The organism is Streptomyces sp. NPDC055400 (assembly GCF_053644375.1).
On record NZ_JBSHLM010000018.1, the window covers coordinates 164,342 to 222,012 of the forward strand.

General features: G+C 68.1%; 49 protein-coding genes and 1 pseudogene (2 of these 50 running past the window's edge). 17 read left to right on the plus strand and 33 right to left on the minus strand.

Features of this window, described 5'->3' with window-relative positions; all coding sequences use genetic code 11:
• Positions 1–1,006: the 3' portion of a cation:dicarboxylate symporter family transporter gene (locus ACWIGU_RS37320; protein ID WP_454406107.1), read on the plus strand. Its footprint begins 386 nt before the window's first position; 1,006 of the gene's 1,392 nt are visible here — the last part of the coding sequence; the start codon falls outside the window, past its left edge; it ends in the stop codon at positions 1,004–1,006.
• 51 nt (positions 1,007–1,057) lie between these two features.
• Here ACWIGU_RS37320 and ACWIGU_RS37325 read toward each other — a convergent pair whose 3' ends face one another.
• A complete protein-coding gene (locus tag ACWIGU_RS37325) occupies positions 1,058–2,539 on the minus strand; it encodes a Gfo/Idh/MocA family protein (protein WP_454406109.1) in 1,482 nt (493 codons plus the stop codon).
• 184 nt (positions 2,540–2,723) lie between these two features.
• Here ACWIGU_RS37325 and ACWIGU_RS37330 point away from each other — a divergent pair, with 184 nt between their 5' ends.
• Positions 2,724–4,739 carry an NPCBM/NEW2 domain-containing protein gene (locus tag ACWIGU_RS37330; RefSeq protein WP_454406110.1) on the plus strand — a complete coding sequence of 672 codons (2,016 nt, stop codon included), beginning with the start codon at positions 2,724–2,726 and terminating at the stop codon, positions 4,737–4,739.
• Here the strand turns inward: ACWIGU_RS37330 and ACWIGU_RS37335 are convergent.
• Positions 4,723–7,659: an FAD-binding and (Fe-S)-binding domain-containing protein gene (locus tag ACWIGU_RS37335; RefSeq protein ID WP_454406111.1), complete on the minus strand. Its 2,937-nt coding sequence runs from the start codon at positions 7,657–7,659 to the stop codon at positions 4,723–4,725. The two genes, ACWIGU_RS37330 and ACWIGU_RS37335, sit on opposite strands and share 17 nt — an antisense overlap.
• A gap of 52 nt (positions 7,660–7,711) precedes the next feature.
• Positions 7,712–8,155 carry a MarR family winged helix-turn-helix transcriptional regulator gene (locus ACWIGU_RS37340; protein ID WP_454406112.1) on the minus strand — a complete coding sequence of 148 codons (444 nt, stop codon included), beginning with the start codon at positions 8,153–8,155 and terminating at the stop codon, positions 7,712–7,714.
• A 93-nt stretch (positions 8,156–8,248) separates the two neighbouring features.
• Between ACWIGU_RS37340 and ACWIGU_RS37345 the strand changes: the two genes are divergently transcribed.
• Complete coding sequence (locus ACWIGU_RS37345) at positions 8,249–10,069, plus strand: ABC transporter ATP-binding protein (protein ID WP_454406113.1); 1,821 nt, start codon at positions 8,249–8,251, stop codon at positions 10,067–10,069.
• A gap of 110 nt (positions 10,070–10,179) precedes the next feature.
• Entirely contained in the window at positions 10,180–11,028 is an 849-nt protein-coding gene (gene mltG, locus ACWIGU_RS37350; RefSeq protein ID WP_454406114.1) for an endolytic transglycosylase MltG, read from the plus strand.
• Positions 11,029–11,076: 48 nt separating this feature from the next.
• Here mltG and ACWIGU_RS37355 read toward each other — a convergent pair whose 3' ends face one another.
• The 6 genes from ACWIGU_RS37355 to ACWIGU_RS37380 form a co-directional block, all read right to left on the minus strand.
• Positions 11,077–12,177 (minus strand): NAD(P)-binding domain-containing protein, encoded by a 1,101-nt coding sequence (locus tag ACWIGU_RS37355; protein ID WP_454406115.1) that lies wholly within the window; start codon positions 12,175–12,177, stop codon positions 11,077–11,079.
• A gap of 53 nt (positions 12,178–12,230) precedes the next feature.
• A complete protein-coding gene (locus tag ACWIGU_RS37360) occupies positions 12,231–13,412 on the minus strand; it encodes an LLM class flavin-dependent oxidoreductase (protein ID WP_454406116.1) in 1,182 nt (393 codons plus the stop codon).
• A gap of 2 nt (positions 13,413–13,414) precedes the next feature.
• On the minus strand, positions 13,415–14,458 hold the full coding sequence (locus tag ACWIGU_RS37365) for an ABC transporter substrate-binding protein (RefSeq protein ID WP_454406187.1): 1,044 nt from the start codon (positions 14,456–14,458) through the stop codon (positions 13,415–13,417).
• A gap of 163 nt (positions 14,459–14,621) precedes the next feature.
• Positions 14,622–15,401, minus strand: a complete 780-nt coding sequence (locus ACWIGU_RS37370; RefSeq protein ID WP_454406117.1) for an ABC transporter ATP-binding protein — start codon at positions 15,399–15,401, stop codon at positions 14,622–14,624.
• Positions 15,374–16,300, minus strand: coding sequence for an ABC transporter permease (locus ACWIGU_RS37375; protein ID WP_454406118.1), 927 nt, complete (start codon positions 16,298–16,300; stop codon positions 15,374–15,376). Before ACWIGU_RS37375 ends, ACWIGU_RS37370 begins: the two co-directional genes overlap by 28 nt.
• A 148-nt stretch (positions 16,301–16,448) precedes the next feature.
• Positions 16,449–16,532 (minus strand): putative leader peptide, encoded by an 84-nt coding sequence (locus ACWIGU_RS37380; RefSeq protein ID WP_351373514.1) that lies wholly within the window; start codon positions 16,530–16,532, stop codon positions 16,449–16,451.
• Between the two features lie 122 nt (positions 16,533–16,654).
• Between ACWIGU_RS37380 and ACWIGU_RS37385 the strand changes: the two genes are divergently transcribed.
• Positions 16,655–17,077, plus strand: coding sequence for a YjbQ family protein (locus ACWIGU_RS37385; protein ID WP_454406120.1), 423 nt, complete (start codon positions 16,655–16,657; stop codon positions 17,075–17,077).
• A gap of 193 nt (positions 17,078–17,270) precedes the next feature.
• On the opposite strand, the gene ACWIGU_RS37390 is transcribed toward ACWIGU_RS37385, so the two are convergent.
• The 13 genes from ACWIGU_RS37390 to ACWIGU_RS37450 all read right to left on the minus strand — a co-directional run bounded on the left by ACWIGU_RS37390 (position 17,271) and on the right by ACWIGU_RS37450 (position 34,069).
• On the minus strand, positions 17,271–17,561 hold the full coding sequence (locus ACWIGU_RS37390) for a hypothetical protein (RefSeq protein ID WP_454406121.1): 291 nt from the start codon (positions 17,559–17,561) through the stop codon (positions 17,271–17,273).
• 161 nt (positions 17,562–17,722) lie between these two features.
• On the minus strand, positions 17,723–18,535 hold the full coding sequence (locus ACWIGU_RS37395; RefSeq protein ID WP_454406122.1) for a hypothetical protein: 813 nt from the start codon (positions 18,533–18,535) through the stop codon (positions 17,723–17,725).
• 239 nt (positions 18,536–18,774) lie between these two features.
• On the minus strand, positions 18,775–20,790 hold the full coding sequence (locus ACWIGU_RS37400) for a hypothetical protein (RefSeq protein ID WP_454406123.1): 2,016 nt from the start codon (positions 20,788–20,790) through the stop codon (positions 18,775–18,777).
• A complete protein-coding gene (locus ACWIGU_RS37405; RefSeq protein ID WP_454406124.1) occupies positions 20,787–21,542 on the minus strand; it encodes a TIR domain-containing protein in 756 nt (251 codons plus the stop codon). The genes ACWIGU_RS37400 and ACWIGU_RS37405 overlap by 4 nt, the downstream gene beginning before the upstream one ends.
• 9 nt (positions 21,543–21,551) lie before the next feature.
• Positions 21,552–22,853 (minus strand): helix-turn-helix domain-containing protein, encoded by a 1,302-nt coding sequence (locus ACWIGU_RS37410; RefSeq protein ID WP_454406125.1) that lies wholly within the window; start codon positions 22,851–22,853, stop codon positions 21,552–21,554.
• Between the two features lie 479 nt (positions 22,854–23,332).
• Positions 23,333–23,614, minus strand: a complete 282-nt coding sequence (locus ACWIGU_RS37415; RefSeq protein ID WP_454406127.1) for a hypothetical protein — start codon at positions 23,612–23,614, stop codon at positions 23,333–23,335.
• A 1-nt stretch (position 23,615) separates the two neighbouring features.
• Positions 23,616–23,741, minus strand: coding sequence for a hypothetical protein (locus ACWIGU_RS37420; RefSeq protein WP_454406128.1), 126 nt, complete (start codon positions 23,739–23,741; stop codon positions 23,616–23,618).
• A gap of 197 nt (positions 23,742–23,938) precedes the next feature.
• Positions 23,939–25,528: an endonuclease NucS domain-containing protein gene (locus ACWIGU_RS37425; RefSeq protein WP_454406129.1), complete on the minus strand. Its 1,590-nt coding sequence runs from the start codon at positions 25,526–25,528 to the stop codon at positions 23,939–23,941.
• Between the two features lie 292 nt (positions 25,529–25,820).
• Complete coding sequence (locus tag ACWIGU_RS37430; RefSeq protein ID WP_454406130.1) at positions 25,821–28,523, minus strand: HD domain-containing protein; 2,703 nt, start codon at positions 28,521–28,523, stop codon at positions 25,821–25,823.
• Positions 28,524–28,531: 8 nt separating this feature from the next.
• Positions 28,532–29,017 (minus strand): hypothetical protein, encoded by a 486-nt coding sequence (locus ACWIGU_RS37435; protein WP_454406131.1) that lies wholly within the window; start codon positions 29,015–29,017, stop codon positions 28,532–28,534.
• Between the two features lie 837 nt (positions 29,018–29,854).
• Positions 29,855–30,622: an IS3 family transposase gene (locus ACWIGU_RS37440; RefSeq protein ID WP_454406188.1), complete on the minus strand. Its 768-nt coding sequence runs from the start codon at positions 30,620–30,622 to the stop codon at positions 29,855–29,857.
• A 397-nt stretch (positions 30,623–31,019) separates the two neighbouring features.
• Entirely contained in the window at positions 31,020–32,207 is a 1,188-nt protein-coding gene (locus ACWIGU_RS37445; RefSeq protein ID WP_454406132.1) for a serine/threonine-protein kinase, read from the minus strand.
• Positions 32,204–34,069: a hypothetical protein gene (locus ACWIGU_RS37450; RefSeq protein ID WP_454406133.1), complete on the minus strand. Its 1,866-nt coding sequence runs from the start codon at positions 34,067–34,069 to the stop codon at positions 32,204–32,206. Before ACWIGU_RS37450 ends, ACWIGU_RS37445 begins: the two co-directional genes overlap by 4 nt.
• Positions 34,070–34,156: 87 nt before the next feature.
• Here ACWIGU_RS37450 and ACWIGU_RS37455 point away from each other — a divergent pair, with 87 nt between their 5' ends.
• Complete coding sequence (locus tag ACWIGU_RS37455; protein ID WP_454406134.1) at positions 34,157–36,100, plus strand: P-loop ATPase, Sll1717 family; 1,944 nt, start codon at positions 34,157–34,159, stop codon at positions 36,098–36,100.
• Positions 36,101–37,072: 972 nt separating this feature from the next.
• On the opposite strand, the gene ACWIGU_RS37460 is transcribed toward ACWIGU_RS37455, so the two are convergent.
• Positions 37,073–40,159, minus strand: coding sequence for a CHAT domain-containing protein (locus tag ACWIGU_RS37460; protein ID WP_454406135.1), 3,087 nt, complete (start codon positions 40,157–40,159; stop codon positions 37,073–37,075).
• 30 nt (positions 40,160–40,189) lie between these two features.
• On the opposite strand from ACWIGU_RS37460, the gene ACWIGU_RS37465 reads away from it, so the two are divergent.
• Entirely contained in the window at positions 40,190–40,603 is a 414-nt protein-coding gene (locus ACWIGU_RS37465; RefSeq protein WP_454406136.1) for a hypothetical protein, read from the plus strand.
• A complete protein-coding gene (locus ACWIGU_RS37470) occupies positions 40,600–41,505 on the plus strand; it encodes a hypothetical protein (protein ID WP_454406137.1) in 906 nt (301 codons plus the stop codon). The genes ACWIGU_RS37465 and ACWIGU_RS37470 overlap by 4 nt, the downstream gene beginning before the upstream one ends.
• Positions 41,506–41,518: 13 nt before the next feature.
• Here ACWIGU_RS37470 and ACWIGU_RS37475 read toward each other — a convergent pair whose 3' ends face one another.
• Positions 41,519–42,790, minus strand: a complete 1,272-nt coding sequence (locus ACWIGU_RS37475; RefSeq protein ID WP_454406139.1) for a hypothetical protein — start codon at positions 42,788–42,790, stop codon at positions 41,519–41,521.
• A 163-nt stretch (positions 42,791–42,953) separates the two neighbouring features.
• Positions 42,954–43,220 carry a hypothetical protein gene (locus tag ACWIGU_RS37480; RefSeq protein WP_454406140.1) on the minus strand — a complete coding sequence of 89 codons (267 nt, stop codon included), beginning with the start codon at positions 43,218–43,220 and terminating at the stop codon, positions 42,954–42,956.
• Positions 43,221–43,541: 321 nt separating this feature from the next.
• Here ACWIGU_RS37480 and ACWIGU_RS37485 point away from each other — a divergent pair.
• A pseudogene (locus tag ACWIGU_RS37485) lies at positions 43,542–44,794 on the plus strand (IS256 family transposase).
• Between the two features lie 5 nt (positions 44,795–44,799).
• Positions 44,800–45,234 carry a HEAT repeat domain-containing protein gene (locus ACWIGU_RS37490; protein ID WP_454406189.1) on the plus strand — a complete coding sequence of 145 codons (435 nt, stop codon included), beginning with the start codon at positions 44,800–44,802 and terminating at the stop codon, positions 45,232–45,234.
• 230 nt (positions 45,235–45,464) lie between these two features.
• On the opposite strand, the gene ACWIGU_RS37495 is transcribed toward ACWIGU_RS37490, so the two are convergent.
• Positions 45,465–46,025 (minus strand): nucleoside-triphosphatase, encoded by a 561-nt coding sequence (locus ACWIGU_RS37495; protein WP_454406141.1) that lies wholly within the window; start codon positions 46,023–46,025, stop codon positions 45,465–45,467.
• A gap of 111 nt (positions 46,026–46,136) precedes the next feature.
• Between ACWIGU_RS37495 and ACWIGU_RS37500 the strand changes: the two genes are divergently transcribed.
• Positions 46,137–46,589, plus strand: coding sequence for a YbhB/YbcL family Raf kinase inhibitor-like protein (locus ACWIGU_RS37500; protein WP_454406142.1), 453 nt, complete (start codon positions 46,137–46,139; stop codon positions 46,587–46,589).
• Between the two features lie 5 nt (positions 46,590–46,594).
• Here ACWIGU_RS37500 and ACWIGU_RS37505 read toward each other — a convergent pair whose 3' ends face one another.
• From ACWIGU_RS37505 to ACWIGU_RS37525, 5 genes are all read right to left on the minus strand, one after another.
• Positions 46,595–47,239 carry a protein-L-isoaspartate(D-aspartate) O-methyltransferase gene (locus ACWIGU_RS37505; protein WP_454406143.1) on the minus strand — a complete coding sequence of 215 codons (645 nt, stop codon included), beginning with the start codon at positions 47,237–47,239 and terminating at the stop codon, positions 46,595–46,597.
• A complete protein-coding gene (locus ACWIGU_RS37510; RefSeq protein ID WP_454406144.1) occupies positions 47,229–47,477 on the minus strand; it encodes a hypothetical protein in 249 nt (82 codons plus the stop codon). Before ACWIGU_RS37510 ends, ACWIGU_RS37505 begins: the two co-directional genes overlap by 11 nt.
• Before the next feature lie 215 nt (positions 47,478–47,692).
• A complete protein-coding gene (locus tag ACWIGU_RS37515; protein ID WP_454406145.1) occupies positions 47,693–48,790 on the minus strand; it encodes a baeRF2 domain-containing protein in 1,098 nt (365 codons plus the stop codon).
• Positions 48,791–49,604: 814 nt separating this feature from the next.
• Entirely contained in the window at positions 49,605–51,128 is a 1,524-nt protein-coding gene (locus tag ACWIGU_RS37520) for a restriction endonuclease (protein WP_454406147.1), read from the minus strand.
• A 395-nt stretch (positions 51,129–51,523) separates the two neighbouring features.
• Complete coding sequence (locus tag ACWIGU_RS37525; RefSeq protein ID WP_454406148.1) at positions 51,524–51,811, minus strand: hypothetical protein; 288 nt, start codon at positions 51,809–51,811, stop codon at positions 51,524–51,526.
• Between the two features lie 131 nt (positions 51,812–51,942).
• On the opposite strand from ACWIGU_RS37525, the gene ACWIGU_RS37530 reads away from it, so the two are divergent.
• Positions 51,943–52,356 carry a hypothetical protein gene (locus ACWIGU_RS37530; protein ID WP_454406149.1) on the plus strand — a complete coding sequence of 138 codons (414 nt, stop codon included), beginning with the start codon at positions 51,943–51,945 and terminating at the stop codon, positions 52,354–52,356.
• 25 nt (positions 52,357–52,381) lie between these two features.
• Entirely contained in the window at positions 52,382–53,200 is an 819-nt protein-coding gene (locus ACWIGU_RS37535; RefSeq protein WP_454406150.1) for a GntR family transcriptional regulator, read from the plus strand.
• A gap of 40 nt (positions 53,201–53,240) precedes the next feature.
• Here the strand turns inward: ACWIGU_RS37535 and ACWIGU_RS37540 are convergent, their stop codons facing one another.
• Positions 53,241–54,149, minus strand: a complete 909-nt coding sequence (locus ACWIGU_RS37540; RefSeq protein ID WP_454406151.1) for a helix-turn-helix transcriptional regulator — start codon at positions 54,147–54,149, stop codon at positions 53,241–53,243.
• A 215-nt stretch (positions 54,150–54,364) separates the two neighbouring features.
• Here ACWIGU_RS37540 and ACWIGU_RS37545 point away from each other — a divergent pair, with 215 nt between their 5' ends.
• From ACWIGU_RS37545 to ACWIGU_RS37555, 3 genes are read left to right on the plus strand one after another with little or no spacing between them, the layout of a single operon-like run.
• Positions 54,365–55,342 (plus strand): aldo/keto reductase, encoded by a 978-nt coding sequence (locus tag ACWIGU_RS37545; RefSeq protein WP_454406152.1) that lies wholly within the window; start codon positions 54,365–54,367, stop codon positions 55,340–55,342.
• Between the two features lie 49 nt (positions 55,343–55,391).
• Positions 55,392–56,420: a zinc-binding dehydrogenase gene (locus ACWIGU_RS37550; protein WP_454406153.1), complete on the plus strand. Its 1,029-nt coding sequence runs from the start codon at positions 55,392–55,394 to the stop codon at positions 56,418–56,420.
• Between the two features lie 36 nt (positions 56,421–56,456).
• The gene (locus ACWIGU_RS37555) at positions 56,457–57,308 is read left to right on the plus strand and encodes an aldo/keto reductase (RefSeq protein ID WP_454406154.1); all 852 of its coding nucleotides are present in this window, start codon (positions 56,457–56,459) and stop codon (positions 57,306–57,308) included.
• 37 nt (positions 57,309–57,345) lie between these two features.
• On the opposite strand, the gene ACWIGU_RS37560 is transcribed toward ACWIGU_RS37555, so the two are convergent.
• Positions 57,346–57,636: an MmyB family transcriptional regulator gene (locus ACWIGU_RS37560; protein WP_454406191.1), complete on the minus strand. Its 291-nt coding sequence runs from the start codon at positions 57,634–57,636 to the stop codon at positions 57,346–57,348.
• Between ACWIGU_RS37560 and ACWIGU_RS37565 the strand changes: the two genes are divergently transcribed.
• Positions 57,542–57,671, plus strand: the beginning of a protein-coding gene (locus tag ACWIGU_RS37565) for a hypothetical protein (protein WP_454406193.1). The gene runs 227 nt beyond the window's last position; 130 of the gene's 357 nt are visible here — the first part of the coding sequence; the start codon lies at positions 57,542–57,544; the stop codon falls past the right edge of the window. The genes ACWIGU_RS37560 and ACWIGU_RS37565 overlap by 95 nt on opposite strands.

The window sequence follows — 57,671 nt, forward strand, 5'->3', positions numbered from 1 at the left end:
CGTCGAGGACAAGACCGGCGGCGGCTCGCTCCCGTCGACCGGCGACTTCATCCTGCACTCGCTCCCCGACAGCGCGGTCGGCGCCTTCGCCGAGAACTCGCTGCTCCAGGTGCTCGTCCTCGCCTGCCTCGTGGGCGCCGCGCTGCTGCACCTCGGCAACACCAAGGTCCCCGCGATCCTGCCCGCCATCGAACAGGGCCAGGAAGTGGTCTTCGCCGTCGTCGGCTTCATCATGAAGCTGGCCCCGCTCGCCGTGTTCGGCGCGACGGCACACCTCGTGGGCGAGTACGGCCTCGGCGCCCTGTCGACGTACGGCAAGCTCATCGGCGTCTGTTACGCCGTCGCCGTGATCTTCCTCGTGCTCCTCGGCCTCGCCCTGAAGGCGGTCACCGGACTGAGTCTGTGGAAGTTCGTCCGCTACACGCGCGAGGAAATGCTCCTCGCCCTCGGCACCGCCTCCAGCGAGACGGTCATGCCCCGCATGATGCAGAAGCTGCGCCACGCCGGCTGCCGCGACGACGCCGTGGGCCTGGTCCTGCCGACGGGATACTCGTTCAACCTCGACGGAGCGTCGATCTACCTCTCCATCGGTACGTTGTTCATCGCGCAGGCCGTCGGGGTGGACCTCTCGCTCGGCCAGCAGATCACCGTTGTGATCGTCCTGATGCTCACCAGCAAGGGCATGGCGGGGGTGCCCGGTTCGGCCTTCCTCGCGCTCTCGGCCACCGCGTCCGCACTCGGGGTCATCCCGGCGGGCGCCGTCGCCCTGTTGCTCGGCGTCGACCGCATCATGGACGCCATGCGCGTCTCCACGAACCTGCTCGGCAACTGCGTGGCCGTCTTCGTGGTCTCCCGCTGGGAGGGCGCGCTCGACACGGCCAGAGCCAAGAAGGTACTGGGCGGCGAGATCGCGTTCGTACCGGAGGAGGACCGGGCCGAGCCGGTCAAGTCGCCGGAGCTCCCGAAGACTCAGGACCCCAAGTCCGCTGCGGAGACAGTGGGTTGAGGCCGAGCGGGGGGCCGGCGGCAAGCGCGACGCCGCCGGCCCCCCGCGCCGTCAGGCTTCCTCGGGCTTCTCGGAATCCACCCCCGGCCGCGCCTTCTTCCACATACCGCGCGTGAAGTCGGGGATCGCCTGAGGCGCCCCCTTCGCCTTGATGGACAAGTGGCTCAGCGGCACCGGCGATGTCCACGTCGCCGCGTCGTAGACATCGAAGTCCGGTACCAGGCCCACCCGCAGGCACTGCATCAGACGGAACACCATGATGTAGTCCATGCCGCCGTGGCCGCCCGGCGGGTTGGAGTGCTCCTGCCATAGCCAGTGGTCGAAGTCGGTGTACTTGGAGAAGTCACCCCAGGAGTCATTCGTGTGGTCCGGCTCTATATAGATCCGCTCCGGGTAGTCCTCGAACACACCCTTCGTGCCGCCGAGGCTGTTGATCCGCGAGTACGGGTGGGGCGTGGACACATCGTGTTCGAGCCGGATGACGCGCCCCTTCGCCGTCTGGACCAGGCTGATGGTGCGGTCCGACTCGATGTACGTCTCCTTCCAGCTCGGGTCACCCTTCGGCATATGGGCCTCGCGGTACTGGGCGAGGCCGAGCGAGGGCGTGCCGAAGCTGGAGATGTGCGTGACGCGGTCACCGCGGTTGATGTCCATGTAGTTGGCGACCGGGCCGAAGCCGTGATTGGGGTACAGATCGCCGCGCAGCCGCGTGTGCCACAGCCGCCGCCACGGGCCCTCGTAGTAGTCGGGGTCGAACATCAGGCCGCGCAGGTCATGGTTGTAGGCGCCCGCTCCGTGCAGCAGGTCGCCGAACTTGCCGGCGTGCGCCATCCGCAGGACCCGCATCTCGTTCCTGCCGTAGCAGCAGTTCTCCAGCTGCATGCAGTGCCTGCGGGTGCGCTCGGAGAGATCGACCAACTCCCAGAGCTGGTCGAGCTGGAGGGCGATCGGACACTCCACACCGACGTGCTTGCCGTTCAGCATCGCCGTCTTCGCCATCTCGAAGTGCCAGTCCCAGGGCGTGGCCGCGTACACGAAGTCGATGTCGCCCCGCTTGCACAGGTTCTCGAAGTCGTGATCGCCCTTGGTGTATGTCGCCGGGGCCGGCTGGCCCGCGGCCGTCACCTTGGCCGCCGCTCTCGCGGTCTTGTCCTTCACCGGGTCGCAGAGCGCGACCACCTGGACGCCAGGGATCGCCAGGAACAGGTCGATCATGCTGCCGCCGCGGTTGCCGAGCCCGATGATGCCGACCCGCACGGTGGAACGCCCCTCGAAGGGCACGCCGACCATCGTCTCGCCCTTTTGGGCCGGAGCCTCGGCGGCCGTCGCCCCGGCCTGCACGGCCCCGCTCCGCCCGGCCTCGGCCTGCCCGCCGGCGGCCTGCGCCGTGCCACCGGTGAACGCGCCGAGCCCGAGCCCCGCGCCGGCCATCCCGGCCGTCCGCAGGACGGACCTGCGGGACTGTCCGGCGGCGTCGTGTTCGGGCTGCTCGTGGCTCGCGTCGGGTGCCGGTGTCGCGTTGTCGTCGTGCATCGGACCTCCATCGATGGGTGGGTGCGCTGCAAGCGCTTGCCACCCTGAAGGGGACAGCACCGGGGCGCAAGGGGCGGAAATGGTCAGGGAGTTGGACTTTCTTTGCGGACTCTTTGGACTCCCATGGACCCGGGGGGTGCCTGCTCTGGCGCCGTGCGCGCGGCACACGCTTCACTGCCGCCTCATGAAACGCATCCTGACCGTCGCTCTCGCCGCCGCGCTGCTCGCCCCATGGCTCGCCGCGACCCCCGCCGGGGCGCAGGACGCGGCCGAGCCGGCGACCGTGGCCCTGGCGCAGACCCCGCCCATGGGCTGGAACAGCTGGAACGCCGTCGGCTGCGGTGTGAACGAGAAGCTGATCACGGACACCGCGGACCGGTTCCTAGCCCTGGGCCTCAAGGACCTCGGCTACGAGTACGTGAACATCGACGACTGCTGGGACCTGAAACAGCGGGACGCCGACGGCCGCCTCGTCGCGGACCCGGCCAAGTTCCCCAAGGGCCTGAAGTGGCTCTCGGACTACGTCCACGCGCGTGGCCTGAAACTCGGCATCTACGGCGACGCGGGCACCGCCACCTGCGCGGGCTACCCCGGCGGACTCGGCCACGAGAAGAACGACGCCCAGCAGTACGCGGACTGGGGCGTCGACTACATCAAGTACGACAACTGCAACAACCAGGGCCTGCCCGCGCGGGACCGCTACAAGGCGATGGGCGACGCCATCGCCGCCACTGGCCGGAACATGCTCTTCAACCTCTGCGAGTGGGGCGCCAACAAACCCTGGGAATGGGCCACGTCCGTCGGCGGCCACTCCTGGCGCACCACCGGCGACATCACCGACGACTGGGACAGCGTCAAAAGCATCATCCGGGCGAACCTCCCCCTCGCCGACTACGCCGGACCCGGCCACTGGAACGACCCCGACATGCTCCAGGTCGGGAACGGCGGCATGAGCGACCGCGAGTACCGCACCCACTTCGGCATGTGGGCCATGATGGCCTCGCCGCTATTGCTCGGCACGGACCTGTCGACCGCGTCCGGAGCCACCCTGAAGCTCATCGGCAACCGCGGACTCACCGCCATCGACCAGGACCCCCTCGGCCGCCAGGCCAGGGTCGTCACGGAGAAGGGAGGCCGCTACGTCCTCGCCAAGCCCCTCGCCGACGGCAGCGTCGCGGTCGGCCTCTACAACGAGAACGACTACGCGGCGACCGTCAGCACGACGGCCGCGGCGACCGGCGTACGCACAGCGGGCTCGTACGCGCTGCGCGACGTCTTCACCGGCGACGCCCTGCGCAGCCAGGGCACGATCGAGGCGTCCGTCCCCGCGCACGGCCTCGTCGTCTACACCGTGCGTCCCGCACGCACAGGTGACGCCTCGACCCCCGCACGCAGCTTCGGAGTCGACGCCCCGCTGCTGTACGACGGCGCCCCCGCCTCACTCGTCACGCCGGGCGAGGCCGGCACGGTGCACACCCAACTCGCCGACCAGGGAGCCAGGCCCCTGCGCGACGCGACGGTGCGGCTCAGCGCCCCGGAGGGCTGGACCGTCGACTCCGGTGACCGGACATCGGCCGAGTACGTGACCCGCGCGGGGCCCCTCGCCACCGACTGGCGGATCACGCCTCCGAAGAACCTCGGGCCCGGCACGTACACGCTGGACGCCACCGCCCGGTACGTGGTCGACGGGCGCACCGTCACCGACACGTCCACGACCACGGTGATCGTCGCCGACGTGGTCCCGGCCGGGGACTCGTACCTCAGCGACTCCACCTGGGTGAAGTCCACGAACGGCTGGGGCCCGATGGAACGCGACATGACCAACGGCGAGCAGGACCAGGGCGACGGGACCCCGCTGACGATCGGCGGCACCGTCTATCCCAAGGGACTCGGCACGCACGCGTGGAGCGAGGCCGTCTACTACACGGCGGGACACTGCTCCACTCTGAAGGCCGAGGTCGGCGTGGACGACGCGCAGGACAACGTGGGCGCCCAGCGCGGCACCGTGACCTTCGAGGTCTGGAAGGACCGGACGAAGGCCGTCGACACCGGCAAGCTCAGCTGGCAGGACAAGGCTGTGCCGCTGGACGTAGACGTGTCGGGCGGCCAGTTCGTCCGCCTGATCGCCACCACCGCCGACGACGGCAACGGCAGCGACCACGCGGACTGGGGCGGCCTGAAGATCAGCTGCTCTGCGTGACCCCGGGACGCGTCGCGTGCTCCAGCTCCACGATCACGGAGTAATAGCCGCGGCCCGTCGCGTGGTCCATGCCGACCTCGCACATCCGGTTCGCCGACAGATGCGCGTCGAAGTGCCGGGCGGTCACCTCCGCCGCCTCTTTGCGTGTGGCCGACTCGGTGAGCTCCTTGTGGAGCATGCCTCGGTCGCCCGCGAACGCGCAGCACCCGGCGTCGTCCGGTACGACGACCTCGTCGGCGCAGGCCTCGGCGACGGCCCGCAACTGCGCCACGTCGCCGAGGTGTTCCATGGAGCACGTCGGATGAAGCACTGCCGAGCCGACCGTCCGGTGCACCGTCAGGTGTGGCAGCAGCTCGTCCGCCGCCCAGACGATCGAGTCGACGATCGTGAGCTCCTTGTGCAACTCCTTGTTGTCGTCCGTCAGATAGGGGACGACCTCATGGGCGATGCCGAGCGTGCACGACGAGGCGTCGACGACGAGCGGCAGCCTGCCGCCGGCGGTCCAGCCCCAGGCCGCCTCGACGATCCGGTTCGCCATGACGGTGTTGCCCTCGTCGTACCCCTTCGAGTGCCAGATCGTGGAGCAGCACGTCCCCGCGACATCGTCCGGAATCCAGACCGGCCGTCCCGCGCGCGCGGACACGGCGACCATGGCCTGCGCGAGGGACACGTCTGAGGGGCTTCCGAAGATGCGGTTCACACAGGCCGGGTAGTAGACCGCGGCAGCCCCCACGCGCGCGGTGCGGGGCAGCTTCCGGGCGGCGGCAGCGGGGATCGCCGGCAGCCACTCCGGTACGAGGTCGGGGCGTACGGCCTTGCGGGCGGCCTGGGTCACGGAGGTCAGGAGCCGGTCGCCGATCTTGCCGGCGGCCGCCACGGCGAGCCGCGCCGACGCCTCGACGGCCTTGAAGTTCCTGGCCGTGAACGCGGCCACCTTCTCCTCGCGCGGCGAGTGCCGCGCGTGCCGGAACTCCTTCATGAAGGCGCCCGTGTCGATGCCCACCGGACACGCCAGCTTGCACGTCGAGTCGCCCGCGCACGTGTCCACGGCGTCGTACCCGTAAGCCTCGACAAGCCCGTCCTCGACCGGCGAACCGGACGGCTGGCGCATCATCTCGCGGCGCAGGACGATCCGTTGGCGTGGCGTGGTCGTCAGGTCCTCACTGGGACACGTCGGCTCACAGAAGCCGCACTCGATGCACGGGTCGGCGATCAGCTCCACCTTGGGGATCGTCTTGAGGCCGCGCAGATGGGCCTTGGGATCGCGGTCGAGGACGATACGCGGCGCGAGGACGCCGTCCGGGTCGATGACCTGCTTGGTGCGCCACATCAACTCCGTGGCCTTCGCGCCCCATTCGAGCTCCAGGAACGGCGCGATGTTGCGCCCTGTGGCGTGCTCGGCCTTGAGTGAACCGTCGAAGCGCTCGACGGTGAGGCGGCAGAACTCGTCCATGAACGCGGCGTAGCGTTCGACGTCCTCGGGCCTGCCCGCGTCGAAGGCGAGCAGGAAGTGCAGGTTGCCGTGCGCCGCGTGACCGGCGACGGCGGCGTCGAAGCCGTGCCGCGTCTGGAGTTCGAGGAGCGCCTCGCACGCCTCGGCCAGGCGCGACGGCGGCACCGCGAAGTCCTCGGTGATCAGCGTCGTCCCGGAGGGGCGCGATCCGCCGACCGCCGTCACGAACGCCTTGCGGGCCTTCCAGTAGCCACCGATCGTCTTCGCGTCCCGCGTGAACGCGTTGGTCACCGAAGCCACGGGCGCCACCAGTTCGAGCCCCTCGAGCACCTCGGCGGCCGCCGCCTCGTAACGCTCCTGGGCCGCCTCGTCCGGCGCGCGGAACTCCACCAGGAGCGCCGTCGTCGACTTGGGCAGGCTCGCCCAGTCGGCGGGCACCCCCTGCACGCTCACCGAGGCCCGCAGCGTATTGCCGTCCATCACCTCGACGGCGATCGCGCCCGCCGCGTTGAACAGCGGGACCGCCGCTGCCGCCGCGGGCAGCGAGGGGAAGAACAGCAGCGCCGTGGAGACCTTCCGGTCGAGGGGCAGCGTGTCGAAGACGACCTCGGAGATGAAGCCGAACGTCCCCTCGGACCCCACCATGAGGCCGCGCAGGATCTCCACGGGTGTCGCGCCGTCCAGGAAGGCGTCCAGGCGGTAGCCGTTGGTGTTCTTGATCTCGTACTTGGCGCGGATACGGGCGACCAGGTCCGCGTCGGCCTCGATCTCGCCCTTGATCTCCAACAGGCCCACGCAGAGAGCCGGTTCGGCGTGCTCGAGGAACGCTTCGGCATCGGGGTCGGCCGTGTCCACCACGGTGCCCGAGGGCAGCACGAAGGTGAGCGAGGCGACCGTCCGGTACGAGTTCCTGGTGGTGCCGGCCGTCATGCCTGAGGCGTTGTTCGCGACGACCCCGCCGATGGTGCAGGCAATGGCGCTTGCCGGGTCGGGGCCGAGCACGCGCCCGTGCCGCGCGAGCGTGATGTTGGCGCGCACGACGGTCGTACCGGGGCCGATCCTGGCCCGCTCGCCGTCGCCGATGACCTCGACGCCCGCCCAGTGCTTGCGGACGTCCACGAGGATGTCCTCGCCCTGCGCCTGCCCGTTGAGCGACGTGCCCGCCGCGCGGAAGACCACCTCGCGGCCCTTGCCGTGCGCGTACGACAGGACGGCCGACACGTCGTCGATGTCCTCGGCGACCACCACGACCTGCGGCACGAAACGGTAGGGACTCGCGTCCGACGCGTACCGCACGAGGTCCGAGATGTGCGTGAGGACCTTGTCCGCCCCCAGGAGCCCGGTCAGCTCGGAGCGCAGCGGCTCCGGGGTCCCGCCGGCCTGAGCGTCCGGCACCCGGTCGGGGGCCGGGCCTTCCGCATGAGGTCCCGGGCGCAGCGCTTCCGGCTTCGGCTCCAGTAGGGGCATGCCTCTCCAGCCTCTCCTCGGATGCTGCGGGCCCGGGCGTGACACCCGGGGCCTAACAGCGGTGGTCGTACGGCGTCTCGAACAGCGCGTTCATCAGGACGCCCAGCTGGGCGCGCTGGTCGGGGCTCAATGGAGCCAGGATGTCCTCTGCGGCGGTCCTGCGCGCGCTGCGCAGCTCGCGCAGCGCCTTGCGGCCCAGTTCGGTGAGCTCGATGCGGATCACCCTGCGGTTCGTGGGATCGGGCACCCGGCGCACCAGCCCGGCCGTCTCCAGGCCGTCGACCAGGCTCGTCACGGCGCGGGGCACGACTTCGAGGCGCTCGGCCAGGTCGGCCATGCGCGGCGGGGTGTCGTAGTGCACGAGGGTGCGCAGAAGCCGGGACTGGGCGGGCGTGATCCCGACCGGCTCCAGATAGCGCTTCTGGATCCGCTGCAGCCGCCGGGTCAGCCGGAGCAGCTGCTCCGCGAGAAGGCCGTCGGCGTCCGGGGTACTCATGTGCGGAACAATATCAGGACCTTGTTCATTGTGAGTATAGGTAACAATGAGCTATGCTCCCTGAGACCTTGAATCACGACTCGTAGGAGGCTCATGCGTCACGACGAACCCGGCTGGACGCCGTCGCCCTCCGACACCACGTCGCCGGAGCCGCGGCAGATGCGCCGCATCCTGGCCCTCTTCCGTCCCTATCGTGCCCGCCTCGCGCTGGTCGGCCTGCTCGTCGGCGCCGCCTCGCTCGTGTCGGTCGCCACGCCCTTCCTGCTCAAGGAGATCCTCGACACCGCGATCCCGCAGGGGCGCACGGGCCTGCTGAGTCTGCTCGCCCTGGGCATGATCCTCAGCGCCGTCATGACCAGCATCTTCGGTGTCCTGCAGACCCTGATCTCCACGACCGTCGGCCAGCGCGTCATGCACGACCTGCGCACCGCCGTGTACGGCCGGCTCCAGCGCATGTCGCTCGCCTTCTTCACCAGGACCCGCACGGGCGAGGTCCAGTCCCGCATCGCCAACGACATCGGCGGCATGCAGGCGACGGTCACCTCCACCGCCACGTCCCTGGTCTCGAACCTCACCAGCGTGGTCGCCACCGTCGTGGCGATGGTCGCGCTCGACTGGCGGCTCACGGCCGTCTCGCTGCTCCTGCTGCCCGTCTTCGTGTGGATCAGCCGCCGCGTCGGCCGCGAGCGCAAGAAGATCACCACGGAACGCCAGAAGCAGATGGCCGCGATGGCCGCCACGGTCACCGAGTCCCTCTCCGTGAGCGGCATCCTCCTCGGCCGCACCATGGGCCGCGCCGACTCGCTCACCCGCTCGTTCGCCGACGAGTCCGAGCAGCTCGTCGGGCTCGAGGTCCGGTCGAACATGGCGGGGCGCTGGCGCATGGCCGTCATCACGGTCGTCATGGCCGCCATGCCCGCCGTCATCTACTGGGTCGCGGGCGTCGCGCTCCAGCTCGGCGGACCCTCCATCTCGATCGGCACGCTGGTCGCCTTCGTCTCGCTCCAGCAGGGCCTGTTCCGGCCGACCGTGAGCCTGCTCGCCACCGGCGTCCAGTTGCAGACCTCGCTGGCGCTCTTCCAGCGCATCTTCGAGTACCTCGATCTGCCGATCGACATCACCGAGCCCGGGCAGCCCGTCCGCCTCGACACGATCAAGGGCGAAGTCCGCTTCGAGGACGTCGAGTTCCGTTACGACGCCGCCGACGGCAAGGGTGCGGCGATACTCGACGGGATCGACGTCACCGTCCCCGCGGGCGGCAGCCTGGCCGTCGTCGGCCCCACCGGCTCCGGCAAGTCCACGCTCAGCTATCTGGTGCCGCGTCTGTACGACGTCACGGGCGGGCGTGTCACCCTCGACGGGGTGGATGTGCGCGACCTGGACTTCGACACCCTCGCCCGTGCCGTCGGCGTCGTCTCCCAGGAGACGTACCTCTTCCACGCCTCGGTCGCGGAGAACCTCCGGTTCGCCAAGCCCGACGCCACCGAGGAGGAGCTGCACGCTGCGGCCAGGGCGGCCCAGATCCACGAGCACATCGCCTCCCTGCCCGACGGGTACGACACCGTCGTCGGCGAGCGTGGCCACCGGTTCTCCGGCGGCGAGAAGCAGCGCCTCGCCATCGCCCGCACGATCCTGCGCGACCCGCCGATCCTCATCCTCGACGAGGCGACGAGCGCCCTGGACACCCGCACCGAGTTCGCCGTCCAGGAAGCCATCGACGCCCTGTCGGCCAACCGCACGACGGTGACCATCGCCCACCGGCTGTCCACGATCCGCGGCGCCGACCAGATCGTCGTCCTCGACGGCGGGCAGGTGGCCGAGCGCGGCACCCATGAGGAGCTTCTGGAACGGGACGGCCGCTATGCCGCCCTGGTCCGCAGGGACTCACAACTGGAGCCCGTGAGCCCAGCCTGATCCAAGCGAAGGACCCTGGGCCGTGACCGGGCATGCAGGTGACGCCCAAGTGGAGCCACCGACGCTACGATATGACCGGTTTGCAACCCTCTGCGGGTTAGCGTTCGGCCATGCTGAACGAGACTCCGCAAAGGAGCACGATGCGACTGACGCGCCGGGGCCGCGCCTCCCTGATCGCGGGTGGGGCCCTCGTGGCGGCGGCCGCCGCAGTGGTGGTGCCGCTCCTGCTCCCGCACCACGGGGGCGGTGACAAGCGGCCGCGGACACTGACCGTCCCCGAAGGCTGGCGTGCGGGCCAGGTCTACGAGGCCCTGGACAAGGCCCTCGGTGTCCCGGCAGGCACGAGCAAGAAGGCCGTCCCCAAGGCCGGCCTCAAGCTCCCGGGGGACGCGGGGGGCAACCCGGAGGGCTACCTCTTCCCGGCGACGTATCCACTCGACGACAAGTCGACTCCGGCGGGTCTGCTGTCCTACATGGTCAACACCGCCAACAGGAAGTTGAACGGCAGCCAGGTGACGGCGGGAGCCGACCGGGACACGGTGAAGCCCTATCAGACCCTCACCATCGCGAGCATCGTCGAGGCCGAGGCGGCCACCAAGGAAGACATGGGGAAGGTGGCCCGCGTCATCTACAACCGGCTCGACCGCGGTATGCCGCTCCAGATGGACTCGACCATCAACTACGGGCTCCACCGCTCCACGCTCGACACCACCACCAAGGACACCCGGGCCGAGAACCCGTACAACACCTATGTCCGGATGGGGCTGCCGCCCACCCCCATCGCCAACCCCGGGGCCGAGGCCATGAAGGCCGCGATCAGCCCGCCGCAGGGGGACTGGGTGTACTTCGTGACGGTCAAGCCCGGCGACACCCGCTTCACGGCCGACTTCAACGAACAGCAGAAGAACGTCGCGGAGTTCAACAAGCTGCGCGCGAGCGGCAAGCCGTCGTCCGCCTGAGCCGGGCGTGCCTGATCGGGCCGCGCAGGGGCGTCCCGTTCGGGGGTGTCACACAGCGACCGGCGCCCCGGCCAGCAGGCGCTTGATGTCCCGTACGGCCGCGCGCCCCGCCCGGTTGGCGCCGATCGTGCTGGCCGAAGGCCCGTAGCCCACCAGATGGATCCGCGGATCGGCGACCACCCGGGTGTCCTCGGCCTGGATGCCGCCGCCGGGCCCGCGCAGCTTCAGCGGCGCAAGGTGCTCGATCGCGGGCCGGAAGCCCGTGGCCCACAGGATGACGTCCGCGTCGACCCGCCGGCCGTCGTCCCACTCGACGCCGGACGGCGTGATCCGGTCGAACATCGGCAGCCGGTCCAGCACACCGTCGGCGCGGGCCTGCCGGATCGCGTCGTTCAGCGGCAGCCCCGTCACCGACACCACGCTCTGCGGGGGCAGCCCCGCCCGGACCCGCTCGTCGACCAGGGCGACCGCCGCACGGCCGAAGTTCTCGTCGAACGGGCCCTCGTTGAAGACGGGCGGCCGGCGCGTCACCCAGGTCGTCGCGGCCGCGTACGGGGCGATCTCCATCAGGTGCTGCGTCCCGGAGGCCCCACCGCCCACCACGATCACCCGCTGTCCGCGAAACGCCTCCGGCCCTGGGTAGATCGCGGTGTGGAGCTGACGCCCGCGGAACGTCTCCTGCCCCGGGTAGCGCGGCCAGAACGGCCGGTCCCAGGTGCCCGTCGCATTGATCAGCGCACGCGTCGACCACGTCCCGGCGGACGTCTCGACGAGCAGCCTCCTGCCGTCCCCCTCGCGCACGGCGCGCACATCGACGGGGCGCCGCACCCGCAGGTCGAACGTCTCCTCGTACGAGGCGAAGTACGCCGCGATCACCTCTGACGACGGCCGGGCCGGGTCCGCGCCGGTCAGCTCCATGCCCGGCAGCGAGTGCATGCCGTGGACCCCGCCGTACGTCAGTGAAGGCCAGCGGAACTGCCAGGCGCCGCCGGGGCGCGGTGAGTGGTCGAGGACGACGAAGTCACGCTGCGGCTCGAAGCCGGCCCGGCGCAGGTGATAGGCGCTGGACAGTCCTGCCTGCCCAGCGCCTACGACGACCACGTCGACCTCGTGTACGTCCGCTGTCTCCCGCACCCCGATATCGTTCACGCTTCCACTAACTGCACCGGGGTCGTGGATCTTCCCGCAGGGAGCGCGACGAGTCAGCGGCCCCCGGCGACGAGAAGCGGCGCGCCACCGACGGCAGACCTCGTGAGCGGCGACGCCGGAATCCGCGGCAGCCGCCCGCGTGCCGCCAGATCCGGGATCACGCCCTCCCCGAACCAGTACGCCTCCTCCAGATGGGGATAGCCCGACAGGACGAAGTGCTCGACGCCCAGCGCGTGGTACTCCTCGATCCGGTCGGCGACGTCTGCGTGGCTGCCGACGAGCGCCGTGCCCGCGCCGCCCCGCACCAGGCCGACGCCCGCCCACAGATTGGGCGAGATCTCCAGGTCGTCGCGCGAGCCCCTGTGGAGCGCGAGCATCCGCTGCTGCCCGACCGACTCGCTGCGGCCGAGCGCCTCCTGGGCGGCAGCCACGGTCTGAGGCGACAGGTCGTCGAGCAACCGGTTCGCCGTTGCCCACGCCTCCGCCGACGAGTCGCGCGAAATCGTGTGCAGCCGGATCCCGAACCGGACCGTGCGCCCCTCCTTCTCGGCGAGCCCCCGGATCCAGTCGATCTTCTGCTTCACCTGCTCGGGCGGCTCGCCCCAGGTCAGATACACATCCGTGTGCCGCGCGGCGACCGGACCCGCCGCGGCCGAAGAACCGCCGAAGAAGATCTCCGGCAGCGGGTCGGGCGGCAGCGCGGTGAGCCCGCCCTCCACCTGGTAGTGCTCACCGCCGAAGTCGAACGGCTGGCCGCTCCACACACCGCGCACGACCGAGAGGAACTCGTCGGTCCGCGCATAGCGCCGGTCGTGGTCCAGATGGTCGCCGAAGCGCCGCTGCTCGGTCGAGTCACCCCCCGTCACCACGTTCAGGAGCAGCCGCCCGCGCGTGATCCGCTGGTACGTGGCGGCCATCTGGGCGGCGAGCACCGGCGAGATCACGCCGGGCCGGAACGCCACGAGGAACTTGAGCCGCTCGGTGTGCTGGGCCAGGGCCACCGTCGTCAGCCAGGCGTCCTCGCACCACGTGCCCGTCGGCGTCAGAACCGCTTCGAACCCCAACTGCTCGGCGGCCTTGGCTATTTGGGTCAGATAGTCGATGTCGGGCGCACGCACGCCGCTGACCGGAGCGATCCGCGAGCGCTTCACGCCCCCGTCGGTGTAGGCGTGCCGGTCCACGAGCGTGCGGCCGTCGCCGCCCGTCGGCAGAAACCAGTGAAGGTGGACGCTCATCGTCAGGACTCCTTGCCGAAGGTGCGGGGCGCGGTCGTCGACGCCGGCAGGCCACCGTTGAACCGGGTGTCCACGAACGACGCGAAGTCGACCTTGCGGGGGATCAGCTTCAGCTGCGCGAAGGTGTCGGCGATGTGCTGCTCCGAGGCGATGGCGGGCTTGTCCACGGCGACGGTGACCCGGGTGCCGTTGGTGCGCTTCACCGCGTCCAGAGCGACGTCGTAGGGCAGCCCGGTGTCCTTCGCCCAGACCTTCGCCCACGCCTCGGGATGCTTGAAGACCCAGTCCTGAGCGCGCTTGAGCCGCTTGAGGTAGTCGCCGATCGCGGCGGCCTTCTTGCTGTCCTTGAGCGAGGACGGCGCCGCGACCTGGAACGAGAGCCCATTGGTGAGCCCGTCCCCATCGGTGAGCACACGCCCCTGCTTCCCCCGCAGAACCTGGGAGGTGTACGGGTCCCAGACGGCCCAGGCGTCCACCTTGCCCCCGGTGAACGCGGCCAGCGCGTCGGCCGGCTGGAGGTACTTGACCTGCACGTCCTTCAGCGACAGACCGGCCTTCTTCAGGGACGCGACCAACTGGTAGTGCGCCGACGAACCCTGCGCCACGGCGATGGACCTGCCCTTGAGCTCCTCGGGCTTCTTCAGCTTCGAGTCGTTCGGGACGAGGATCGTGTCGCCCTTCGCGGTTCCGTGGCTGGCCGCCACGATGGAGATCTTCGAGTTGGCACCGGCCGCGAAGACGGGAGGGGTGTTGCCGACCCCTCCGATATCGACCGCCTTGGCATTGACGGCCTCGAGGAGCGGCGGCCCGGACGTGAAGGTCGACCAGTGGATCTTGTAGTCGAGGTCGTCGAGCTCTCCGGCGGCCCGGAGTACGGCTTCCGAACCGCCCTTCTGGTCACCGACGTTGAGCGTGAGGCTCCCCTTGCCGTCGGTCCCGCCGCCGCCCGAGCCGCCCGTGGACGTATCGGCGGTGGAGGTGCCGGAGCAGGCGGCGAGCAGCAGGGCCAGGGGGAGCAGCAGAGCGGGGGCGAGGCGTCGTCGCATGGGGAGTCCGTTCGGTGGGTTCATGGCAGGTCGGTCCTGGCGGGTCGGTCATGGCCGGCCGGTCTCGGCTGGCGGGCTTCGGCCCGTCGACGCAGGCCGGAATGGCCGTAGGGCGGGTGTGCCGGTACGGGTGGTGTGCGTCGGGAGTTGGGCTGAGTGAGAGTCAGGCGGCAGTGGCTGACGGGGAGTTGTCGTGGGTGTCGACTCCCAGACGATGGAGCAGCTCGGCGCGCAGTTCGCCGAAGCGCGGGTCGGATATCCCGCGCGGACGCTCCAGATCGACCTCGGTCTCGTACGCGATGACGCCTTCGTCCATCACGAGCACGCGGTCGGCGAGCAGGACGGCCTCCTCGACGTCGTGCGTGACCAGGAGGACGGCGCAGCCACGCCGCTGCCACAGCTCGTCGACGAGGCGCTGCGCCTTGATGCGGGTGAGCGCGTCGAGAGCGCCGAACGGTTCGTCGAGCAGCAGCAGATCGGGCTCGCGCACCAGGGCACGGGCCAGCGACGCGCGCTGGGCCTCGCCGCCGGAGAGCGTCTTGGGCCAGGCGTTCGTACGATGCCCGAGCCCGACCTCCTCCAACGCCTGCTCGGCGACGTCTCGTTGGGGCTTTCCCGGCAGCCCGAGCAGCACATTGCGCCACACCCGCTTCCACGGCATGAGACGCGGAGCCTGGAACGCGACGGCCTTGCGGCGCGGCACGAGTACGGTGCCCTCGATGTCGCGGTCGAGCCCGGCGAGGATGCGCAGCAGCGTCGACTTGCCGCAGCCGCTGCGGCCGAGCAGCGCCACGAACTCGCCGGGCTTCACGTCGAGATCGAGGCGGTCGATGACGGCGCGCCCGTCGAAGGAGCGGGTGAGCCCTTGTACATGCACAGCCGAACTGGGCTGTGTGGAATGGAACTTGGTGGTGGTCACCGGCCGGTGAACGTCGGTCGCCATTGCAGCAGCAGCCTTTCGAGGGTACGGACGACGAAGTCGGCGAGCAGGCCCAGGAACGCGTAGACGATCAGGCAGACGACGATGACGTCCGTCCGCAGGAAGTCACGGGCCTGCACCATCAGGAAGCCGATGCCGGCATCGGCGTTGATCTGCTCGGCGAAGACGAGGGCGAGCCATGCGATGCCCAGCGAGTACCGCAGCCCGGTCATGGCGCCGGGCAGCGCGCCCGGCAGGACCACATGGCGTACGAGACCCCAACGGGAGAGCCCCAGCGACTCGCCGGCCTCGATCAACTGCGCGTCCACGCCGCGGATTCCGGCGTACACGTTCAGATACAGCGGGAACGAGACGCCCAGCGTGATGATCGCGATCTTCGGTGCCTCGCCGATCCCGAACCAGATGATGAACAGCGGGATCAGCCCGACGAACGGCACGGTCCGCAGCATCTGCACGCTCGCGTCGACGAGATCCTCGCCGACCCGGAACAGGCCCGAGACGAGGGCGAGCCCGGTACCGACGACGACGCCGAACAGCAGGCCGAACGCGACGCGTTGGAGTGACACGCCCATGGCGTTCGGCAGCGACCCGTCGGAGACGAGATCGCCGGCGACGCGGGCGATGGTGCCGGGCGAGGCAAGCACATCGGCGGTCAACACGCCTGTAGTGCTGAGGAGTTGCCACAGGATGAGCAGCAGGACGGGCCCGGAGGTGCGGCGCAGCCAGCGCGGGACCCGAGTGCGGCGGGTGGAGGACGCGACGAGACGGACGAGCTCGGGACGACCGACGGAATCGGCAGGGGATGGGGCATGGGACGGGGCATCGGAATCGGCGGGGACGGCGTCCGGGGCAGGCGACTCGGCGGCGGCGTCCGGGTCCGGCGGGGCATGGCTGATGCTCATGGGTGCTCCACGCAGAGGGCAGGGGAGGGCAGCGGTGAAGGTGAAAAGGGGTACGCGTGTGTGTCAGCGCACCCGCGTGAGGTCACGCGGGGCCGGGGGAGGGGCGTACGGGACTACGTGACGTAGCCGGAGATGCGGGGGAAGGGCGTCAGTGGCCGCGGCGACACGCGGCGGAGGCCACCCGCAGCAGGTCGATGTGACCGCGCGTGGTGAGCAGAACTGAACGCAACATGCCGCAGAAAGTAGCCACCTTGTCGACGTATGGTCAATGCCGTCTCGATGGATGGACGCGCTGTATCAGGTGACGGGCGCGGATCGGGCGTTCATGGCGCCGGGTGAGTGAGGATGGGACGCATGTCCGACGCCTTCACCACGCGCATCCTGAACGTATCCACCGGCTTCGAGGAGCGGGTCGTCGACCTGACCCACGACTGCGAGACCTTCCTGAGCGAGGTCGCCGCGGGCCGCGACGGCCTGCTCAACATTTTCGTGCCCCACGCGACGGCGGGTGTGGCCGTCATCGAGACGGGCGCGGGCAGCGACGACGACCTCCTCACCGCCCTTCACTCACTGCTCCCCGCCGACGACCGCTGGCAACACCGCCACGGCTCCCCGGGCCACGGCCGCGACCACGTCCTCCCGGCCCTGGTCCCACCCCACGCCACCCTCCCGGTGATCGCCGGCGCCCTGGAACTGGGTACGTGGCAGTCGGTGTGCCTGGTGGATACGAACAAGGACAACGCGCGGCGCCAGGTTCGGCTGTCGTTCCTTGCGTGAGGTGATGATGTCGCCGACGGTAGGTCTGAAGTCCGGCCGCGCCAAATGACCCAGTCTGACACTCTGCAGTTCGCCCGCAGCCGAATCTCCAGTGCTAGAGCACCGACGACCACCTCGGCCCGCGCACTGCCGTGCTGTACATCAATTGCTCCTCGAGGCGAATGGCCAGGCGGGTTGCAGCGCGCCTTCCTCGTCAGGACTGCTGCTCGCCCGGCCCGGGAGCGGGCCGGTGAACGTGCAGGGTGAGCCCGGTGATGCGGCCCGACTGGATGATCGGGGCATGGTGGACGCCGCCATCGACCTTGTTGTGGACCGTGCCCTGGCGGGACATGGAGGTCGAGGCGAGTCGCTGCAGAGCGGTGATCATGGTGCGGAGTTCGGCGTGGGTGACGGAGCCTGTTGCGGTGAGGTGCTCCAGGTGGGACTGGCATTCGGTTCTGACGGCAATACGGGGCCGCTCGTCCTCTGGGGAGTCGGTGGTCACCAGCAGGCGGGATCTGGCCTCGTCCAGGTTGGCCAGGGCAGCGGGGGGGCGAACCCTCGCGGACGAGGAAGCGGCTGACCAAATCACGGGCCTGTGCCCAGGCATCCGTGGCCATGAGGGAGACCAGCGTGGTTGCTCCGGAGGCCGCAAGTGCGGTCAACTCAGCGTCCATCGGTGCTCCCTGATGAGTCCTCGTCGTCGCCCGGCGTGAAGGTCGCCGGCGGATCGAAGCGGCGCAGCAGGTCCTCGGCCGTCTCGTGGCGGTTCTGTTCTGTAATCAGGTGGGCGATCTGTTTGGCCAGCATCGAACGTCGGTCGTCACCCTCCTCGAAGCCCAGTGCGTCGAAGAAGTCTGAGAGATGATCTGCGGCCGTACGTTGGGCTTTGCGTTCTTCTGCAGCGAGCTCGGAAGTGGGCTGGTCGCCCATACGCTGCAGCATCAGGTTCTGGAGACGTTCAGGGATCTCCGTGTCGTTTGCTGCAGACGTGAGCTGCGCGATCAGGGGCAGGTCCGCCACCGTCTGTTCCACCTGTTCCTCGTTCCTGGCGAGCCACCAGACAACCGCGCTGCCAGTGTCCTTCAGCACGTCGTCGCCCAGGTACTGGCGTCTGCTCTGTTCGTACTTGCGCCGGTGCTCCCAGACGGCCTTGTCCTTGCGCACGTCGGCGAGGCGGTCCAGCAGTTGTTGGTCCGGGTCGGGCAGGACCAGGCTGACGTTGTCCGCCATGGCCTGAAGACTCCCCGAGGGGTCCGCGTACAGACGACTGAGCGCCCCGCTGAGCTCGTGCCGCACGAGTGAGGCCTGACCGGGCTCGCGCAGCTCGGTGACGGCACGGGCCCGGTTCAGGATCGTCTCGACGGCGAGGCCCGCCGGATTGAGGACGGGGCCACCGCCGGGCCGTTCGAGCAGATGCCAGCGGACGGTTGCCGAGAACACGAAGCTGTAGTCGTCCCAGAGACTGGGCAGCGCCACACCGCGGACAGAACAGTCCGTGCGCTCCACCGGGGTTGCCGTGAGCTGTTCCTCGAAGCTGACCGGGACGGAGCCGCGGCGCCGTGCGGCGATACGGGTCACTGCCAGGGGCACGCCCAGAAGTAGTACGGCCGGCGCCGGCCATGCCCACAGGGGCCATCGCTGGGTCAGGCCGACGATCGTGAGTAGCAGTCCGCACAGGACGGTGAGGAAAACGGTGGTGGTCTTTCGGGCGGTCGTCACAGTCGGGCCTCCTTGGCCGATGCCGACGGAGCTTGGGCTGGGCCACGACGCTGAGCGGCGCCGATCTTCCGGAAGAGGAGTTCGGTGGACTCGGCGCCCTGTACGGGGCCTCCAGGAGCCGTGGGTTCAGCCGCCCGGGCGCTTGCATACAGTGCGGCGAAGACCCCGCCTCGCCTCTCCCCGCACTGCCCGGCGGCGTCGACCATGATGTCGAGCAGCAGTTCACCGTGGTGTCCCGTGCTGTCGCCCGCGCGGTGGAACCAGCGGGCGGCATGCGGCTGCCATTGTGCGCGGGGCAGCGTGGCCAGTACGGCATGCCAGCAGGTGGTCAAAGAGCGCTGCACCTCGTTCTCCTCCACCAAGGCACGTGGGGCGGCGGAAGCGTCGTCAGCGAGTGGAATCGGATCGCAGATGTGCAGAAATATGTGCAGGTCGCGTTCCGAGAGGCCGAATCGGTCCGAGCGGGCAAGGCGGTCCAGCAGCCTTCGGCGCAGTCGGCGGCTGCCGGTCACCAGAGCGTCCAGCGCCCGCACGGCGGGTCCGGCAGAGGCGCGCTCGCGTCTGGCCAGGTAGTAGAGGCGGAGGAGTGCCTGATCCGGATGGCTGGTCGCGATGACGTCGGCGCACAGACGGATGAGGACGTCGGCGAATGCCCCGTGCAGGGGACGCTCCTTGCACCACTGGTAAACGCGGTGCCGGAACTCCCTGCCGTGTGCCGGGTCCTGGAGGCCGCAGGTGAGGGCAAGTACAGCCGCGTCGAACCGCGCCCTGCTCGTCCGCTCCTGGCTGCTCCACCCTTCGGCGAGTGCAGCCAGTCCCTCCCAGCGCCCGGTCCGCAGATACTGGCCGGCCAGACGCGTCACCAGGCTGCCACGAACGGCTGCGCCGACGTGCGCTTCGTCAAGATCCACGACACTTGCGGCCCAGGTACCGAGGTGGGGCCGCAGGTCGGGCATGTGGTCCCAGAAGTGAGCACGGACGGCCGAGTCCTGATCCAGCTCCGTGAAGTGCACATGCCCGGCGGGCCCCGCGCCGGCGGAGATCTCCACGAGCCGCTCGGCGAGATCCTTGTGCTGGAGCAGGGGAACGTCGTCCGACGCGGGACCGAGCGAATGCAGGAGGAGATGGGTGGCGCGGTGGACTACATCGGCGTGCGCCCCGTGGAGCATGGACACGGCGATCAGCAATGCTCGCTGCGGTGCCTCGGACCGGTCGGCCACGAGTGCGGCGACCTCCCGGCGCCGGTCGTTGCGGGCCCTCATGGCCGTCGCGCACCACTCGGCGAACCCCTCGGACGGCTCAGCGGACTCGCGGGCGCGGCGCACCAGGTCGGCGAAGTCCGCGATCTCCCGCATCGGCCGGTCGACGACCAGGAACTCGTCCACGGTGGTGTTATCAGGCATGTACTGCTCGTACGGCAGGCCGTGCATGCGCAGATGCCGTCGGAGTACCTGCTTGCCAACCGGCGGCCGGATAGTGACCCGGTAGTACTGCAGGTCGGGATCAAGTGTGCCGCCGTGCGGCATGACGACTACCAGGTGGGCGCGTTGCTCGTGCACGGCTTTGCGGAGCGCGGGCAGGTCGGCCCTCGCCGCGGACCAGTGGCGGTCGTCCGCGGCGGACAGATCGAGGAACAACTGGTCCCCGGTTCCGACCAGGGCCGGGTCATGGAGGGCCAGTTCGTCCTCCTCCCCGGGCAGCAGCTCGTGGAAGACGCCGGTGCCCTGGCGGCATTCGCGCAGGAGCACACGGGCTGCCGCGGTGCGGCCACTGCCCGGCGTACCCTCCAGGAGGACGGTCCCCGTGTCGGCGAGCACCTCGCGGGCCCTGCCCATGCCCGGAGGATTGACCAGCACACGGCGCAGGTGACTCAGCTGGTCATCGGCGCGGCGTCGGAACACTGGTCTGTCCGCGCCCGGCGGGGACGATTCCATGGTGACGTAGATGTTGCCGGGCCCCGTGTGTACCGGGCCGTGGGGGGCTTCGACGCGCGTGCCGCCGTGCTCGCTCACCTGCTTCCGTCCTCGCGCCGGTCCGGTGCACCGAAGCGGTGCTGGACGTTGCCGCGATTGTCGCCCTCGACGTACGTCATTCCGTCGCCCGAGATGTTCCGGACGCCCGAGTCATGCCGGGAGTGGTTGTAGATGCTGCCGCTGCCGGTGTGCACCGAGCCGTGAGTGTCCTTGACCATAGTGCCGCTGATGTCGCCGTCGAAGTCCCGGCTCTGCACCGCCGTCCCGCCCACCTCCCTGATCGAGTTCGTCACGGTGCCGGCAGTCGGTGCTGTCTCATCGACCAGGTCCAGGTCCTCAAGCCCCGGGACCATCTCCGCCACCAGATCGCCGATGCGTTTGACGCAGGTATCGACATCGTGGGTGTCGAACGGGAGGGACTGGAGGTCGGCGAGGCGCTCAAGCTCTGGCGGCAGGTCGGCCTTGCTGAGCCGGTTGGTCTTCCGCCCGTCCAGAATGGGGACCACCGGCAGTTCGCATTTGAGCGCCTCTTCGATCTCCTTGCGCACCCAGTCCTCTGGATTCCGCAACCGTGAGCGGAAGTTAGCCCAGTCAGGACCGACGATCGCGAGAAGCAGAGAGCTGCGGCGCAGCCCGGCCAGCAGGGAGTCTGGGTAATACTCGCCAGGTGCGATGGAGTCCGACGCGCGGAATATGTGCTGCGGGCCGAAGCGCCGCTTAAGCTCTTGGGAGAGCAGGGCAGCGGTCTTGTCTCCGTCGCCCGTGCGGTAGTTGATGAAAACCTCGTGCATGTCGTCCCCCTAGGAAGTGAATGAACGCGATAACGTGCCGAGTCGCGGCCCGAGCTGACGTACGTACGGATGGTCGGAGTGGCGGGCCAGGACGCGGGCGAGACGCCGGAGATCGGTGATGACGGTCGCCGATCTCACCACGGCCACGCCATCGAGCAGCGGTTCCGTAAGGGCACACGCATGCTCGATCTCGCCCGCGGACGCGTAGGCGAGCGCACGCCGTACGCCGTACCGCACCTGCGTCCGCACCGCGTCCTTGCCCACCAAGGCGATCTGCCGGTCGAGTTCCTCGCCCGCCTCGGCCGGCCGTCCGAGGTCGACCAGGCACCAGCCGGTGAGCATGCTGACCGGGTCGGGAAGATGCATCGTGCCGATGACCGGTTCGTCGGCGGCACTGTCCTCGCGGGCGAGTAGCGTCCGAGCGCGGTCCAGGGCGCGCAGACAGGAGTTGAGGTCACCCGCGAGTGCGTGCCCCTGTGCCTCGCGTTGTGCGGCCAGGCCCTGGATCCGTGGCGGCAGGGTGCCGCTCTGCGCGCGGCGGGCCAGCGCGATGGTCTGCTCCGCATCGTTCCGGTACATCGTGACCAGGGCCCTGCGGACCAGGGCGTAACCCGCCAGTGCATGGTCGCCGCCGGCTGCCGCCAGATTCACCGCCCGCTGCGTCCACCACAGAGCGGCCTGCTCGTCCCCGGTCTCCTGCACAAGCCAGCCGACGTATTCGGCGTAGCGGGAGCCGAGGGCGAGCAGTTGCCTGCGGGAACCGGTGTCGGTGTGCGCGGACAGTTCGCGCAGTGTGTGCGTCTGTGCGATCAGAGCGGGCAGCAGGAGACCGGGCGCCACCGTCTGGCCGAGTCTCCGGTAGTGGGTGAACAGCGAACGCGAGGCATCCAGCATGCCGTCGCCCGAGGCCGCGGCAGCAGGGGCGGCGCCGCCCGCTCGCCAGCTCATGAGTGAGGTGACGCCCGCGCTCATGACCTTGCGTCGGCCCACAGTCTGGAACCGATTCGGGCCGTCCGGCGACAGATGCATGATCCAGTCCTCCTCGTCGATATGACCGTGTCCGGATTCGTCCGGCGTGTCAGAGGTGTTGGGGGCGGTCCGGGTGGCCAGGACGACCAGCGCTCCGTCGGCGCCGAGCGCCGCGTCGCACAGCCGCACCAGGTCACGGCTGGGCGTCTTGAGTCCTCGCTCGACCTTGCTCAGTTGGGCCTTGCTGTAGTGCACGGCGCCGGACAAGGCCGTGAGGCTCATTCCGGCCTGCAGCCGCCGCTTCCTCAGTTCCTCGCCGAACTCGGTGGACGGCTCCGGCATGAGTTCCTCCAAAGCCCCTCCACCCAGGCCGGGTTGTCGCTGCACGAAAGAGTGCGGCACTCCCACTTGGGCGGACAAGGCGATCGACGCTGTTTCCCGTTTCCATTTCCGGGGGCGGGGCTCCGCATTCGCCAGGCGTGAGTCAGCTCCGAGCTCGGGGCCGGTCGTCGAGCCGTGCCTCCAGGGCCGGAAGCGGCGTTGCCCGGCGCGGGCCGGGGCGACTCGGGCAGAGGAACACCGGCTTCGTCGTCAGGCCGGTACCTTGCCGACAGGCCGATCCGCGTGGCCTGGGCGCACTTGACGTACCGGCGACGCGGTTTTGTGGCCCTGATCATGGCCGATGCCAGCTGGACCGGCGGGGTGTCCACGGACGAAACCCTGTGCCAGCAACTGCAGTTGAATTCCAACGGCTACTCGATCGGTGGCTTGAGCTCGGTCGACTTCCGCGTCGAGAACACCGGCAACCGGGTCGTCAAAGTTCAGTTCCTGCGCTTCAACTTTCCCGTCGGACAGGTCGCCGAAGCGACCATCACCTCGGTGCCTGAGCGCGAGATGGGCGTGGCCCGACGCGCGGGCCGGGAACAGGGGCGGGCGAGGCTGTATTCGCCATCGAGCACCTGGAGCGTGGCCAAGTCGTCTCGCTGCGGCTCTCCGTATCGGTGCTCGACCTTGGCAACCGGCGGGTGGTCGCGCACAACGAGGAAGGCGACGTCGAGTTCCACGAGCGCGTCGCCGCCCGCCGCCGAGCCGACCGGGAGCATGTCACGGCAAGGCGTTGTGGATCTCGGCGTCCCAGCCCCTATCCCCCAGGAGTTTGGGGCGCGTGCTGTCGCGCTGTTCCAAGTCAGCAAACAGGCCAAGCAGACCGCCGTCGAGCTCGGTATCCATCCCGTCACGTTGTCGAAGTGGCTACCGCACCCCCATCGAGTACGAAGTACTCTCCCACAGAGACATCATCCCTCCCGCCGGTCAGTCACCGAACCTGGAGCCCAAATGGTGGGGCAGGTTAACTTGTCACCCAAACCTGCATCAGCCCCATGGGCGTGAATGGCCAGTGAGCATCTGGGTCGCGTGACCACGGGAAGTCAGCGCCTCACGTCTATGCAGTTGAGGTATTCGATGCGGAGCGTGTTGACTTCGTTGCGGTACGTCGTTAGGAACTCTCGAAGAGCCACGAGCTTCCCCCCGTAGGTGTTGAGCTGCCAGGCCATGAAGAACTCCGGGGAATGGGATGAGTAGCGGGTCGCTTGCCCGTCCTCGACCAGCCAGAGTCCACGCTCGTCCTTTGGGGCCGGTGGCCCAGGGTGGTCGATCGTGATCTCAAGCATCATGTAGCGCAGCCCCAGGCGGCGAACCAGATCCAGATCGCTGATCCAGGTGGTGCCGCCATATCGAGTTGTCATCCAGCTCACCGGATCGCGGTATACCTCGTGGGCGTAATGGTGGAAGCCTGGTGCACCCCCGGTGCTGTTCGTGAACAGCTTCCCCTCGACGACAGAGCGACTGCCGTCGGGGAAGCGGGCGACGGCTTTGATGCGTGGTTCCCACTGGGCGAGCTCATCCGGCCATCCGTATATGACGGTCTGAATCAGGTCGCAGGGGTTGTAGATCCACAAGACAACATCGATGTCGCCTGGCTGCTCGGCAACTCGCTCCAGCCACGCCGGGACAAGCATCTCCCACTCGGGGTTACCGCCGAGGCTGGTCATGGCCTGATCCACAAAAGTGGCCCACCGACTGGTGAACCGGGGATTGGCGGAGCCGATGTACTTGAAGTGCCCATCCCCTCGATCGTGACCGATTAGCATCTGCAGCCAATCGCGTTCCTCGTACGCCCCGTTGCCCAGGGCAAACGCTCCACTGCCCCGATACCCGGTGATCTCCCAATTGGGATCGCCTAGGAGAGTGCCCAGCACCCCTGGGTACGCCGACCCGACTTCGACGCAGCGAACGCGTGCGTCGATTTCGCACCGTGCCTCGTACTCGGCCGGGTGCTTCGCAGCGTATCCATCTACTTCAGGGGAGCCCGACAACGCGCTGTCCCACGCCACGGTGCCGACACCCAGGTATAGGCCGTAATGCGCACTGACACCGTCCTTGGCGCTGACGCGTTCAAAGTCGGCAGCAAGGAGGTTTGGCGCGCCGATCTCGGAAGCAATCTGCCGTATGTGGTTCCATCCTCGGTCTCGGTCTTGGGGACTCGCGTAGAGGTAGATGCCGTGCACCGGTGTGACGTACTGCTCAGCTGATGATGGAAGCATCGCGACGCGCTCAGCGCTGAGCGTCCGATCGTCATACACCTGAAGTTCGTAACCGCGAAGGTCATGGCTCCAGTCACGGGCCATGTTGCTCACCGGGACGAGTAGTTCCCGCCAATCGGTCGACACGATGAGGGCACGGATGCGGTCAGATGCGACCTGCTTGTCGCGCTGAAGCAGCTCTGCGTACTTAGCGACTTCGTGCAACGCCTCACGCGATGTGGACGTAGCACGCTTCAACTCGATGATCACCCACAGGCCGTGTCGGTCACGAGCAAGGATGTCGATCCATCCCCTCGTACGGAGTGGCGGGTCGCTCAACGCAAATTCGCATCGGACGAGGGTCAGTCCTGGTTCGAGAACGTCCAACTGCTCCGCCAAGAGGTCCCGGAGCTCACGTTCGAGTAATGCGGTCATGAGCGAAGACAGTAGCGGTGCGGTCTGACATAGACCCCAGGGCGGTGGGAGCTCCTTGCGCGGCCGATCCGCTCGTCCCGCTGGCGCAGTGCCATTGCCCGATCAACGGCTGTACCCAGAGTGACGATGCCATAGCGTCGACGCCGAGTAGGCATGGTCAGTTCGCTCGAAGCGGGTGGCGACCGCACGGAACTGTCTCAACTTGCTGACGCGCCGTTCGGTGGCGCCGCGCCGGGTGCCCTCGACATAGGTGCCGGCCCGGGATGAGCCCGGAGCGCGACCGGCCCCTTGGTCAGGAATCGGCGGACTCGGTGGCCGCGGGGCGATTCAACAGATAGCCCCATACAGTGCTGAGGTTCTCGTCGTCCAGTTGCATGGTGTCCGACCAGTTCCGGCGCTCCACAGGGGCAAGGAGCGACTCAAGCGTGCAGGACCAGGCATCGCACAGCAGGCGCAGAATGTGTCCGTCGAGGCCGCTCGAAAACCGCCACCATGCCTTCTGCCAGGTGGTTCCCGTGTGGTTGCGGGCGAACTCGTAGTCGGTGTCGCGGTTCGCCCCGAGTGGGAAGACTTCCGACAGCGGCGGGTACGGATAACTCTCACATATCAGGATCCAGTCGGAGGGCAGCTGTACCGGCTCCAGGGAGGCCGTGTGATAGGCCCTCGGAGGTCTCGAGTGCCAGTGCAGGGGAGCTCCGCGGGCCAGGAAGACCCGGTCACGCCGCGCGGCCCACGCGACGGCCTCGGACGAACGCAGCGGTCCCTGTGACGTGAGGACGAAGGCCACGTCCTCAGGGAGTGCGTTGAAAGCCCGGTACAGGATTCCGGCCAGGTCCAACTGAAGGGACTTGTTGAATTGGTTGGTGTCGCGGAGGTGTTGCTCTTGGGCCCGTAGCCAACGCTGCACCTGCTCTTGATCGGCGATCGGGTCGGCTTTGTCTCGTGACGCGCGGCTGGGCTGTCCGGCCAGGTAGCCGGAGAAGTTGATCGAGCGGTCGGCCAGGAAGCCGCTAAGCGTTACGACGCCTCGGAAGCTGTAATTGCTGTGGGCGTGGAGGTTGGTCCAAAGTGTGGCCAGCCCGATGCGGTTGTTGTCGCCGTCCAGCAATTCGGTGGCCCGTGCGACGAAGTCGTCCCGCATCTGCAGGCGTTGCTTCTCGTCTCCGATGCGCAAATTGTCGGGCGAGGGCGGGTAGAGACGGTCGAAGACCTCGTCCGGTGACCCAGTGGCCAAGGAGAACGGTGCGAGCACCTCACTCTCGGCGGCGGCGGGCTCCCAGGTGTGGATGGGCACCGCGTTCTCCAGCACCAGACGTCGGATGAGCTGTGTGAGACGGTCATCTGCCGCGTTATAGAGAAGACCCTGCACGTCGTTGGGGTTCTTCTTGAGCGTGACGCGCACGGTCGTGCCCTCTGGGATCCAGCCCCGTGTCTCCACGGGAGTGAGCAGGGGCCGGCGGGAGGGGCCATCGAAGCTGAGACGCCGGGCGTCCTGGACCGAGGCATCGTAGCGACGAGTGATCAGTTCCACTTGGTCGCCGAGTAGGAACACCGAGAAGAACCCGATGCCGAACCGGCCGCTGGGTTTGAAACCGCCGCCGGCCAGTCCGGGCAGCCGATTGCGCAGGCTGGGGGAGCTCCAACCACTGTTGCCGAAGTCGAGCAGCCCGTGGATTAGGGTCTCCTCGTCCATGCCGACCCCGTTGTCCCGGACTTCCAGGCACCAAGAACCTTCGGTCTCGGTGAGCCGTATCTCTATGCGCCCGTCCGGGAAGCCCGTCTGCAGTGCCTCGCGGGCGAGGACGGCGTCCTGGGCATTCTGAATAAGTTCCCTTACGGCGACCTCGGGTTCATTGCCATAGAGCTGTTCCCCGCCCAGCCGCTTGACCAATGAGGGGACGTCGGAGACCTTCACCGTCGCGTCTATGGGGCGCCAGCCCTGGACGCGGAAGTGCTCGGCGAAGCGCTCCGGGGAATCGACCCCGGCGACGGCGCGGGCGGCGAGCCGGTCCCGGCCGAGGTCGTGCAGGAGAGCGTCGACGGCTTTGAGTTCTTGGTCAATGCCACGTAGATAGTCGAGCGCCAGCCACCACGACGGTGCGTCCTGCGCGAGGAACGGGCGCAGTGACGTGTACGTGACGCGGTCACCGTTGAGATCGGGACGGCTGACGTGGGTCTGGAACTGCCAGTGTTCCCGGGCGACTCCCTGAGGGTTGCGGAGTGCGAACAGCAGAGTGGGTGCACGGCGGCCGTCGATCTGCGTCGCGTCGGCCAGCCGTAGGATGCAGGCCAGTTTGAGTGGGTCGATGGTCCAGTCACGGGGCTGCCATGGCCATGAGTTCGCCTCCCGGCGGAACTCGTTGGCGAGTCGGTCCACCGGCCACCAGTGACTGGCCGCCAGATCACCGATGAGCGGGCCATACGCCTCCCGCAGCAGAACGTCGTCGAGAAGATGAATGTCGTTGCCCGCGCTGGACCTCCAGGAGTGGTCCACCAGTCGGCGCGCCTGCTCGGCGTGCGTTTCACGGATGGCAGTGGCCCGGCACGCGTCAGCGACTTCTGTGGGAGGCGAGTCGAGCTGGTCCCGGTCGGGCCAGCACCCCTCTTTGCGGTAATAGGCCACTGAGAGGAGATCGCGCCATCGGTCCTCTCCCAGGGTCTCGGGGACGCTCGTTCCGTACGCGGCCTCTCCCATCGCGGCATCGTGGAGCACGAAGGAACACCCCAGCACGTAGGCCTCGGCCGGATTCAGCGTCACCTTGTCACGGCAGATGAGATCGGCGGTCTCCCACAAGGCATCTACATGGGTGATGTCGTGCACGGTGAACTCGGGCATGCTATGCGCGTTCTCCTGGAGGAGTACGGCTGCCTTCTTCCTGAGCCCGAGGAATGACGTGCGCAGTCGCTCACGCTGTTCGTGATGAGGGTCCTTACCCGAGCGTGTGGCAAGAGCGGTCTGCCACAGGTACGTGCTGGTGTAGTCGTGCTCGGACACGGGGGCGGTCACCTCATTGCCGGCAGGAGAAGAAATGCGGCGATCATCCACATGGTGAGCACCGAGACCAGGATGAACAGGACGACGTACGTCTCGTACCAGCGCAGGAAGTTGCCCGGGCGGGGCCGTTTCCGGAAATTGGAGCCGATGAGCTCGTCGGTGATGTCGCACTCTTCGTTGCGGTAGTCGAGCCAGGCCAGCGCGCCGACTGTGATCAGCAGGGCGGTGAAGGCGGCGACCAAAGTGACGAGGACCAGCAGGCCGATGACTCCGCCTCGTGCGGTGGCCGGGTCGAGTCCCCACTTCCGGTACCCGACGAACAGGACGAGGGCAGCGCTGACGAGCGCGGTGGCAAGGGTCTGGTAGAGGGCTAGGAACCGGTGCGCGTTCTCGTTGACCGTATGGATCTGTTGGAGGACGTATCGGTACCGCTCCAACGCGAACTCGTCGCGGAGCGCGGCCATCTCAGGCCTGCTCTCTCCCGGCGTCGCCATCGCCCTCCCCGTCCCCTCCAGCAGCATAGGCAACTCATGCTTGCCCGGCGCCCGTTTCATCGACACTTCGTCGACCAAGCCTCGGGCTCGCAAGTGCGCGTCAGCGGCGGCGGACTCCATGCAGCGCATGGAACAGCTGCACTGACTGCACGACCAACTCGACAGCGTGCGCCGGAACCTGGCGCGTATACGCAGCTCGTCGGTGCGGGACGTTGTCCGCCGGAGGGATCCTCCTTCGTGTCCGGCTGTAGCCTTCTGCGGTCGGAGAGGAGACGTACTCGACGAGGGCGGCATCGTGTCGGCATGACGGGGCGGCCTACGACCTCTTCGTCCCGAATGAAGGGGCGGCCAGTAGGGCCCAGTTCAAGGTCTAGGGTGACGGTTGTCTTAGGAGAGATTCGCGGACACGAACACGAGCAACACGGACCGTCAGGTCCGACTGTCGTTCCTCGGGTAATTCCGCGACATCCGTGACTGTAGGAGTGATCTCCAGCCGCACCAAGCGAGGAAACGTGCCCGGCGCAGGTCAAGGCCAGGGTGATCCGTTCCTCGCGGCGAAGGCGCAGCAGGGTGTAGGCCCACTCCCCCCAGAAGTCGGCCTCACTGCCCGGAGTCAGCAGTCGCCGCCATGGCGTCTCGTAGCCATGACCTGATGCCTCGGGACTGGGTGCGGAGCTCTTGGGCGGCCTTCGATTGCTCGTTAATATGGCGCTGGGTAACCGTCCAGCCTTCGTCGGCCACATCCTTGGCCTCTAGATAGTGGCCGAGCCTGGCAAGCCGGACGGCCAGGTTGTTCAGCTCACGGCAAAGTGAATCGTTCTGGGTTCCGTAGAGACCTCAGATGTTGGGTGTGACCTGGGGTTTCGTGGTGATGAGGTAGTGGTTTGCTTCGTACTCGACGGGCGGGATGTGCCCTATCTCACCGTGGAGTCGACTGTGGTTGTACCAGTCCACCCACTCGGCGGTGGCGAGCTCGACCTGGGAGAGCGTTTGCCACGGCCTCTGGGGCTTGATCAACTCGGTTTTGTAGAGCCCGATCGTCGATTCCATCAGGGCGTTGTCCAGGGCGTCCCCGATCGAGCCGATGCTCGCCGCGATGCCGGCGGCATCCAGATGGTCGGCCAGCTTGAACGATGTGTACTGCTTGGACCCGGCGTCCGAGTGATGTATCAACTCACGGCGAATGTAGGGGTGTTGGTCGCGGTCGCCTTGCCACAAGGCCATCTCCAGCGCGTCCAGGACAAGCCGGGTCTCCTTCGTGGTGGCGGCCGACCAGCCGACGATGCGGGGCGAGAAGGTGTCCACGACGAAGGCGACGTAGACGACGCCGGTCCAGGTCGCCACGTGGGTGAAGTCTGCGACCCAGCAGCGGTTCGGTGCGTCGGCGACGAAGTCGCGGTCGACCAGGTCCGGCGCCCTGGGTGCGGCGGGGGCGGGGATCGTGGTGACCACCTTCTTGCCGCGGACGGCGCCGGTGATGCCGAGTTCGCGCATGAGGCGCTCGACGGTGCAGCGGGCCACGGGATGGCCTTGTCGATTCAAGTGCCGCCAGATCTTCCTGGCGCCGTAGACACGGTAGTTGGTGTCGTACGCCTTCTTGATCAGGGGCTACAGTTCGGTGTCGCGGACGGTGCGGGCCGCGGGGACGGCCTGGCGTTTGGGGGTGGGCGTAGTAGGTGGAGGGGGCGATCTTGCAGTCGTGGTCGGTGAGGACCCGGCAGATCGGCTCGACGCCGCCGAAGCGGCCCTTGTGAGAGGTCGGAGCGTCCCAGAGGACCGGGCGGCCATTCCTTCCGAGCCCTCGAGGGCAACGTGCCATCAGCCATACCCGGTCCTCCCGGACCACCTCACATTCTTAGGGACGTGCCATGACTCGATCCTCTCAAATGATCGAGTCCCTACCGAACCCGGAACGGTTCAATGACCGAGCTGCGAATGGACAAGGGGCTGGGGCGGGATGTCCTGCCCGTGATGCGCCCAGAATGCGCAACCTGCTGTGCGCTCATCTCTCGAACCCGCCCTCGGTCCAGCGGGTCATGTTCTCGAACGCGTCCAGGGCCCTGCGGTCGTGAGGTCCGTAACGTCGCTGACAATCGCGGCCTATCCGTTCGTACAGCTCTATCGCGCCGCGCTCGTCGCCGGACTCGCCGGTCATTTCGGCGAGTTCACCGCGGGCAACGAGAGTCTCCGCGTGGGCTGACCCAAACTGAAGTGACAGGCGGCGGACGCGCTTTTGGGCGTCCCTGATGCGCTCTGTGATTCCAGCGTCTACCTGAGTCGTGTCGTGCCCCGACAGCCGTCGTCGCGTCGCTGCCGCCGCATCGAGGGACCGCTCTACTTCCTGGATCGCCCGGATCACCGCGTGCGCGTTGCGAGGGCGGTGGGCCGGATGCTTGGCCAGTAGCGACATAATCAGGTCATCGAGGGCGTCAGGTACATCCGGCACTTGCTGGCCGGGTCGGACCGGGGGGTGATGCTGGTGAGCCTTGGCCAGTGCCGCGGGGTCCGAGTGCCGATCGCCGAACGGAGGCCAGCCGATCACCATCTCGTACATCACGCACCCAAGGGAATACAGGTCACTCCGCTCGTCCCCCGATTCGAAGCGGCATCGCTCCGGTGATCTGTACAGCGGTGTCCCGATGTCGGTGTGCGACTCGGTGGCATCAGCGAAGCGGGCGAGCCCGAAGTCGATGATGCGCACCTCGCTGTTGTCGTGGGTGATGAGGATGTTGGCGGGCTTGATGTCACGGTGTACCACGCCCTCGCGGTGTGCGGCGGCGAGACCCTCGGCGATCTGTCTGCTCCAGCGTACGGTCTGCTCCAGCAGTAGGGGGTCGTTGCCCAGGTACTCCACGAGAGGGCGACCGTCGATGTGTTCCATGACGAGGAAGGGGTCGTCGCCGTCGACCTCGCAGTCGTAGATCGTCGCTACGTACGTGTGATCGACCCGGGCCATCGTGTGGCCCTCGCGGACGAACATCTCCTTTGCCCGGGCGAAGCGTTCACTACCCGGAGCTGCGCCCGTGAGGCGCCCGGCGCCGAGGAACTTGAGCGCCACCCTGCGGTCGAGGCGGACATCCCGGGCCTCCAGCACGTCCCCCATCCCACCGCTGCCTAGGTGGGCAATGAGCTCATATCGACCATTTCCGACGAACCTGGAACCATCCTCTGCGGGCGCCGGCTCTCTCACGTCAACTCCTCCTCTCGCCAGGTCTCGGTGCCCCATGCTCGCAACCCGTCGGACCCGTGCAGATGGTCATGCCACACGCCGAAGAACTTCTCCCGCTGCCGCAGCCCAAGGCGGAGCGTCCGAACGCGGCGCCGCGCCAGCCCGGACCCCGCTGTCCGCAGTTCCCGTCTACGGACCGGCACCCGACGCCATTCATACGCCGCCCACCCCGCGAACCCGAGGCCGAGACACGCGCAGATCACGCGGGCAACCCCCGCCGCCGTGATGAAGGCGAGAACGCCGGCCATCAGAGTCAGCACCCCAGCTCCCCACAGCCGGGTCCGATTCAGCCGCACTGCATCCACGCGCCGACCCGTGCGCTCCTCTATGGCTCCGGCCAGTTCAGCGACGAGGGGCTCGGCGTCCACGTTGGTGGACGGATCGGCGGGGACGACGGAACTCCATTCGTCCGTTCCGATGACGAGTTCGCTGGGCAGCAGGTGCCGGGCCCGATCTGCGCACTCTTCTGCAGCGCCCAGCACGCGTGGCCACAGAGTGCGCAGGACCAACCTTCGGGCTTCGTTGCCGAGAAGGACGGATCTCGGTGCGAAGACGGCGTTGACCAGGAGGGTGCGGAGGTCGGTGGGCTCGCGTGCGTCGTCATCGGCATTGACGGAACGGCGGGCTGCGTCCACGTCTCCACCGTGATCGATGACACGGCGCAAGTACTCCATGCGGCGATCCAGCGCCTGCTCCTCCTCGTCGTACCGGTCGATCAGGGCTCCCAGCGCTCCCTCTGCGTATGTGCCCGACTCGGACCAGTCCGCCGGTTCGGGCGGAAACTGCCTTTGTAGGTAGTCCAGTGCGGCGACGGGGACGCTGGCTAGCTCCCAGCCCCGCCTGAACCGGTCCCACTCCGTTGCGCACAGCTGACCCAGCTCGGGAAACGCATCGGCCGGCAGGCGGTTCCGCAGCTCCCACAAGTGGTCGGCCACAGGGTCGGGCCCGCCGCCGTCGGCTAGGTCCAGTTGGCCCGCCCAGCGCTTCATGGCGAGTTGGGCGTAGGAGTGTGCATCATCGCCGAGCTCTCGGCAAGCCACCGCGTCCAACACGATCTGGAAGTCCTCATCCAGGGCGTAGGAATCGATGGAACGGAGGTACTGATCCATCCGACGGGCGGCCTCCTTGAACTCGCCCAGGCGTGAACAGGTCAAGGCCAAGAACAGGTTGGACTTGGCGGCGTCGAGGGAGTAGGCATGGCTCACGGCGCGGCGAGCACGCTGCGCCTCACCTCGATGGCGGGCTGCGAGCGCGACTACAGCCGGAGCCAGCCAGTACGACGGCTCCATCAGCAGGCGTTCCGCGGCGCAAGCCTCAACAGCGGCAACATCGACGACGCCGCGCTCCACAGCGTCTCGAGTGAGCGTGTGAACGAGACTGTGGGCGAGAGCACGCGTACGTCGACGCTGCTCGAAGCGGCTCTGCCAATCGAGCGTGAGCCGCGCCAGCTCGGCCTCGGCGGCGGCGCGTACCTGATCCTTGGCGTACCGTTCCGTGAACTCAGCGAACTGTTCACGAAGTTGGCATAATGAGTTGTCTACGACCCGCACGGAATGCGCCACGTTCCTCAACTCGGCGATTGTCGCGTCGAGGTCACCCCGAAGCGCGGCGATCTCCGACTGTGCTGAGGAGACTGCGGTGTCGAGCGAGGAGATCCCCCTCGAGACGACTCCTAGTATCTCGTCCTGGTGCTCCTGACCTGCAACGAGAGAACGGACAGCCTCCGCTAACTCGCGGTCAAGTGGATCAACTTGGAACCCTTCGCTCACCATGCCCCCGAGTTCTGCTGCCGGTTTGAACCTCGCCCGTACTCGATCCTGCATCCGGCGCACCATTATCCGTGTGCAACGGTGCAGGCGATCCCGAACCGCTAACCTGAGCGGTTCAGCAGCAACCACGCAGGGGGATCCGTGGAGCAGCCGTACCAGCCAGTGAAGAAGCTCTTCTTCGGGCGTGACGACGCGGAGTCTGATTTCGCCAACGGTCTGCTGCGTGATGGCTTCCAGTCCACGTACGCCTCGGAGGCCGTACTGGCCGGGCGCAAGTCGCTCGTTGTCGGGCGCAAGGGTTCCGGCAAGAGTGCCATCTGTGCCCATCTCGCGGGCGGCGGGTATCCGGGACGCACTGCCCTCATCACGCCGGACGACGCGGCAGGTGACGAGATCCGGCGCTTCGAGCTGCAAGGGCTAACCGCCGACACCGCTAAATCCCTGATCTGGCGCTACATCTTCGCCGTGCACGCGGCCCAGTACGTCACCGAACATGCCGAAACCCATAAGAAGTGGCGCGCTCCAGCCTCCGTACGCGTCCTCAAAGACTTTCTCCAGGCCAACGACGAGAGCGGCGACGGACGGCTCACCGACCGCCTGCGGCGCGGCACGCGCCTGCTGCAGTCGGCGACCCTGTCGGTCAAGATGTTCGGCCTCGAGGCGAGTGTCAGCGCCGGGGGTGAACCCGGCACAGGTTCCGAGGGCGCGCGGGCCACACGGCAGCTCGACGCGCTCGAGGCGGGCGTGCGGGCTGCCTTCGAAGACCTCGGTTGTGTCGCGGCGGGGGAGAAACCCCTACTGATCCTCGTAGACCAGCTGGAGCAGGTGTGGCAGGGCGACTCGGACAGCCACGCGATGGTCACCGGTCTTCTGCTCGGCGCCAAGCACGCTGCCGCGGCATATAGGCACGCGGTGCGTTGCGTGCTCTTTGTGCGGGCCGACATCTATGATGCGCTGAACTTCGCGGACGGGGACAAGTTCCGCAGTGACGAAGTCCGAATCACCTGGAGCCCGTCTGCTCTACGTTCTTTGGCCCGAGCCCGTGCCAGCCTGTCGCTCGAACGGCCGATTTCGGACGAGGAGCTGTGGGACGGCGTCTTCCCACCCCGGGTCGCCGGCGAGTGGACCCCGGACTACCTCGTGCGGCGCTCCCTTGCCCGACCCCGCGACATCATCCAGTTCCTCACGCTGTGCAGGGACGCAGCTGACCGCTCGGGACGCCCGACGATCCACGAAGAGGACGTCATGGAGGCCGCCGAGCAGTTCTCCCGATGGAAGCTCGATGACCTCGCCAAGGAGTACAACGTCGGCTTTCCATTCCTGCGGCCGGTGTTCGCCCAGTTCGAGAACGCTGGCTACGCCGTGGACCGAAACGACTTCACCGTGCGGTTCGACGCGACCCGGGAGGCCCTTCACGACAGATACTCCGCGTACACCGAGCAGTTGACGGCCACCTCGGTCATCGACGCCCTATACGGCATCGGCTTCCTAGGCGTAAGCCGTGGTGATGGCGTGGTGTACGCCGGTGACTCGCAGTGGCCTGTCCAGCCGTACGAGGAAAACCTGCGTGTCCATCCGTGCTTTCGGCCGGCGCTCGGCTGCCGGACGCCGACGGGCGCTGAAGACGGCAGGGTGTATGTGGGCATCGGCAATCAGGGGACGATGGCGGGGGCATTGAATCACGCCGCGTTTTTGCGGAATGTCGTCACGACGGATGCCGGGTTCCAGGCGGACCGCCATGTGCGACTGCTGGAGGAGACAACATCAGCGCTGTCGCGCCTGCAGCGGCAACTTGAACGGTCGGGCCTGCCGTCCGCCGCCCACTCCGAGGTACAGCAAGGCATCGATCTCCTCAACAGGAAGATCGATGCCTTGCCTCTCCCCGGCTCGGGCTTGACCTCCGGCATGGTGGAAGACTTGATCGGCGTCGTCACCGAGCGACTCGCCGTGTCCCATGCCTGTTTGAACGACAGCGGACTCCGCGATGAGCCTCTCGCCCGTCGCCTCGCCGACGAGTCGCGGGCGCTGAGGAGGGCACTCGGAGGAGCGGTTGGCGCTGGAGGCGGTTCGGATTCCTCCGGCTGATGAGGCGGCTCTGGTTTGCGGTCAAATAAGCTGGTCTGGTGTGCCCTCACCACTCCCCGCCGCGCACTGGCGAACATCGGGGTCAGAGCCGCTGTCTACCCGGCACGCGTACCACTCAACGATGTTGACGTGCCCGACCAAGCGCGGTTGACCGCCGCCCTGTCAAACGAAGGCTCTGGGTAGCGCATCTGCGTTAACTGACGGTGTGCGGGTCTGGTCGGAGGCTGACGACCACCGCTGGCCCGACGACGGCCGTGGTCGGGGGGGCGCCTGCTCTGGCTGCACCTCACTGGCGCAGGTGGCTACTGGATTGCCTGCCGGTCAGCACATCTATCCTATGGGTTGTCTTAACGGAGGTTGGCGGATACGAACGTGGATAACGACAGCCGTCGCGTTCGGTTGAGTTTCTTCGGTGGGTGAGCCGCTTGAGCTGCACTGTAATGGGCAAGTACGGCCGCACCAACTGAGCTGTGGACAGGTTTCGAGGCCGTGGACCGACTTGGGAACCGGGCTATGCGAGTCGGTCGGCAACTTCGGCCCCGTCACGTGAAGCGGCGGGGCCTGAACTGCTCATGAGTCCTGATACTTGGCACGACGCGGACGGCGACGGAGTCGGCTCCGACTAGGAGTAACCTCAACTCTCCCTCTGGACAACACCATTCACCGCATTCCGCGCGTCATGGCTACCACCAGGCCCTCGAAGAAGCGGGCCAGTTCGGGGGCGCCTTCAACTCGCGATGAGGACGCTCCCGAGCTGAGGGGCGGCTGCTGATCCATCAACAGGTGGCACGCGGCTTGGCTGCGACTCGGTCGACGTGAAGGACGCGGAGGACTTGGAGCGGGAGTTCGTGGCGGCGTTGCGCGCGGACATGCCGACGGTCATCGTCGTGTCGACCGCACCAGGAAAGGCAATGTTGCGAATCGGGGTGAGGGACACCTTCCAGTGGCCCGGACGGTCGACACGCCAGTCGGCTACGTTCCCGAGTGGATGTAGGCGGCCCAACGGCTGGGCAGCGCCGGGGTCTTGTCGCGCAGTTTGCGTACGGCGTTATGCAGGGCCTCGGCCGCCAGCTCCGGGTCGGCCGGTTGTGTCCGATCGGCGGTGAGGCTGGTGTAGAAGTCATGCGCCACGGTGATCGCGGTCCGGTCGTTGATGGGCCACAGCGTCCCGATGACGCTGCGGTATCCGGCGAGTTGGAAGGCCGCGGTGAGGTGCGTCGCCTCGTCCGCCTGTTCCTGGTTGGTGTCGGTCGTGCTGCAGGCGGACAGGTAGGCCAGTCGGGCATGCCGGAGAGCGAGGCGCGTGATGGCGTGCAGTGTCAACGGGTTGGCCACGTGGTCGTGCAGCAGCAGTCGGCTCGCCGACGGATCGCGCAGGTCCGCGTAGCCGTGGCACGCGAGGTGGACGATGCCGTGCCGACGCAGTGCTTCGATCACGGCGTCGCGGTCCGTCGCAACGCCGGGAGCCGGAAGGACAGTCGCTCCGGGGATGAAGTCGCCCACGATGTCGGCCTCTTGGGCGGCACCGTGGAGCGGCGGACAGTCCGGTGCGTCCGGAACGGCGACCACCAGCGCGGACTCTGTACCGGAACCGTCGCGCCGCGCGTGGGCCAGCGCGCGTATGGTGGGCGTGTAGGAGCTGATGACGCGGTCCATGACCGTCTCGGACCGTGCGATCGGCTCGTAGCGGCCCGCGGCATGGAGGGGCAGCATCGTGACCACGCCGACCGGGCACCACCACACCCTGCTCCAACGCCGGCCTTCCGGCGGGGGACCGGTGTGGCCCAGAGAGTCGAGCACGGGTTCGGTGATGTTGGTCCATGTCCAGGTGAGCACGGCCAGCATCTGTTGCTGTGCTTCACGTCGTGCCCGGGCGCGCTGCTGCCGGTCGGTGGTGACCCGCAGAGCTGTACGGAACGCATCCGCCTGCTGCACGACCGCCTTCCGAGTGACCGCGGCGGGAAGGTGCACGGTGCGGGTCGGCTCATCGGGATCGTTGCGGACGATCAGGGCGTGGGCGCTCGTCTCCTCCGCCGTCACGTAGATGACCGGACCCCGGTCCGCGTGTCGGCACAGCTCGGCGATGGGCGTGGGTCGTTGGAAGCCGGCCAGGCCGGGCCGATGGCGGATCTCTTCGAGGAGAGCGTCCCACTGTTCGTTGAGCGCCACGCGACGGGCGGCGAGTTCGCGCGAGTGGCGTCCCGTGGCGTCGCGGTGCTCGCCGAAGGACGGCAGCGTGATCTCGTGATCGGCAGCGTTGATCGCGTCGCGGATCTCCTGGAACCGCGGCAGGAGATCGGGAGCTGCGGCCCGTAGTTCGGCTGCGTCGTCCCGTGTGTCCAGCGTGCCTGCGAAGACCACTCCGCGGGTCTGTTCCAGCAGTTCGACCGCGTAACCAGGCTGGCCCGCGGCGATGGCGGTCGCCGCAGCTGTCGCGGGAAGCCTGTTCGCGCTGCTGACCCGATGCTCCCGGTCGGCGCGGTCCACGTCTCGCAGTCCCAGTTGCGGCAGCAGCTCCGTCGCGAGCCGGATCATCGCCATCGCGCGCCGCACACGCCCCAGCCGGAGATCCGCAACGGCCGCCCGCTGAGCCGCCGTGATGCGCTGGCTGATCGACGCTCCGCTCATCTTGGCGGTCGCCGAATGGGGCGGAACGGACTCACGCAGCGTCGCGGGGTACTCGGTCCTCTCGAACGACAGCTGCAACAACTCACCGAGGTTGGAGAGGCAATCGGCGCGGTCAGGGTGATTGGGCAGAGTACTGGCAACCGCTTGCTTCGCGAACTCTATGGATTCATCGAGGGCTCGGACCGGAGCTGTCTCACTGCGCACATACAACTCGCGCAGCGCCGTGCTGAGATGCGACAGATACTTTCCCCGCTCAGGATGGTCTGCGGGCGCCGTCCCGACCAGGTCCCGTGCGGCCTCCAATGCCTTTTCCAGCAGCGTTGGATCCTTTGAGTGGCCGTACTCATTCATCAATGCCCGGTACAGCACGTTGAGTCGTGGCAGGTAGTCGGGATGGTTCACCGAGGTGGCGGTGACGGCCTTCTCGATTTCCCTCGTGGCATCGGCGGCTGTCCGTTCATCGCCCGTGCGGTCGGCGAGGTGGACCAATGAGCTGCCCAGAACGGCCTGGGTTCCGGCCCACTCGGGATCGTCGGGCCGAAGACCGCCGATCGCCTCGCGCGCGTAGAACACCGCTTCCCGCGCCATGGCCAGGTCCCTCGTCCGTTCGGACAACATCCGGAGAGCGTCGGCCAGGTTGCCTGTGAAGGATGTGGCCTCACGGCCGATACCCGGCGCGGTCGCGACCGCTTCGCGGCCGAACTCCGCCGCATCGCGCAGAGCGGGCACGTCACCTGTCAGCTCGTACCGCCGTTTCAGCACAAGGGCGAGCAGGTTCCGCCGTGCAGAGTGATCCTCGCTCTCTCGTCGGGCTTCGCTCAGCGACCGCCGGATCAACCCGGATGCCTCGTCCAGGATCTCGAGGTCACCGGTACGTCCGGAAAGCAGCCAGAGCATCGAGGCGAGCGTCTCGCGATACGTGTCGAGGGCCGGGTCATGGGGTTGCATGACCTCCACAGCGCGCCGCGCCGCGGTCACGGCGTCGCGCAGCGTGGGCAGGTCGTCCGTCCGCTCGTACTCGCGGAGGAGTGCGGACGCGAGCTCATAAAGGGATACGGCTGGAATGGGATCAGTGAAATAGGTACCGACCGGTCCGACTCCCCACGGGTACGACCACTTCACAGCCTGCGCAAGGTTCCACGGATCGAGGTCCGTCGTCGTGCTCGTGAACAGATTCAACAGCAAGCTGCCCAGATTCCGGTTGTGAGCCTCGAATTCCGGATGGGAGGGAGGTGTGAATAAAATGACGGTCCGGCATGCGGTGATCGCCTCGCGCAGCACGGTGACATCTCGGGACTGGTCGAACAGACGCTGAAGCGCCAATGTCAGATCGACGTGCAATTCCGCCCGTTTCGGATGGTTTTGCGGCATGCCTTCCAATTGCCATCGAATATGCATGACGTTCTGCCGGAGACGCTCATTCTCGACCATAGAACCCCGTGACCATGGCAGGATTAAGTTATGCCGGACCTTACGCCGATTCTGCTGCGAGTAAGTCAGCTTTGCGAGAGTCTTGAGTCTGACGCCGACCTCCGGGAGGAGATCGAGCGTGCGGGATTTCCGAGCGAGAACTGGGAGGAGCTGGCGGCCGCGATCCGGGCCGGTTCCGCGGACGCGCTGACCGAACTGCTCGACGCCGTCGAGGATGCCGCTGCGGACGCGGGCCTCGACGGCGTCACAGACCCGAATCGCGAATACAAGCCGTTGCCGAGCGACCGGCCGGATGGGCTGGGGGGATTCAGAACGGTAAGCGGCTGGCGATGTCCGCATCCTCATCGCTGCGGCCGCGCGTATGCCGCTGTCGACCCAAGCCCGATCCGGAGGTGTGCGGTCACCGGTGACGCGCTGACCTGGATCTCGGTGGAGAGCGGGTGACCGCCTTCCTGCAGCAGCTCGGAGCGAGGATCGCGGACCGGTGGCTCGTGAACGTGCTCCTGCCCGGCCTGCTCTGGCTGTGCTGCGCGGCCGTGGCCGCCCGACTCGGCTGGGAGCACTCCATCGACCCGCGTGCGGCAGAACCTCTGGTGCGCCGACTCGGCGACCAGCGGTCCACCGCCCAGGCCGTACTTCTCGTGGCGGGCGTGTTCGGTGCCGCCGCTGCGGTCGGGCTCGCGGCCATCGGACTTGGAGCGGCGCTCCGTCGCACCTGGGCGCTGCCCGGTACGTCCGTCGCGCCCGCGAGGTGGCTCCGCGACCGGCGCAGGCGCCGCTGGGACGCCGCAGACCGCACGGCCGCCCGGCTCAGGACGGACATCCTCAACGCCGCGGACCCGTCGGCCGCACTGGTGGGACCGGAGTACCGCGACGCGCTGGCGAGGCGGGAGTCGATCGGGCTCGAACGGCCCCAGAGGCCGACCTGGATCGGCGATCGCTGGATGGCGACCGGTATCAGGATCCACCGGGCCTACGGACTCGACCTGACGGTCGTCTGGCCGCGGCTGTGGACCGTACTGCCGGAGGTGCCGAGGAGCGACATCGCGGCGGCACAACTCGCCTATCAGGAGTCAAGTGTGTTGGTGTCGTGGGCTGTTCTCTACGGCGGAGTGGGGCTTTTTTGGTGGCCCGTGCTCATCGTCTGCGTCATCCTCGCCGCGGCCGGCGTCCTCAAGACGCGGGACGCCATCAGCAGCCTGTGCGAACTGGTGGAGTCGGCCTGCGACCTGTACATCCACTCCATGGCCGAAAAGCTCCGTGTCCCATGTTCGGGCCAGTTGACTCCGGAGACCGGAAGGGCGATCGGCGCGCTGCTCCGGCGCAAAGACCTGCCGCCGGCCTAGCGCGCCGCCGTTGTCACCCCCACCAGTCTCCGATGCCGTCCCAGAGCCGCTCGATCTCCCGGGCCGCATCGCGGTAGTTGAGGCCGAGTTCCATCACTTGCTGGTGGGTCTCCTGCATCGCGCGCATGCCACCGTTCCGGTTGAGCTGATGGCCGGCCGCCCTGATCTCGACCGCGCCGCGTACCCATGCGTCAGCCTGGTCGGCCGAGGGGATCAGCGAGTCCAGATACCCCCTGTCCAGGAGAAGCCCTTGCTGCTCTTTCGAGAGATACGGGTAATTCCTCAGGCCGGCGTCCGCGGCTTCGGCCAGGCGTCGGGAGAGACGGGTGGAGTCGCCCTCTCTCACGTTGCTCCGAGCAGGCGGCCGGGTGTCGTTGGCCTCCAGGGTCAGCCTCCTGGCGACGTCCAAGGGACGCAGGTTCTGCCCGCACACCCGGCACCAGATGCTCGGCGGGATCGTGATGTAGAGCCCGCATTCCCGGTTCGGGCACATCGTCTTGATGGTGGTTCCGGGGCGGAAGGCATCCTGCGCGAGAATGACGCTCTGTCCGCACTTCGGGCAGCCGAAAGTGAAAGGCCCCTCGAGTTGAGGCAGTTGGTTGCTGCATCCGGGACAGGAGTCTGGCTGAGGGGGGAATTCGCCGCCATTTGCCGCGAACCGGTCTTCCAGCTCTTCATTTGCATCCGGTACGAGCCAATGGCACAGGTGACAGATCAGATCGGTGTCGAACTGGAAGGAGAGCTGTTCGCACGACGAGCATCTCAGCACAAGCTCGCCTGCGCGGCGCACCTGCTCGACGATGTCCGGAACCCTGCTGGGAAACACCTCGTCGAAGCAGGAGGGGCAGACGGGCCGAACTGCGTCACAGTCCCTGCCGTGATGCGCGAGCATGCACGCGCCATCGTGACCGCATGAACCGTCGTGCGGAGCGTGAGGACACCCGGGCCGCACATTCCCGGAACCGTGCGACGATTCGTCGCCGCTGTCCCGAGCGACTTCATCGGCATACACAATTCTGCCGTCGTCGTAGATCAGGCGGAAGACTTCATTGCTGTACAGGCGCTCATTTACTTTCCTCCCTTCCCAGAACGCCACTCTCAGCTTGAGCCCCATGCCCGAGAACCGGTTCATCTTGTCCGTGGCGGCATCCGATAACCCGCTTTCTGGCACGTCGACGGTGCCGAAGGTCCCGTCTACCGGGGACCCGGAACGCGGTTCGAGAAGGTTGGCCCAGTTCCCTCCGCCTTTCGGATGAACTTGGAGGAGGTACGTGTATATCGGCATCCGGCGAGCGTATCCAGCGCGTGCAGCCCTGGTCCACCGCTTTCGGTAACTGCACGTGAAAACCACGGCCTGATCTATTGATCTTCACCGTTGTCGCCGGGAATGGATGTGACCGGAATTTATCGCTCCGCTGTGACTGAATTTCTCATTCCGTGACGGCCCTTCAAGAAGTCCCTGCTCGGCGCATCCTGGACTCTGCGACGAAGGCAGCCTGCCAGCAGTTCTGTTGTTGGGCGAAGGGGCCGTGAAGGGCCGCCAAGTGCAGGAGCAGGAGGGGCGTCCGGCGCAGCTGGATGCCGCCGCCGGATGCCGGCAGTGGGGCCGCGAAGTCGAGGTCTGGGCGGGCGCGGCGGAAGCGTGAGAGCGGCTGGCCGTACTCGACGGCCTGGGTGGTCGCGGTCGGATTCCGGGCCGTACCCGTGACCGTCATGGGGAGGCCGGTGACGCCGATCGACCGGAGTCCGGTCTCCCGCCTCGTTGGCCACTCAGGGACCCGCGTGATCTAGGAGATCCAACGGAGGCAGATCCGGCCGGTGACTCAGACCGGCGCGGTGGTCATGGACGGCATCTTCAAGCAAGGACCGGAGCCGTAGTCACGCAGATGGACACGTCTGCAGAAACAGGTGAGGGAGCAATGCTGGAGACCTGTGGATCAGTGCCGACAGGTACGCGGAAGGCGCACCTTCCCGAATGATCCTTTGATGGTCTCCGAGTGGGCCCGCGTTGCAGCGCGGGTCGGGAAGGCACGCCCGTGCTGAGCGTAGTCACCGCCGACGGCTCCACACAGTCCGGCTCCCTGATCGACGAGATCGTCCGGGAGGGGGCCCGGCGGATGCTGGCCGCCGCGTTGGAGGCGGAAGTCAACCAGTACATAGCCGAGTTGGCGGCCGAGACAGACGAGCGCGGGCACCGCCTGGTGGTCCGCAACGGCCACCACCTGCCCCGGACAGTGGTCACCGCCGCCGGACCGGTCGAGGTGAGGGCCCCGCGGGTGAACGACCGGCGCGTCGACCACGAGACCGGCGAGCGCAAGCGGTTCTCCTCGAAGATCCTCGCGCCGTGGTGTCGCAAGTCCCCGAAGATCTCCGAGGTCTTGCCGCTGCTCTACCTGCACGGACTGTCCTCCGGCGACTTCGTCCCCGCCCTGGAGCAGTTCCTCGGCGGCACGGCCGGCCTGTCGCCGGCTACCGTCACCCGGCTGACGAAGCAGTGGAGCGACGACCACGCTGCCTTCCAGGCCCGGGACCTGTCGGACCGCGACTTCGTCTACGTGTGGGCCGACGGCGTGCACCCGAAGGTCCGCCTCGGGCAGGCCCACTCGTGGGTCCTGGTCCTGCTGGGCGTCCGGCTGGACGGCACCAAGGAGCTGATCGCGATCGCCGAGGGCCTGCGGGAGTCGACCGAGTCCTGGGCCGACCTGCTGCGTGACTGCCGCCGACGCGGGATGCGCGACCCCGAGCTGGTGGTCGGCGACGGCGCCATGGGCCTTTGGCGGGCACTCGCCGAGGTGTTCCCGGCAGCCAGGCCGCAGAGGTGCCGGGTTCACAAATCCCGCAACGTCACCAACTGCCTGCCCAAGTCCGCGCAGCCCGGGGCAACGAAGGCGATGCAGGAGATCTACAACGCCGAGGACCGCAGCCATGCCGAGAAGGCGATCGAGGCGTTCGCGAAGACCTACGGCGCCAAGTTCCCCAAGGCCGTCGCGAAGATCACCGACGACCGGGACGAGCTGCTCGCCTTCTACGACTTCCCCGCCGAGCACTGGATTCACCTGCGGACCACCAACCCCATCGAGTCGATCTTCTCCACGGTCAAGCTCCGCACCAAGGTCACCCGCGGTGCGGGCAGCCCGGCGGCTGCGCTCGCGATGGTGTTCAAGCTGGTCGAGTCCGCCCAGACCCGATGGCGCGCGATCACCGGAGCCCACCTGGTGTCCCTGGTCCGCGCCGGCGCTCGCTTCGAGAACGGCGCGTCCTGGTCGAGCGGTCCGAGGTGGCGGCGTGAACGACATGATCACGGCGCTTGAAGCGCTGACCGACCGTGATCCGAACCGTCGGGATGTCGCCGCCGACGCCCTCGGGGACCTGCTGCGCGGCACCGCACTCGACACGGACACCGCCTGCCTGGTTGTTGGACGCCTGGTCGGCCTAGCCGTCAACGAACCGGTGACCAGGGTCCGCGAGTCCGCCCTGAACTCGATCAGCGAGGCCTTCAACCGCCACCGCCTGCCCCTGGACCTCGTCGAACCGCTGGCAACTGCCATGCCGACGATGGAGCGCGAACTCCTCGAACACGCCCTCTACATCCTCGGCGCCACCCACGACCTGCGGGCCCGGCTGGTGATCGAACCGTTCCTCCACCACCCCGACCCGCAGGTGCGCGAAGAGGCCCGGCTCGCGGCAGCCGAGATCACCGCGTCGGAAGGTCCCACCCACAACTCTTGACTATTACTCGAACCTTGCGACTTCCGGCGGCTGTTGTCGTCCGTCCTGCCTATGGAGCAGCGAGAAGGATCACGCTGGCCCGGCTCGTCGAAGGGTATTCGTGAGCGGGTCTCGCTGGATGAGGTCGGCTGCGGCGATGGCAATGAATAAGCCACGTCCGGGCGCGCGCCGCCGGGCGACTTCACATTCTGTCGCCCCGACTCTGTTTTCAGCGGCCGCAGGCCGCTCTCTCATCCGTGATCGGGAGGCCTTCCGTGCGTCCAGGGCTGCTGCAGCCGGACCGCGAGCTCCCCCGGCAGGACGTCCCGGTTTGCCGGAGTGAGCTGGACGACCTCGATGTCGGCGCGCCGCTTGAGGGCGTCGGTGAACGGATCGCGGTGCGTGTGGACCGTGGCGACGACGTCGACCTCTGCGACGAACAGCGCGTCGACCGCGTGCCGGAACGCCGTGCACGCCAGTTCCATCCGCCCCAGCTCGTCGATGAGCACCAGCTGCCCTCTTGCCTCCTCGGTTGCTGCCGGCCGAAGCGACGGCAGCGCCAGTCGTTCCATGACGCCCGGGTCGACGCCGTATTTCCCTACCCGTGGCGGACCGGGCAGGTCGACATGGGCGAGCACTTCCCGTCGGCCTGCCAGGGTCTCCAGGGCGAAACCGACGCGGGCGCCGGATTGCCGGATCTCCTCCGTGGTGAAGCCGGCGGCCGCATGGGTGGGCAGCAGCGCGGCGAGCCGACGCAGGGCGGTTGTCTTCCCCGCGCCGGGGCGGCCCTCGAGCAGGATCCTTGTCGGCACACTGCCATCTTCACCCCCGCTTCCGGAGGCGGCCCGGGTTGGCTCGGCCGAGCAGGGGTATTTGGGGTGCGGACCGGTGCCGGTGCCGCCGTTGCGGGTATGGCGGCGCACATGAGCGGAATTGAACTCAGCAGCACCGCGTTCGACGACAAAACGGTGATCCCTCGTCGGTACAGCGGGGAGGGCGAGAACATCTCACCGCCCCTGACCTGGTCGGGGGCGCCCCACGAGGCCACGGAGCTGGTGCTCCTGTGCGAGGACCCGGACGCGCCGGGGACGACCTTCCTGCACTGGCTGGTGACCGGTATCGATCCGGGGACCACCGGGGCGGCGGAGGGCCAGAAGCCCCAGGGGGGCCTGCAGTGGCCCAACGGCTTCGGCCGTGTGGGCTGGGGAGGGCCGATGCCTCCACTGGGGCACGGGCCGCACCGGTACTTCTTCCGCCTGTACGCCCTGTCCGAGCCGCTGCCGCTGCACGACCACCCGGGCGCCGAGGACGTGCACCGTGCCCTGAAGGGCAGAGAGCTGGCCTCCGGCACCGTGGTCGGGACCTATCAGCGATGAGCGCGTCACCGCCGGTTGTAGCCATGGGCGCCGTACAGCCGCACGAACCGGGCCGCGGTGACCGTCCTGCGGTGCACCAGGCTGTGGGCCCGTAGCTCGTACAGCTCGACACGCTCCTGCCCGCCCTGCCCGATCGGCTGGACCAGCCGGCCACCGGTGCGGAGCTGATCCACGAGCGGCTCAGGCACTGGCGGGAAGGCCGCGCAGACGATGACGGCGTCGTACGGGGCACGGGTCGGGATCCCGAGGGTCCCGTCGCCGAGGACGACCTCGGCATTGCCGACGCCCTGCCCGGCCAGCCGCAGGCGGGCCTCGTCGACCAGGTCGGGCCAGCGCTCGACACTGACGACGTACGCGGCCAAGCGGGCCAGCAGCGCGGTCTGCCAGCCGTATCCGGTCCCGACCTCCAGGACCTGTTCGTCTCCCGTGAGGCCGAGAGCGGAGACCATCATCGCGATCAGCGAGGGCTGGGTGGTCACCTGCCCATGAGGGAGCGGAACGGGCGTGTCCCGGTACGCGGATGCCACCTCGTCCGCGGGGACGAACTCCGCCCGGGGGATGCTCCGTACGGCCTCCAGGAGACGGGCGTCGGTCACGCCCACGGCGTGGGTCGCGCGGACCAGGTCCTCGGGGGTCCCTTCAGGGGCCATCGGACCGCGGCGCCGTGGCGGTGGCGCCCGTAGCTCCGGTCGTGGTGCGTTCCGGAAGCCGTGCGGCGTGATCGTGCCTGCCGTCGCAGTACTCGTCGCGGTGCCGGCGAACGGGGTCCGGTTCCGGCCAGGCGCAGCCCGGGTAGTCGAAGCCCTTGGTCTGGTTGAGGTCGAGCAGTGCCAGCGTCGTACGGCGGACGGTCGTCTGCTCCAGGGAGTACCGCGGCGGGCTGGCCACCGCCGGCACGCCTACCGGCCAGGTCTTGGGCGGAGTGATCGAAACGTCTGTCTGCTCCGCGCCGCTCCTACTCCTGTCCATGTGCCCCATCCGCCGCTCACATGCTGCGCTGCCGCTCCAGCCCAGTGTCGGCATGTTCCGCGCGCGGCGCGATCCGGGGCGGTCGGGCGCAGGGGGCGCTCCGTGATCCGGGAGAGGCACAGCGCGTCGGCGTGTCACGACAGGGTCCCCGGGTCGGTGTACCGCAGCAGGGCGCCCACGCCCTCGCACAGCCTCAGCTCGCTCTCCGCTACGACGACCAGCTCGGCACCGGTGCCGACGAGGGTCCGGACGAGGGCCTCGTCGGCGCGTTCCTCGCGCGGGGCCCGCACGCCGAAGGACATCAGCTCCGCCTCGGTCAGAGCGAGCTGAGTGGGCTGGGAGCCCGCCCAGAGCCGCAGCGAAGACCCTGGCGGTCGGTTCAGCAGCAGTGCCGCGACCTGGCCACGCTGGAGGGCGGCGACGGTGGCGGCCAGGCCGTCTGTCATGGCTCCGTCCAGGGCACGCCGGCCGATGAAGGTGTCCACGAGTTCCCGGTCGTGCGCGGCCATGCGGCCGTGGAAGACGCCGTCGAGTTGCGGCTCCAACAGGGCGCGTCCGGTGTCGGTGGGGGTCCGGCCGCCCACGCGTACGACCTTGTCCCGCAGGGTGTGCGGCAGGCGGCGGATCAGTACGTTGCACGCCCACTCGTCCCCGCCCACCACGACGGCGTCGGCATGGGCGCGCCGCGCCCGTTCGTCCAGCCGGTGACCGAGCCGGAGGGAGGTGCGGTGCCAGGTCGCCACGGCGACCCTGTGGTGCAGCCGCTCACCCGGGGTGACGGTGGACGTGGGCCAGGTGCCGGTCTCCGCCTCCAGAGTTACCCAGCCGTGGGTCTCGGCGGTCGGAAGGCCGCCGTAGTGGACGACTACGGCCATGTAGGGGATCTCCGGAAGGTGCTGGGTGAGCAGGGGCATCGCGTCCGGCAGGGTGCTGTAGCGCGCGGAGTCCTGCTCGGGCGGCCTGGGCAGCTCCCCGTCCAGGACGAGCGTGCCGTGGGCGGCGAAGATGGCCTGACCGTGCACCCCAGGTACCTCTGTGTCGGCGCCGACCACCTCCTCCAGTACGTTCAGCAGCGCCCGCTCCGAGCCCTGACGGGACAGACTCTCGCGCAGCCGCCACCAGCGCAGCGCGATCGCCTGCTCGGGATGCTCGACGTTTCGGGAGGTGTCCAGGTACACGGAGGCGAACGGGCCCGGCTCCGCGTAGAGGGGTTCAAGGAAGGACAACCTCATCGCCACTCCTCGTCGATGGTCTCCCCTCCCTTAATGATGCGCGCCCTGGGGGCGATGGAGCTCGACGAGCGCTAAGCGGTGTGGAACGCGGGGCGGTCAGGCGCCGGCCGGCAGCAGCCGGCCCGTCGTGAGCATGGTGGCGGCGACCATGCCGTCCAGCACCGCCAAGCCGCGGGCCGGGACAGCAAGCCGCTGAGCAGCCGGGCTCCGTAGCCGGATGAAGGAGCAGTCTGCGGGAGCACCAGATCGTGGCGGGGGCCGCCTTGTCCCACGTGAATGCCGGTTTCAGGGCCGTATTCGACAGACCGAGCGGCGCGTTCGTGAGCTGCGGATCCAGCACGGGTCCCCCAGCCGGGGGCCGTCGCGGCATGCACGGAGTTGGATGAGCTGACGGGTCGCTCAGGCGATGCGCGTGGTGCGGCGCAACTTTACGACGGACTCGGTCACGACTGCTGCAGTCGGTTCGGTCCACATGACCGGAAGGCACTTGACGCCTTCGAGGGCATCGCGCGCTGGACCGCGAGTACAGCGGGGTGATCCCGCAGCCGTCGTCTCCTGCAAGACCGCGGTCGAGACAGCCCCGGGACCGCAGCCTCCCATCCTTGCCATGGATCATCCATTGGAGCTGCGGCAGGCCTGTCGGTAGGGTCGGGTTGTCTTGGCGGAGGTTGGCGGATACCAACGTGGACAACGACAACCGGAGGGTTCGGTTGAGCCTCTTCGGTGGGTGAGTCGATCTGGCTGCACTGCAGAAGGGAGTCCGGCCGTATCAACTGGGCGGCCCGTTGGCCTCCCCGAGCCTCTCCGCGGTCAGTTACCGAGGACGACGTTTCGGTGGTACAGGGCCAGGGATGACGTCGAGTTTCATGTGTTCCTTGAACAGGTGGACCAGGTTGGCGCCATCGAGGAGTTCGAGGCGACCGTGCTCGTTGGCGAACGCCTCGCTGGCCCGCCCGAACCATGATGTCGTCACCAAGATGCCCTTGGCCGCACGCTTGTGTTCCACTACGCCGGCCAGGGCCGAGACCGTCTCGAACGGGACTACGTTCTTTGTGCGCTTGGCCTGGATGATGCAGAGCCCCTTCATGACCGGGTCTGTGTTCATCGCCACCGCGTCCACGCCTTCGTCCTTCGAGGGCTGGGTGTTCACGCTATCCAAACCGATGGCCTCGAACAGCTGACGGATCAGGTGCTCGAACTCCGTGGGTTTCAGGTCCATGAGTACGGGACGGCTGTCCAGTCCCGCCACGACATCCAGACCGTCCATGAGGCGGAACTTGGACAGGTCGAAGGTGACCAACGGACGTACAGGCTCCAGCTCGTACGGATTCGGAGAGATCAGCGAGCGCAGCCGCTTGAGGCAGGCGCGCGGGTCCACCTGGGTCAGCACCAGCTCACTGAACTCAGCTCGATCTGCCTGGAGCGTGATCAAGCAGGGGTGTACATTGCGGCCGGTTGCACGGTCGATCGTGGCCACATGCCCGTTCAAGGCGATGGACTGGATCACGCCTTCGGTGTCGGAGGCGAAGAGCTCGTACACGGTCCGCAAGGCCGTCTGGGCCAGGACCGCCGCGTACAACTCCTTGCGTTCCCTCTCCGGGCGTGGCACCGGAGTGATCTCGTCGCGTGTCTTTAGATACCGGTAGGCCCGGGCGGCTGGCACCACCTCCTCCAACGGCAGGTCTATCTCCACCAGCAAGTCGCCTGTATCCGCTTGAAACGAGACTTGGTTGGCCTTCGGGAAGCCGTGCGGATACGCGGAAGCGGCCAGGACCTGGTTGACGAACCACTCCACAGCTTCAACGTCACGGTCCCGGTAGGCATCGCGACGCTCCGCTAGACCGGTGTTCCAAGCCTCTATCCGGATCGCTTCTTCCTGGCTGGCCTTCTCGTGCCGCGCACGGGCTTGTGCCAGCTTCTCTGCGCGCTTCTTCTCGTCGCGTGCATGATCGCTGAGCGCCCGGTCGAATCGCTTGCGGGCGTCCTCGACTTCCGTGTCGTATCCCCGGCGCCCAAAACCAAGGGCACCGAGCAGCCCTCGTGGAGGTGCCGGTTCGTACTCCTCCCAGCGAGGCAACGGCGCCGCCTTGGTACGACCTTTAGGCGGGACGAACGGTGAGGGAACGAACTCCTGCCTCAACCGCTCGAACGTCAGGGGCGTCCCGTCCAGTACGGACGTACGCAGCAGTTGTGCGAGTTGCTTGGCATCGTGCTCGACCACACTGGTGCGGTCGACCGCCTCCTGCGCACGAGCCGTCTCGTGCGCCAGTTTGTCTTCACGAGCCTTACGTTTGGCAGCAGCTTCTGCGGCCTTCCGAGCCTTCTCCCGCTCGCGCACCTGTCGCGCGAGCTCCCGCGCGTATGGATCATTCCCGCCCGCCACTGCTTGCCCCCAGCTCAGTAACTCGCCGTTGTCGTGGAGCCTTCCGCAGTGCTCGCAACGGGCACTGCGGAAGGCTTCCCAGACGCTGAACTGCCCATGACGGACGCCGGTCGAACCTCAGCCCTGGACTACTGGCGGGGATTCCGTGCTCTCATTCGCCTGTCGCGGCTGCACGCCTGACGATGTCCGACAGCGGGCCGCGATACGTGGTGCCGAGTTTGCTCACGACTCCGCAGTGGGGCCAGGGCCGTTCTTCAACCTGCTCGCGTAGTTTTCGGGCAGCAACACACGATCGCCGACCTCAAGCGGGGTGCTTCCCTGCCAGCGATAGGCACATCCGCCGACGTCTACTACCTGGTGGCCCCTACTTCGTACACGCGCTGGGCGTCATCCAGCTGCTCCTCAAGCTCCTTGACCCGTCGTTCCGACCGTTCGATCCGCGATGCGGAGAAGCTCGCGGCGCTCTCACTTCCGGACTTGTAGCCCTCGTTCCAGCCGCGCCGATGTGCCTCAGCTATGGCCTTGTCCTTCTCGGTGGCGTGCGTACCGCATGCCACATCCGAACCCGACACCTGGATTCTGCACGGGTTGCCGGCACGGGTCGGGCGCCCGCAGAGGCGCTCCTGCTGATTGATCATGTGGGTCCCCCTGGGAAAACAGGCCGAGATTTTCTCTCAGATCGGTGCTGGAGGGACCGCGGAATCCGGTCATTACTGATGATCTGCTGATGAGGTACACGGCGAGGTCGACGTCCTGGCTCAATGGACGTATGGAGATCGGGGAGCGCTGGGCATATCGAGCCCTACCGAAGGCGTTGGGTGGCGCGGTGCGCCAGGTGGAGATCGTTCGTACGGGCGATTCCGGTAGATCCGGGCACGTTCACGTGCGGTTCCTGGACGGAGACGAATCCGGCCTGCAGGAGTGGGTGAGCCCGGCCTGCCTGATGTCCGCATGGAGGGACCTCGAGTCTTTCTCGGCAGATGACTTGGCAGAACGGCTTTTGGCCGAGGCGTCGAGGGGCGTCCGTGGGAGCGCCGAGTTCGAGGCGGCTCGGATGATCACCGGTTTCGTTCGGCCCAAAGGGCGCCTGCGACTGCGTAAATACGAGGACGTGGTGAACGTCCACGGCAAGCCCGCCCGGACGACCTTCGAACGCCTTCGCGTGGACGCGGACTACTTCTGACTCAACCGTCGTAAGAAGCGGGCAGGTGCGGGTACGCAAGGACGGTTACGTCATCAGCGGAGGTGCCGCCGACGCCGAGCGCGAGGCTTCGGAGATGTCCGAGCCGGTCGTCCAAGAACTCCTCGACGCACTCCTCGGCGCCACATGGCGCTCGGGAGAGCGAGTGAAGGAAGTGACGCTGGCCCGACGGCTCGAGATCTCTCGGCGGGCCCTGCGCGGGGCACTGCGCGTGCTCGACGCGGATGGTCTGCTCGAGGCGCTGCCGGACGGAGGAGTCGCCGTCCCGCACGTCGACATCAACACTGTCCTCGACCTGTACGCGGTCCGCTCGGCTCTCGGCACCCTGCTGTTCCGCCGGGCCGCGGTGTTGCACTCATCCGAACTCCACCAGGTTCGCGCCGCCTTGGGCGAGGTGCGCGCCATTGCCAAGAAGCATGCCCACGACCGCATCGGGGGAGGGGATCTGCACTTCCAGGACATGATCGCCAGGACCGCCGACATGCCCCAGGCCAGCCTCTTCTTCCAGCAACTCACGCTGCGTCTGCGGATGTTCATCACGGTCCTGGGACTGGACTTCGCGGACGGCGCCGTCGACCTCATCGCCCGTGAGGACGGGCTGATCTTCGACGCGCTGCGGGAGGGCGACGGCGAGGAGGCGGCGCGCCTGTGGCGCGTCAAGGTCGAACGCAGCGTGCGCTACATGGCGGCCCAACTCCCCGACGAGAACTTCGACCCCCACTTGTGGACCACCCTCGCCGGGGCACCGGAACGCAGGGCGGGAGACCCGCGACAGGCCAAGCCCGTGAACCGCCTTGCCCAGGCTCAGGCTTCTACTGGGGCTTGACTCCTACCTCGGAGGTGCGGGGGCTTCGGCGAGGGCCGGATCACGGCTGCCGGCCGGTGGATTCGGCCGCGGGCGATGCGCGTTGCGCCGGTCGCGGTGCGGTCATGTCGAGCAGGAGCAGAGCGTCGTGGTCCGGGCTGCCGGGTTCGGCGGTGTAGACGCCGATGCGCTGACCGGGGGTGCCTTCCACCTGCAGGGACTGCGAGGTCAGGGTGACCGTCCCGACCTGGGGGTGCTGGAACGTCTTGTGCGCGTGCTTGCGTCCGGTCACTTCGTAGCGTTCCCACAGGCCCGCGAAGTCGGGGCTCTTGAGGAGGAGTTCGCCGACGAGGTGGGTGAGGTCGGGGGCGTCCGGGGCAGTTCCGGCGACGGCGCGCAGGCGGGCGACGCATCCGGTGATCTGCCGGTCCCAGTCGGGGAAGAGGTCGCGGGCCGCGGGGTGCAGGAAGAGGTAGCGGGCCAGGTTGCGCTGGTTGACGGGCCAGTCGTCGAGACCCGCGTAGAGGGCGAGGCCGCCCGGGTTCCAGGCGAGCATGTCCATGCTGCGGCTGATGACATAGGCCGGATTCGGGCGCAGTGATTCGAGCAGCAGTTTGAGGTGGGGGCGCACGGTGCGGCTGGGCGCGGGCGGTGGTTCGGAGACGTAGCGGGCGGCCCGGGCGGCGAGCTCGCGCAGGTGCTGGTGTTCCTGGTCGTCCATGTGCAGGGCGCGGGCGAGCGAGTCGAGGACGGCGGGGCTGGGGCGGGTCTCCTTGCCGCGTTCCAGGCGTACGTAGTAGTCGATGCTGATGCCGGCGAGGGTGGCCAGCTCCTCGCGGCGCAGGCCGGGGGTGCGACGGATGCCGGCGCCGACGGTGAGGCCGACGTGTTCGGGGCTGGTCTGGGTGCGGCGGGCGCGCAGGTAGCGGCCCAGCTCGGCGCCCTCGCTGTGCGCGCTCTCGGATGCCATGACTCCAGTCTCACCCGCTCAGTAGCAGCCGTGCAGCCGGGAGGGGGGCCCTGCCATTACCCCTGAAGACCCCGCCCTGCCACACCGGAGCAATCCGGGCGAAGGTGAAGGAGCAAGACGCCGACACCCCGGAACACCGCCGGAGCCACCCCGGGCATGACGTGGCCGGGCGGGAGCGAGGGTGCCGGGCGACGCCACGAACCGGAGAGGGCGAAATGCGCTACATCAAGTTGCGTGACCTGGAGGTTTCCCGGATCGGTCTCGGTGCGATGGGGATGTCCCACGGCTACACCGGTGCCGGTACCGACGAGGCGGAGTCGATCAGGACCGTGCACCGGGCGCTCGAGCTGGGCGTCACGCTCATCGACACCGCCGAGATCTATGGCCCGTACACCAACGAGGAACTGCTGGGGCGGGCGCTGAAGGGGCGCCGGGACCAGGTGGTGCTGGCCACGAAGTTCGGCCTGGTCTCCCACGGCGGTGACGGCGCCTGGAACATCGACTCCGGCCCGGCCAACATCCGTACCGCCGTCGAGGGGTCCCTGAAGCGGCTGGGCACCGATCACATCGACCTGTACTACCAGCACCGGGTGGATCCGGACACGCCGGTCGAGGAGACCGCCGGCGCCGTCCGCGAGCTGATCGCCGAGGGCAAGGTACGCGCGTTCGGCCTCTCCGAGGCCGGACCTGACACGATCCGCCGAGCCCACGCCGTCCAGCCGGTCACCGCGGTCCAGTCGGAATACTCCCTGTGGACGCGCGGGATCGAGGAGCGCGTGCTGCCCGTCCTGCGGGAGCTGAACATCGGCCTGGTGCCGTTCTCGCCATTGGGCCGCGGCTTCCTGACGGGCACCGTCCGCGCCACCGACCAGTTCGACGAGGGCGACTTCCGGCGCGACAATCCCCGCTTCACCGGCGAGAACTTCCAGCGCAACCTGGCGATCGCCGACGAGGTGCAGGGCGTGGCCGCCGAAGTCGGTGTCACGCCCGCACAGGTGGCCCTGGCCTGGCTGCTCGCCCAGGGAGACGACATCGCCCCGATCCCCGGCACCAAGCGCGTCAGCCGCGTCGAGGAGAACACCGCCGCCGACACCGTCACGCTGACCGGCGAGCAGCTCGACAAGCTCAGCAGCCTGCCGCCTGCCGCAGGCGACACACACACCGAGGCGCAGGCGCAGATGCTCGAACGCTGATCCGCCCCCCCCTCGCGACAGCCCACCCCCGTTTGGAGTAGCACCCCTCATGCGCGCAGCAGTGATGTACGGAGCCGGCGACGTCCGCGTCGAGGACCGGCCCGACCCCAAGATCGTCCAGCCGGCCGACGCCGTGGTCCGCACAGTCGCCTCGTGCGTGTGCGGCAGCGACCTGTGGCCCTACCGGTCGATGCCCGCCACCGGCACCGGCCGTCCCATGGGGCACGAGTTCCTCGGGGTCGTCGAGGAGACCGGCGCCGACGTGACCGGGCTGAAAGCGGGTGACCTGGTCGTCGCCCCGTTCACCTACAGCGACAACACCTGCGACTACTGCGCCAAGGGCCTGCACATCTCGTGCCGCAACGGCGGCCGGTACGGCTTCGACGGCGTCGACGGCGGGCAGGGCGAAGCCGTCCGCGTCCCGTATGCCGACGGCACGCTGGTGAAGCTGCCGGTGGCCGCCGACTCCGCGCTGCTCCCGTCCCTGCTGGCGCTGTCGGACGTGATGACCACAGGCCACCACGGCGCGGTCACCGCCGGCGTCGCCCGCGGGGACGCGGTGCTGGTCGTCGGTGACGGCGCGGTCGGCCTGTGCGCGGTGATCGCCGCGAAGCGGCTCGGTGCCGACCGGATCGTCCTCGCCGGCCGCCATGAAGCGCGCACCGACCTGGGCCGGGAGTTCGGCGCCACCGACGTCGTCGCCGAGCGCGGTGAGGAGGGCATCGCCCGCATCCGCGAGCTGACCGGCGGCGTCCACAAGGTGATCGAGGCCGTCGGAACCCGACAAGCCCTCGACACCGCCCTGGGCGCGGCCCTGGACGGCGGCACCATCAGCCGCCTCGGCGTCCCGCAGTACGAGCAGGGGCCGATCGGACCCGCCGCATTCATGCGCAACATCACCCTGACCGGCGGCGCCAGCCCCGCCCGCGCCTACATCGAGCAGCTACTGCCCGACGTCCTGGACGGCACCGTCGCCCCCGGCCGCGTCTTCGACCAGACCTTCGCCCTCGACCGGACGCCGGACGCCTACCGGGCCATGGCCGACCGCCAGGTCCTCAAGGCCCTCATCACCCCCTGACACCCCCACTCCACCTTCAGCAGAGGAACATCCCCCATGCAGTACGTGACCTTGAGCAACGGTGTCGAGATGCCGCTCCTCGGATTCGGCGCCTACCAGATACCGGCCGAGGACACCGAGCGCGCCGTGTCCGACGCGCTGGCCGCCGGCTACCGCCTGCTGGACACCGCGGCCGCCTACGGCAACGAAGAAGCCGTCGGCCGCGCCATCAAGTCCAGCGGCATCGCCCGCGGGGACCTGTTCGTCACCACCAAGCTGTGGGTCCAGGACGCCCCGGCCGAGGACAACACCCGCCGTGCCGCCGAGACGTCCTTGGACAAGCTGGGCCTGGACCACCTCGACCTGTACCTCATGCACCAGCCTTTCGGCGATGTCTACGGACAGTGGCGCGCCATGGAAGCCCTCCACCGTGAGGGCCTGGCCAAGGCGATCGGTGTCGCCAACTTCTACCCCGACCGGCTGCTCGACCTGATCGTCAACAATGAGATCACCCCAGCGGTCAACCAGATCGAAACGCACCCGTTCTTCCAGCGTGCCGACTACCAGGCCCTGATGCGCGAGCACGGCGTGCAGATCCAGTCTTGGGGAGGCTTCGCCGAGGGCAGGAACGACCTGTTCACCCATCCGCTCCTGGCCGAGACCGGCAAGGAGTACGGCAAGTCGGTCGCGCAGGTCGTGCTGCGCTGGCTGATCCAGCGCGGCGTCGTCGCCATCCCCAAGTCGGTGCGCGCCGAGCGCATGGCGGAGAACATCCATGTCTTCGACTTCGAACTCACCGACGAGCAGATGGCCCGGATCGCCACCCTGGACACCGGCAGCTCGCTGTTCTTCGACCACCACGACCCCGAGATCGTCACCTGGCTCGCCGAGCGCCGCCTCGACGCATGACCGCCGCGCCACGACGGCGCGCGCTCCTGCGAGTGACTCAGCCTGTTGTGGGTTGCTGTTTGGGTGAAGGGGATTCTTGGGTGGCGGCCCACGAGGCGAGCAGGCGCAGGCCCTCTTCGGAGGCGGAGCCGGGTTCGGCGGTGTAGATGGTCAGGGTCAGGCCGGGCTCGGCGGTCATGTCCAACCCTTCGTAGGCGAGGGTGAGTTCACCGACCGCCTGATGGTGGAAGCGTTTGGTGCCAGTGCCGTGGCGGCGGACGTCGTGGGCGCCCCAGCGCGTGCGGAACTCGTGGCTGCGGGTGGACAGTTCACCGACGAGGGCGCCCAGGCCGGGTGGTGCGGCGTCGGGGGCGGGTGAGGGCG

Bases quoted from the DNA above. Each gene is read 5' to 3' on its own strand.
- ACWIGU_RS37345 (WP_454406113.1), top strand. From the start codon at position 8,249: ATGCGTCACGACGAACCCGGCTGGACGCCGTCGCCCTCCGACACCACG.
- ACWIGU_RS37475 (WP_454406139.1), bottom strand. From the start codon at position 42,790: ATGCCGATATACACGTACCTCCTCCAAGTTCATCCGAAAGGCGGAGGG.
- ACWIGU_RS37405 (WP_454406124.1), bottom strand. From the start codon at position 21,542: ATGCACGAGGTTTTCATCAACTACCGCACGGGCGACGGAGACAAGACC.
- ACWIGU_RS37550 (WP_454406153.1), top strand. From the start codon at position 55,392: ATGCGCGCAGCAGTGATGTACGGAGCCGGCGACGTCCGCGTCGAGGAC.
- ACWIGU_RS37340 (WP_454406112.1), bottom strand. From the start codon at position 8,155: ATGAGTACCCCGGACGCCGACGGCCTTCTCGCGGAGCAGCTGCTCCGG.
- ACWIGU_RS37415 (WP_454406127.1), bottom strand. From the start codon at position 23,614: ATGCTCCCGGTCGGCTCGGCGGCGGGCGGCGACGCGCTCGTGGAACTC.
- ACWIGU_RS37330 (WP_454406110.1), top strand. From the start codon at position 2,724: ATGAAACGCATCCTGACCGTCGCTCTCGCCGCCGCGCTGCTCGCCCCA.
- ACWIGU_RS37540 (WP_454406151.1), bottom strand. From the start codon at position 54,149: ATGGCATCCGAGAGCGCGCACAGCGAGGGCGCCGAGCTGGGCCGCTAC.
- ACWIGU_RS37515 (WP_454406145.1), bottom strand. From the start codon at position 48,790: ATGAGGTTGTCCTTCCTTGAACCCCTCTACGCGGAGCCGGGCCCGTTC.
- ACWIGU_RS37555 (WP_454406154.1), top strand. From the start codon at position 56,457: ATGCAGTACGTGACCTTGAGCAACGGTGTCGAGATGCCGCTCCTCGGA.
- ACWIGU_RS37360 (WP_454406116.1), bottom strand. From the start codon at position 13,412: ATGAGCGTCCACCTTCACTGGTTTCTGCCGACGGGCGGCGACGGCCGC.
- ACWIGU_RS37335 (WP_454406111.1), bottom strand. From the start codon at position 7,659: ATGCCCCTACTGGAGCCGAAGCCGGAAGCGCTGCGCCCGGGACCTCAT.
- ACWIGU_RS37385 (WP_454406120.1), top strand. From the start codon at position 16,655: ATGTCCGACGCCTTCACCACGCGCATCCTGAACGTATCCACCGGCTTC.
- ACWIGU_RS37545 (WP_454406152.1), top strand. From the start codon at position 54,365: ATGCGCTACATCAAGTTGCGTGACCTGGAGGTTTCCCGGATCGGTCTC.
- ACWIGU_RS37380 (WP_351373514.1), bottom strand. From the start codon at position 16,532: ATGTTGCGTTCAGTTCTGCTCACCACGCGCGGTCACATCGACCTGCTG.
- ACWIGU_RS37505 (WP_454406143.1), bottom strand. From the start codon at position 47,239: ATGGCCCCTGAAGGGACCCCCGAGGACCTGGTCCGCGCGACCCACGCC.
- ACWIGU_RS37325 (WP_454406109.1), bottom strand. From the start codon at position 2,539: ATGCACGACGACAACGCGACACCGGCACCCGACGCGAGCCACGAGCAG.
- ACWIGU_RS37370 (WP_454406117.1), bottom strand. From the start codon at position 15,401: ATGGCGACCGACGTTCACCGGCCGGTGACCACCACCAAGTTCCATTCC.
- ACWIGU_RS37420 (WP_454406128.1), bottom strand. From the start codon at position 23,741: ATGGATACCGAGCTCGACGGCGGTCTGCTTGGCCTGTTTGCTGACTTG.
- ACWIGU_RS37435 (WP_454406131.1), bottom strand. From the start codon at position 29,017: ATGGCGACGCCGGGAGAGAGCAGGCCTGAGATGGCCGCGCTCCGCGAC.
- ACWIGU_RS37460 (WP_454406135.1), bottom strand. From the start codon at position 40,159: ATGGTCGAGAATGAGCGTCTCCGGCAGAACGTCATGCATATTCGATGG.
- ACWIGU_RS37530 (WP_454406149.1), top strand. From the start codon at position 51,943: ATGGAGATCGGGGAGCGCTGGGCATATCGAGCCCTACCGAAGGCGTTG.
- ACWIGU_RS37490 (WP_454406189.1), top strand. From the start codon at position 44,800: ATGATCACGGCGCTTGAAGCGCTGACCGACCGTGATCCGAACCGTCGG.
- ACWIGU_RS37410 (WP_454406125.1), bottom strand. From the start codon at position 22,853: ATGCCGGAGCCGTCCACCGAGTTCGGCGAGGAACTGAGGAAGCGGCGG.
- ACWIGU_RS37450 (WP_454406133.1), bottom strand. From the start codon at position 34,069: ATGCAGGATCGAGTACGGGCGAGGTTCAAACCGGCAGCAGAACTCGGG.
- ACWIGU_RS37375 (WP_454406118.1), bottom strand. From the start codon at position 16,300: ATGAGCATCAGCCATGCCCCGCCGGACCCGGACGCCGCCGCCGAGTCG.
- ACWIGU_RS37525 (WP_454406148.1), bottom strand. From the start codon at position 51,811: ATGATCAATCAGCAGGAGCGCCTCTGCGGGCGCCCGACCCGTGCCGGC.
- ACWIGU_RS37465 (WP_454406136.1), top strand. From the start codon at position 40,190: ATGCCGGACCTTACGCCGATTCTGCTGCGAGTAAGTCAGCTTTGCGAG.
- ACWIGU_RS37480 (WP_454406140.1), bottom strand. From the start codon at position 43,220: ATGACGGTCACGGGTACGGCCCGGAATCCGACCGCGACCACCCAGGCC.
- ACWIGU_RS37425 (WP_454406129.1), bottom strand. From the start codon at position 25,528: ATGACCGCATTACTCGAACGTGAGCTCCGGGACCTCTTGGCGGAGCAG.
- mltG (WP_454406114.1), top strand. From the start codon at position 10,180: ATGCTGAACGAGACTCCGCAAAGGAGCACGATGCGACTGACGCGCCGG.
- ACWIGU_RS37365 (WP_454406187.1), bottom strand. From the start codon at position 14,458: ATGCGACGACGCCTCGCCCCCGCTCTGCTGCTCCCCCTGGCCCTGCTG.
- ACWIGU_RS37500 (WP_454406142.1), top strand. From the start codon at position 46,137: ATGAGCGGAATTGAACTCAGCAGCACCGCGTTCGACGACAAAACGGTG.